Here is a 57318-nt window from a genome sequence, read left to right as displayed (position 1 = left end):
CCGCCGCCACCTCCGGCCGGCCCGCCCGCAGGGCGGTGTCGAGGGGGCCGCCCAGGCCGCCCGTGAGGGCGATCAGCCCGGGCCCGCAGGCGGCGAGCGCCTCGCACGAGACCCGGGGCGCCTCGCCGAGGGGGCCGTCGAAGTAGGCCCGGCTCGCGAGCCTCAGCAGGTTCCCGTAGCCGGTCTCGTCCTTGGCGAGCAGCACCACGCCCGGCGCGCCCGGCGCCTGCCGGGCGCCGGGCTCGGGCGGGTCGAACACGACCGAGAGCTGCATCCCGGCGATCGGCTGGAGGCCCAGCCCCGCCGCCTTCTCGGAGAATTCGAGCGCCCCGAACAGGTTGTTGGTGTCGGTGAGCGCCAGGGCGGGCTGCCGGTCGGCCGCCGCCGCCTTGGCGAGGTCGCCGATCTTCAAAGCCCCTTCGAGGAGCGAGTACGAGGAGTGGACGTGCAGGTGGACGTAGCCGACCGGCTTCAGGATCTGCAAGGGCGCTTCTCGCTCGACGCGGCGTTGAGCGGCGCAGGATCCCCGGCCGGGGTTGAGGAGTCACGACCCGGCCCGCGTCAGGAGCGGGAAAATTGTCGGGGATTCACCGCGAAATCGCTGGAACCCGCGGCGCGTTGCCGGTTCGCCACGGCGGGCGGCCGCCGTCAGTGCAGGGGCGAGAGCGCGACCGCCCAGAGGGCGACGGCGCCGGTGAGGAGCCCCATCGAGGCGACCTCCGTGACATTGAGCAGGATCTGGCGTACGTTCATGGTCTGTCCCCTTTGCCGACGGGGCATAATTGTTCCTGTTTTGTTCCATGTCAAAGGGGCGGGGCGGGATCCGGGCAACGCGGTAAACGTTCGGTTGCGGTGGGTGGCACGGCGCCTCTCGGTTGCGCCGGACCCGCGCTGGGGCCTGCATGGCGCGGTTGCGCGGGAGCCGCGTTGCGGGCCGGTCGCCCGCGACCTATTTAAGCGCGACCGTATCGGCGGACCGGCGCGCCCCTCCGCCGGGGTTTCCCCTAAGTCAAGACGAGGTAGCGCATGGCGCGCGACGTGTCCGACGCGACCCCGCTCACCGGGCGGGCCGAGCTGATCGAGTGGTTCGCGGCCGGCGAGAAGCCGCCGGAGGCCTTCGCCATCGGCACCGAGCACGAGAAGGTGCCGTTCTACCGCGCCGACCTGGCGCCGGTGCCCTACGAGGGCGAGGGCGGCATCCGGGCGCTCCTCGACCGCGTGCAGGCCGCCACCGGCTGGGAGACGATCGAGGATGCCGGCCGGGTGATCGGGCTCGCGGCCCGCGAGGGCGGCGGGGCGATCTCCCTCGAGCCCGGCGGCCAGTTCGAGCTCTCGGGAGCCCCGCTGCCCGACGTGCACGCGACCGCCCACGAGCTCAGCCTCCACCTCGACGCCGTGCGGACGGCGGCCGATCCCCTGGGCATCGGCTTCCTCACCCTCGGCATGAGCCCCAAATGGACCTGCGGGCAGACGCCCGTCATGCCCAAGAGCCGCTACCGCATCATGAAGGGCTACATGCCCAAGGTCGGCACCCTCGGCCTCGACATGATGCTGCGCACCGCCACCGTGCAGGTGAACCTCGACTTCTCCTCCGAGGCCGACATGGTGACGAAGCTGCGGGTCGGGCTGGCGCTCCAGCCCGTCGCGACCGCGCTCTTCGCCAACTCGCCCTTCACGGACGGCAGGCCCAACGGCTTCCTGTCCCGGCGCTCGGAGATCTGGCGCCACACCGACGCCGACCGCACCGGCATGCTGGCCTTCGCGTTCGAGCCGGGCTTCGGCTACGAGGCCTACGCCGACTGGCTCCTCGGCGTGCCGATGTACTTCGTGAAGCGGGGCGAGACCTACCACGACGTCAGCGGCGCCGCCTTCGGCGACCTGATGGCCGGGCGCCTCGCGGCCCTGCCGGGCGAGCGCGCCACCGTCTCGGACTGGGCCAACCACGCCTCCACGGCCTTCCCGGAGGTCCGCCTCAAGCGCTTCCTGGAGATGCGCGGCGCCGATGTCGGCGACGCCAACATGATCGCCGCCCAGGCCGCCTTCTGGGTCGGGCTGCTCTACGAGCCCGCCGCCCTGGCGGCCGCCTGGGAGCTCGTGCGGGGCTGGAGCGCCCCGGAGCGCGAGGCGATGCGGGCCGAGGCGCCGCGCCTCGGGCTCGCCGCGCCGGCCGCCGGCCGGCGCCTGCGGGAGGTCGCCCGCGACGCGCTCGCGATCGCCGAGGCCGGGCTCAAGGCCCGGGCGCGCCGCGACCCCCAGGGCCGCGACGAGACGCTCCACCTCGCGCCGCTCCAGGCCGTCGCGGCGGGCCGGACCCGGGCCGAGGACCTCCTGGCGCTCTACGAGGGGCCGTGGAACGGGTCCGTCGACCCGGTCTTCGCCGCCTGCACCTTCTGAAGGCCCGGGCGTCCGCGGGCCGCTCCGCCCTCGCCCCGTCCGCGCCGGCGGCGCGGTCCGCCGGGCCGGCGGCGTGCGCCACCGCACGGTGCGGCGGACCGCGCAAGCTTAGGCATCGTGCGGGCCGGCCGCAGCCGCGGGACGGCCGGGCGCGCATCCCTGACGGACGGGAAGGAGCGCGCCGAATCAGGGAACAGGGGCCGGCTCTTGGCCGTTCTCCTGACCAACGGGGCCTTTTCTTCACCTGGAGATTCCACGCATGTCGCGCTTCACCACCCTCACGCTCGCCGGTGCCGCCGCCGTCGCCCTGACCGCCGGCAGCCTCGGCGCCCAGGCCGCGCCGCTCCCGGCGGCGACGTCCGCCTCCGTCGCCGGCACCGCCGCGACCGTCGATCAGGTGCGCTGGCGCGGTGGCGGCTACTACGGCGGCTACCGCGGCGGCTACGGCTACCGCGGCTACGGCTACCGCCGCGGCATCGGCGCCGGCGGTGCCCTGGCGGCCGGCGCGGCCCTCGGCATCATCGGCGGCGCCATCGCGGCGAGCTCCGCGCCCGCCTACGGCTACGGCTACCCGGCCTACGGCTACGGCTATCCCGCCTACGGCTACGCGCCGGTCGGCGGCTACGGCTACGGCTACCCCGCCTACGGCTACTACGGCTACTGATCCGCAGCGCCCAAGGGCGTCGGCCCGGCGCGGTTGAGCCCGCGCCGGGCCTTTTTCGTGCGCGTCCCGTGTGCTCAACTCGGCGCCGCGCGGCAGCGGGGCCGGCACGGGGGATTCATGGCGGCACGCCGATCCGAGCTCGACCTGCGCGGGCTGAAATGCCCCCTGCCGGTGCTGCGCACCCGCAAGGCGCTCCGGGGCCTCGGCCCCGGCGAGGAGCTGTCGGTCCGCTGCACCGACCCCCTGGCCGCCATCGACATCCCGCACCTCCTGCGCGAGACCGGCGACCTCCTCGACGGCCTCGAGGAGCGGGACGGCGTCCTCACCTTCGAGATCCGCCGCGCCGACAAGCCCCGGCCCGACCGGGCCGCCGGGGGATCGACCGAGCCGCGAGGGGATCGATGACACGCTCACCGAAGGCAGGATCCCGGCGCCGCGGGCAGAGGGCCCGGCCGTGACCGGATCCGGCAGGCCGCTGATCCGCGGCACGCGCATCGTCCACGAGGGCTGGGCCCGCTTCCTCGTCGCCGAGATCCGCATGCCGGACGGGTCCGCCGCGACCCGCGAGATCGAGGATCACGGGCGCGCCGTCGCGGTGCTGCCCTACGATCCCGGCCGCCGCGTCGCCCTGCTGGTGCGTCAGTTCCGCGCCCCGGCCTGCTTTGCGGACGGCACGGAGGCGGTGCTGGAGGTTCCGGCGGGGCTCCTCGACGAGGACGACCCGGCGGTCTGCGCCCGCCGCGAGGCCTTCGAGGAAGTGGGACTCCGCCTCCCGGTCCTCGATCACGTCGGCCAGGCCTGGTCGATGCCCGGCCTCTCCACCGAGCGGATGGACCTCTACCTCGCCCCCTACGGCGCGGACGACCGCACCGCCGCGGGCGGCGGCCTGGCGGACGAGCACGAGCACCTGGAGGTCGTCGAACTGCCCCTCGCCGACCTCGCCGCCATGGCGGACCGGGGCGCGCTGCGGGACATGAAATCGCTCTGCCTCGTCCAGACCCTGCGCCTGCGCCGTCCGGAGCTGTTCGCCGCGGACGGCCCGGCAGGTGCGGATGCGGGCGCGCTGGGATAGCATCAACGCGCGGCAACGCGTCCGTGCACGAGGCCCCGCCTTCACGCTTTCGTGACCGGGGCTGGTGCGGCGTTCAGCATCTGTTAACTTTGGGCGGTTCCGATAGCCTCCGTCGCAGGGGCCTCGACAGGAGACGCCGATGTTCAGCATTGGACCCTTCCACCGCTCGGCCGGCCAGCCCGCCGGCATCTACGCGTCGCTCCTCCCCCTCGAGCCGGAGCCGCTCGACCTGAGGCCCGCGACCCCGCGCGGCTCCCAGCCCATCCCCGCGGCGCCCGGCCTGGGCCGCCACGCCGTCTCGATGGCCCTGCTCCTCGGCCTCACCCTGGCGGTGCAGTCGGCGGTCGGCTGGTGGACCCTGCCCGGCAAGGCGCCCGCCCTCGCGCCCTCCGCCCAGGGACCGGTCGAGCGCGCCCCGTCCTGAGCGCCGGCGCGACCCGCCGCAGGGGTGCGCGCGGGGACGCGGCGTCTCGCGCCGTAGACGCGGCGGCCGGCCCCGTTCGTAGCGGCCGCGTCGTCTGAGCGAACCCGGCGGCGGGCGCCGCGATGGCCCGGCCGCACCGGATCGTGTCGAGAAGCCGGCGACATCGCGGCAGGCCCCTTGCGGAACGGCCACGATTCGTTAACCTGTGGGTCAACACCAAACAATTCGACGTTGATTCGCGCAGGGAGCCCAGCGCATGTCCGATGCCATTCGGGTAAGGCCGACTCATGACGGCACCTACACGGTCTATCGCGGCACACGGGTGATCGTCAGCGGGCTCACCCGCGCCCAGGCCGAGACCGTCGAGGCCTCGATGATCGAGCGCGAACGCAAGGCCGCGCATCCCGTTCACTGAGCATCCGGCGCTCGCACGCGGAATCGCGGCGAAGCGAAGTCTTCAGGCGCCCGTGGGGCGCCTTTTTCCGGCGCCGGACCGTCCGTGACCTCGGTCGCGCCGGATCGCCGATTGGGGCGGCCCGGTCCCGCCGCCGGGATACGCCTGCCGTACCCGCCGGCTCGTCTCGCGGCCGGGTAGTTCAGGACTTGGCCGCACTGGGGGCGACGGGCTCGCGCCGGCCGCGTCGGAGCTGGGCCTCGCAACCCGCCTGCCTGAGCATCCGCGCGGAAGTCCGCGGGCGCATCGCCCCGGGCCCGGTCGGGGAATGGCCGCCGCGGCGCGTTCGAGGCGCCGACCCGGCGTCGCGTCCGCGAGCGTTCGGGCGCGCACGCCGTCACATGCTCTCCTCGATCGCCTGCCTGGCCGCCCGGATGCCCGGCTCGTCGCGTCGGTACATCGTCCACCCCTCGAGGCGCTTAGGCCGGACCGGGCCGGTCCCGGTCAGCACCAGCCCGTGCTCGCCCGGCGTCGGCGCGCCGACGCCGGGCGCCTCCGCGATGGGGGCGCCGCACACCCCGTCCTCGACGCGGTCGCCGTCCACCTGCTCGCGGCGATGCGCCCGGGTCGCTGAGCCGGTCCAGGATCGGGCGGCGCCGCTCGTCGCCGAGGGCGCACGGGAGGGCCGCGAGGGTCATTTTGCGGCTTTGCCGAACGGCTCACCCGTGTCAGCGCTCCCGCACCAGACGCGGGAGAGCACGCCCATGGACCAAGCCACCTCATCCGGCCCGGCGGGCGGGGCCGCGCCGATCACCCGCGAGCGGATCGCCGCGACCGAGCGGACGATCCGGCCCTACATCCGGCGCACGCCGGTGCTCGCGGCGGACGGCGGCGAGTTCGGCCTCGCGCCCGGCCCGCTGCTGTTCAAGCTCGAGCTTTTCCAGCATTCCGGCTCGTTCAAGGCCCGGGGCGCCTTCGCCAACCTGCTCCTGCGGGACGTGCCGGCCGCCGGGGTGGTCGCGGCCTCGGGCGGCAACCACGGCGCCGCCGTCGCGCTGGCGGCCCACCGGCTCGGCGTGCCGGCGACGATCTTCCTGCCGAGCATCACCTCGCCGGCCAAGGCCGACCGCATCCGGGAGTACGGCGCCACCCTGGTGGTCGGAGGCGAGCGCTACGCCGATGCCCTGGCGGCCAGCGAGGCGCACGTCGCCCGGACGGGCGCCGCGCCGGTCCACGCCTTCGACCAGCCCGAGACGCTCCTGGGCCAGGGGACCCTCGCCCGGGAGCTGGAGGCCGACGCCCCCGACATCGACACGCTCCTCGTCGCGGTCGGCGGCGGCGGGCTGATCGGCGGCGTCGCGGCGTGGTACGCCGGCGCGGTGCGGGTGGTCGCCGTCGAGCCGGAGGGGGCCCCGACCCTGCACGCCGCCCTCGCGGCCGGCCGGCCGGTGGACGCGCCCGCGGGCGGGCTCGCGGCGGACAGCCTGGCTCCGCGGCGGATCGGCGCGCTGGCCTTCCCGCTCGCCCGCGCCCACGTGGCGCCGGAGGTGGTGCTCGTGAGCGACGACGACATCCTGCGGGCGCAGGCCGCCCTGTGGTCGGTCCTGCGCGTCGTGGCGGAGCCCGGCGGGGCCGCGGCCTTCGCGGCGCTCCTGTCGGGCCGCTACCGGCCCGCGCCGGGCGAGCGCGTCGCCGTGCTGGTCTGCGGCGGCAACACCACGGCGGTCCGCTTCGGGCAGCAGCCGTGAGGGCGGACCGTCGCGCCCGGGGGCGGCCGCCCGCGGGCCGGGCCGCGGCCGGGCGCCGTCAGGGCCCGCCGCCGTCGAAGGCGAGGGCGGCCGCGAGGTCCAGCAGGATCTCGTCCCCGCCCGGCGCGGCCGCGAGGGAGAGGCCGAGCGGGCAGCCGTCGAGGGTCGCGGCCGGCAGGGAGACTTGCGGCAGGCCGGCATGGCCGGCGGGGCAGAGGATCTCGAGGGCCCGGGCCCGGAAGGCGTCGAGCTCCGCCTCGGGCGTCGCGAGGCGCGGCGCGATGCCGGGCGCCGTCGGCAGGACCAGGACCGCGTCCGCGACGAGGTCCCGCATCCGGGTGCGGATCGCGCCGCGCAGGCGCCGCGCCGCCTCGACCTCGGCGGGATCGAGCCGCGCGGCCGCCGCGAAGCGCTCGCGCACGCCCGGGCCGAAGGCGGGCCGCGCGGCCTCGACCCAGGGCCCGTGCGCCGCCCAGGCCTCCGCCGACTGGATCAGCCGGAAGGCGTTGCGCCACGCGGCCAGCGCCTCGCCGGCGACCTCGACCTCCTCCACGGCCGGGAACGCCGCCGCCACCCGGTCGAGGGCCGGGCGCAGGGCCGCGGCGACCTCCGGCCCCGCGCGGCCGAACAGGTCCCGGGCGACGAGGAGCCGTCCGGGCCGCGTCCCCGGCCGGCGGGCGGGCAGCAGGACCGCGCCGACCCGGGCGAAGAGCGCGGCGTCGCGGGTGAACCAGCCGAGGGTGTCGAAGCTCGGCGCCAGCGGCACGGCGCCCGCGAGGGGGATGCGGCCGTGGGTCGTGCGGATGCCGTGCAGGCCGCAATAGGAGGCGGGCAGGCGGACCGACCCGCCCGTGTCCGAGCCGATCGCGAAGTCGACGAGCCCCGCCGCGGTGGCGGCCGCCGAGCCCGAGGAGGAGCCGCCCGGGATGCGGCCCGGCGCCCGGACGTTGACGGGCGTCCCGTAGCGGGCGTTCTCGCCGTTGAGGCTCCAGGCGAGCTCGTCCGTGTGGGTCTTGCCGACGAGGCGCGCGCCGGCCGCGAACAGCGGCTCGATCGCCGGCGCGGTCCGGTCGGGGACCGGGTGCGTCGCGAGCCATTCGGGCGAGCCCGCGCCGGTCGGGACGCCGGCGAGGTCGAAGAAGTCCTTGAGCCCGAAGGTGAGCCCGGCGAGCGGCCCGTCGTCCCGGCCCCGCCGCTCGACGCGGCCGTGGGCCACGAAGGCCCCGATGTCGTCCGGGCGGCTCATCGGGGATCGTGCAGGCGGGGGGCGGGGCGGGTGAAGGTGCGGGTGCCGCCCTTGAGCCCGAAGAGCGGCTGGGCGAGCTCCGCGACCGCGTCGGCGGGGGTCTCGCAGTCGAGCACGACAACGTCGGCCGGGTTGCCCGGCACGATGCCGTAATCGTCGAGGTTGAGGAGCCGGGCCGAGCGCGTCGTCACCATGGCGAGGCAGTCGGTCATCCCGGCCGGCGTGCCGACCTGGGCGATGTTGGCGTAGAGGTTGGCCATCCGCACGAGCGAGCAGTCGCCGAAGGGCGTGAACGGGTTCAGCACGTTGTTCGTCGAGAGCGAGCAGTTGACGCCGAGGGCCAGGAAGCGGTGGGCCGGCGTCACGCCGCGGGGCACGTCCCGGTCGTGGTCGCGCCCGGTGAGGAAGAGGTCGGTGGCGGGCAGGACCGTGACGGCGACCCCGGAGGCGGCGAGCCGGCCCGCGATCTCGCCGAACCGCTCCGGGGACACCGAGGAGAACTTCGTGACGTGGCCGACCGCGACGCGGCCGCCCCAGCCGGTGGCGTCCGTCAGGCGGCAGACCTCCTCGACGTCGAGATGCGCGGGGTCGAGCCCGAAATCGAGGTGGAAGTCGATGTCGACGTCGTAGCGCTTCGCGAGCGCGAAGATGCGGGCGATCTGCCCGTGGGAATCCGCGTCCATGTAGGGAGCGCCCCCGACCACGTCGGCCCCGCCCTCGAGGGCCGCCACCAGGACGTCCTCGCAGCCGGGATCGTCGAGCAGGCCCTCCTGGGGGAAGACGCAGATCTCGATCCCGACCGCCCAGGCGTAATCCCGCTTGAGGCGCGTCAGGGCGCGCAGGCTCGTGAGGCCGATCCGCGGGTCGACCTCCACGTGGGTGCGCATCCGCATCGTGCCCTGCCCGATCGCCTTGCGCAGCGTGCGCTCGGCGCGCGCGTAGACGTCCTCCTCGGTGAAGCTGCGCTTGGCCTGCGCGACCGCCGCCACGGCCTCGTCGAGCGTGCCCTCGCGGCAGGTGCAGCGCCCGAGCAGGCAGGACTTGTCGAGATGGACGTGGGTCTCGACGAAGCCCGGGACGGCGAGGCGGCCGCCGAGGTCCTCGACGGGGCCGTCCGCCGGGAGGGCGGGCGCGACCGCGGCGATGCGGCCGTCCCGGATGCCGATGTCGGTCGGCTCCGGGCGCCCGTCGAGGCGCGCGTCACGCAGGATGAGGTCGAAGGACACGGGGCTCTGCCTCATGCGGCTGGAGGGGCGGGGAGGGGTGGCCGAGATAGGCCGCGACGAGGGCGCCGTCGCCGCGCAGGGCCTGCGCGTCGCCCGCGCGGACGACGCGACCGGTCTCGAGCAGGATGCCGCGGTCGGCGATGCCGAGCGCGAGGTCCGCCATCTGGTCGACGACGAGGATCGTGACGCCCTCGTCCCGCAGGTCGGCCAGGATCGCGAACAGCTCCGAGGCGGTGCCGGGCGCGAGGCCGAGCGAGGGCTCGTCGAGGAGCAGCACGCGCGGGTCGGCCATCAGCCCGCGGGCCAGCGCCATCATCTGCTGCTCGCCGCCCGACAGGAGGCCGGCGGGGCTGTCGAGGCGGCGCGCGAGGCGCGGGAAGCGGGCGACGGCCCGCGCGAGTTCGGCCTCGACGTCGACGCCGAGGCCGCGCCGCCGCCAGGCGCCGAGGCGGATGTTGTCCCGGGCCGTCAGCGCCGGGAAGACCTGGCGGCCCTCCGGCACGAGGGCGAGGCCGCGCGCCGCGACCCTGTGGGCCGGCTCGCGCGCGACGTCGGCGCCCGCCAGGAGGACGCGCCCGCCGATGGGGCGCAGGAGCCCCGACAGCGCCCGCATCAGGGTCGACTTGCCGGCGCCGTTCGCGCCGAGGAGCGCCACGCACTCGCCGGCCCCGACCGCGACGTCGACTCCCTCGAGCACCGGGGCGGCGCCGTAGCCCGCCGTGACGCCCTGCGCGGCGAGGACCGGGGCGGCGTCCGCGGGCCGCGCCGCCCGGGCCCGCCCCGCCCCGCCGTCGCCCGTCCCCAGGTAGGCCGCGACGACCCGGGGATCCCGGGCCACGGCCGCGGGCGCGCCCGCGGCGAGCACCTGCCCGGCATCGAGCACGACGACGTGGTCCGACACGCCCATGACGAGCGCCATGTCGTGCTCGACCAGCACCACGGCGATCCCGGCCGCGGCGATCGTCCGCACCACCTGCGCGAGCGCGTCCTTCTCGGCCCGCATCAGCCCGGCGGCCGGCTCGTCGAGGACGAGGACGTGCGGGCGCGTCGCGAGGGCCCGGGCGATCTCGACGAGCCGGCGGTCGACGTGCGGGAGGTCGGCCGCCGGCGCGTCGGGCCGGCCGGCGTAGCCCACGCCCGCGAGGAGCGCGTCCGCGACGCGGGCGGGCCCGGCCGTCCCGGGCGGCAGCGCGAGGCGGACGTTGTCCCGCGCGCTCATCGAGGCGAAGAGCTGCGTCGTCTGGTAGGTCCGGGCGATGCCGGCGCGGGCGACGGCCGCCGCCGGGCGGCCCGCGAGGTCGAGGGCGCCCAGCCTGACCCGCCCGCGATCCGGGCGGTAGAAGCCGCAGACGATGTTCAGGATTGTGGTCTTCCCGGCCCCGTTCGGCCCGATCAGGCTCGTGACCCGGCCCGGCGCGGCCGTGAAGCCGACGTCGCGGGCCGCCGTCACGCCGCCGAAGGCGATGCCGAGCCCCTCGACGGCGAGGGTTGGCCGGGCGCCCGTCCCGAGGAAGCCCGCGAGGTCGAGGGGGGCCGGGCGGAGCGCCGGCCCGGCGCGCCGCGGGCGCAGGGCCGCGACGGCGCCGACGAGGCCGTTCGGCGCGACCCGGAGCACGACGAGGAGGAGGCTGCCGAAGAACAGCAGCCGGTACTCGGCGAGGCCCGACAGGAGCTCCGGCAGGACGCCCACGAGGGCGGCCCCGAGGAGCGGCCCGAGGACGGTGCCGGCGCCCCCGACCACGACCGCGAGCAGGAACAGGATCGACTGCGAGAGCGGGAAGGTGCCCGGGCTCACGAACATCAGGAGCGGCGCGAACAGCGCGCCCGCGAGCCCCGCCGCGCCGGCCGAGAGCGCGAACGCCACGGCGCGGACCGGCACCACCCGGATGCCGATCGACTGCGCGGCGTCCTCGGCGTCCCGCAGCGCCACCATGGCGCGGCCGAGCCGCGCGTGCTTCAGGGCCGTGAAGCCGACGAGCGCGAGGGCCGCGAGGGCGGCCGAGAGCCAGGTCATCTCGCGCTCGGAGAGCGGGACGGCGCCGAGCGTCGGCGGCAGGATGCCCATCAGCCCGTTGGCGCCCCCGGTGAGCGCCTTCCACTCGACGAGCCCGTGCTCGACGATGAGCGCGAAGGCGATCGTGACCATCGCCAGGTACGGCCCCCGGGCGCGCAGGGCCGGGACCGCCAGCAGGATGCCGGCGCCGGCCGCCACGAGCCCGGCGAAGGGCCAGGCGAGCCAGAAGCTCCAGCCCGCGAGCACCGGGATCGCCGCCGCGTAGGCGCCGATCGCGTAGAACGCGACCTGGCCGAGGGAGACGAGGCCCGCCAGGCCGAGCAGCACGTTGAGGCCGTAGCCGACGACCGCCGTCAGGAGGACGATGGCGGCCACGAACAGCGTGTAGCCGTCGGCCGCGCAGGCGCCGGCCGTGGCGGCGGCGATCGCCGCGAGCCCGATTGCCGCCTGGGCGAGGTCGGAGCGCAGCGCCATGCCCTCAGACCTTGCGCGGGCCGGCCGCGCCGAAGAGCCCGTTCGGGCGCAGCGCGAGCGACCCGATCACGGCCGCGAAGACGACGATCTGGGTCCAGGACGAGCCGACGAGGGCCGTCGCCAGCGCCTCGACGACCCCGTAGGCGAGGCCCGCCGCGACGACGCCGGGCGCCGACCCGATCCCGCCCACGATCGCGACCGCGAAGGCCTTGATGCCGAACAGCGTCCCCATCTCGGCCGTGACGCTCGAGAGCGGCGCGATGAGCAGGCCCGCGATCCCGGCGAGCAGGGTCGAGCCCGCGTAGGAGAGCGCCACCGCCCGGCCGACGTCGATGCCCATCAGGCGGGCGGCGGTCGGGTTCTGCACGACCGCGAGGAGGGCCCGGCCGTGGGCGGTGCGCCGCGACAGGAGGTGGAGCGCGGCCGCGACGGCGATCCCGACGACCGGGATGACGAGCTGGAGCGGGTAGAGCCCGAGGCCCAGGATCTCGACCGGGCGCTCGGCGAGCCGCGAGGGCAGGGCGCGCGGCTCCTTGCCGAAGGCGAACATGGCGGCGTTGTCGAGGACGAGGCCGCCCGCCACCGTCGCCATCAGCCAGGCCTCGGAGCCCCGCCGCACGAACGGCCGCACGAGGACGCGCTCGACGAGGAGCCCGAAGGCGGCGCAGAGCGCGAGCGCGGCCGCGACCGCGAGGGGCATCGGCCAGCCCTCGCGCACCCCGAGCACGTAGCCGAGCACCGCGCCGAGCATCATCGCGCTGCCTTGCGCGAAGTTCACGGTCCGGGAGACCGCGAAGGTGACGTGGTAGCCGAGGGCCACGAGCCCGTACATCGCGCCTTGGGCGAGGCCCGAGACGAGCGCGGAGAGGACGAGCATCGCGGCTCATCCCTCAATCGGTCAGCGGCACGATCTCGGGACCCGAGAAGCGGGTGAAGATGTAGTCCTCCCGCGACAGGGCATCGTGGTTGCCCGGGGAGAACGGCCGGGCGTAGGTCTTGATGAGGCCCTGGTAGGGCCCGATCTCGTAGAAGGCCGCCCGCACGGCGGGCCCCTCGGTCGAGCCCGCCCGGGCGATGGCGAGGGCCGCGAGGTGCATGGCGTCGTAGGCGTTGGCGATGCCGACCGCCGGGGTCACGTCGGAGAGGGTCCTGATCTCCGGGTAGCGTGCCTTGAGGGCGGCGAGCACCGCCTCGCCCTTCGGCGAGAGCCGGCCCGAGAACGAGTAGGTCTGCACCATGTCGACCGTCTCGGCGCGGGGACCGCCGAGCTCGGTGAAGCGGCCGCCGGCCGGGCCCCAGTGCGACACGACCGGGACGGGCCAGCCCATCCGGTCGAGGGACCGCACCACCTGGGCGGCGGGCTGGACGTTGGCGACGAGGAACAGGGCGTCCGCGCCGCCCTCCCGCAGGCGCGCGAGCTGCGGCACCATGTCGATGTCGTCGTTGCCGAACTTCTCGATGCCGGCCGCCGGCAGGCCCGCCGCCGCGAGCGCCTTCTTCAGGCCGGCCTCGTTCGACTCGCCCCAGGGGTTGTTGATCAGCATCAGGCCGGGCTTGCGGGCGCCCTTGCGCGCCGCCTGCGCCACCAGGGCCTCGTCCACGAGCTCGTCCACCGCGGAGACGCGGAAGACGTAGTTCTCCGCCGCGCCGTTGCGGGTGATCGGGGTGCCGGCCGCCCACACGCCCATGAAGGGCGCCTTGGCGCCGTTGGCGAACGGCACGATCGCCATCGAGACCGGCGTGTCGATGCCCCCGAACACGACCGCCACCTTCTCGCGCTGCACGAGCTCGCGGGCGGCGACGAGGCCCTTGGCGGGGTTCGACTCGTCGTCGCGCCGCACGAGCTCGATCCTGCGGCCGAGCACGCCGCCGCCGGCGTTGATCTCGTCGATGGCGACCTGGAGCCCGCGGGTGATCGCCTCGCCGGACTTCGCGGATTGCCCGGAGAGCGCCGCCACGAGCCCGACCTTGACCGGGTCCTGCGCGGCGGCCGGCACCGCCGCGGCCCCGAGGGCGAGGGCGACGAGCAGGGCCCGGCGGTGAAGGACGGGGCGACGGTCCATGGGCGCTCTCCTGTGCGCCCCGACGCCGGCAAGCCGCGTGCCAGCCGCGGGCGCTCCGTCCGGCCGCCGGCGCGCCGGCCGGCGCTGCCTAAATCGAGTACATTTGCCTGGTGCAATTGTATCCAGTTTGGGCAGGTGATCAGGAATCCGCCCGGGCGTAGCGGCGCAGGATGTCCCCCGGCTCCTCGGCGCCGCCGGCCTTGCCGCCGTCGAGCCCGCGCAGGAGCACCGATTCGAGGTGGGTCGTCATCAGGGCCTCGGCGGCGGCCGCGTCGCTCGCCCGCAGGGCCTCTATCAGGTCGAGATGCTCTTGCAGGTTGCAGCTGTCCCAGCGCGGGCGGCCGTAGAGGCGCAGCACGAGGGCGCTGCGCCAGACGAGCTGCGCCAGGAGGCGCGACAGGACGAGGCTGCCGGTCATCTCGCCGAGGACGACGTGGAACTCGGCCGCGAGCCGGATGTACTCGGGGCGGCCGTGATGGTGGGCGTGGTGCTCGTGCTCGACCATGCGGGCGAGGGTGGCGAGCTGGTCCTCCTCCAGGCGCCCGGTCAGCCGGCGGACGACGACCCGCTCGAGGTCGATCCGGACCGCGAAGAGGTCCCGCCCCTCCGCCAGGGTCGGCCGGCTCACGGCGGCCCCCCGGCGGGGCCGGAACTCGACCAGCTCCTCGGCGGCGAGGAGTTCGAGCGCGCGCCGGGCGACCGTCCGGCTGACCCCGAACGTGTCGCCGACCACGTCCTCGGGGAGCTTCGCGCCGGGCTCCAGGGCCTGCTCGATGATGGCCTTCCTCAACGCCTGGGCGATCACCTCGGCGCGCGTTCGCTCTTCCATCTCGCGTCATCGTCTCCGCGGGCCGCCGCCGCCGAACCCCTCGGCCGCGGCCCCGCATCATCGGTCGGGACCGGCGCCAGGGGAAACGACGTTTTCTCCCGCGATCCGGCCACGTCCGGCCGAGCGTCGCCGGGCCCGTCGTCATCGTGGCCATCAGCCTCGCCCCCGCGATCCCGGCGGAGGCGGCCCCGTCGTTCCCCGGCGTCGGGGTGCCGCCGACCCGGCCCGCCCTCGGCTCCCCCGTGCGCGTCGGCGACGCCGTGCGCGTCGGCGACGCGTTCCTGTTCCCGGGCGGCGGGGTCAGGCCGGCCCGGCCGCCGTCGCGCCGGGCTGCGGGTCCGGCCGGCGCCGGGCCGCCCGCCGCTCCTCGAGCCGCTGCAGCACGACGTAGAACGAGGGCACGAACAGCACCGCGAGGCAGGTCGAGGCCAGCATCCCGCTGAACACCGCGATGCCGATCGACTTGCGGGCCGCGGCGCCGGCGCCGGAGGCGAGCACGAGCGGCAGCACGCCCAGGATGAAGGCGAACGACGTCATCAGGATCGGGCGGAACCGCAGCCGGGCCGCCTCGATCGCCGCCTCCGCGACCGGCATCCCGTCCGCCCGCTTCTCGCGCGCGTACTCCACGATCAGGATCGCGTTCTTGCTCGCGAGGGCGATCAGCAGGATGAGGCCGATCTGGGTGTAGAGGTTGTTCGCGACGCCGAGGCTGCTGAGCGCCGCCACCGTGCCGAGCAGCGCCAGGGGCACGCCGAGCAGCACCGAGACCGGCAGGATCCAGCTCTCGTACTGCCCGGCCAGCACGAGGTAGACGAGCACGATGGCGAGGCCGAACACCACGTAGATCTGGGACCCGACCGCCTTCTCCTGGTAGGACATCGCCGTCCAGTCGAAGCTGGTGCCGGGGGGCAGGACCTTCCGGGCGACCTGCTCCATCAGGTCGAGGGCCTCGCCCGAGCTGAACCCCGCGGCCGCCCCGCCCACGATGGTCGCCGTCGGGTAGAGGTTGTAGAGGCTGATCAGGGAGGGCCCCTGCACGGTGGCGACCTCCACGAGGGTGCCGAGCGGCACCATGGTGCCGTTGCCGGCCTTGACCTTCAGGTCCTGGATGTCCTGCGCGCTCACGCGGAAATCCGGCTCCGCCTGGACGTAGACCTGGAACGTGCGCCCGAACTTGTTGAACTGCGTCACGTAGGCCGAGCCGACGTAGCCCGACAGGGTCGAGAACACCTGGCCGACGGTCACGCCGAGCGCCTCCGCCTTCACCCGGTCGACCGTCACGGCGAGCTGGGGCACGCCCGCCCGGAACGAGGTGTTGAGCCTCTGCAGCGCCGATTGCGCGCCCCCGTTCGCCACCATCGTGCGCGCCAGGCTCTCGAGCAGCGGGTAGTCGAAGTTGCCGTTGCGCAACTCCACCTGCATGGTGAAGCCGCTCGCGTTGCCGATGCCCTGGATCGGGGGCGGCACCAGCACGAAGGTGACGGCCTCCTCGACCGCCGCGAGGCTGCGGTTCAGGCTCTCGTAGAGGCTGCGCAGGTCCTGGCCCTTCTCCTTGCCCCGGGCGTCCCAGTCCTTGAGGACCACGTAGGCGACACCGGCATTCGGCAGCGTCGCGTTGTTGTCGAGGGCCGAGATGCCGCTGATCGTCAGGACCTGGTCGACCCCGGGCGTGTCCTTGGCCAGCCGGCTGATCCGCTGCATGACCGCGTCGGTCCGCTGCGTGGAGGCCCCGTCCGGCAGCTGCGCGCCGATCAGGACGTAGCCCTGGTCCTCCGTCGGCAGGAAGGCGGTGGGCAGGCGCGCGAGGCCGTAGCCCGCGATGGCGATCAGCACCAGGGCCAGCGCCACCATGACGCCGCTGTGGCGCACCATGCGGGCGACGAGCCCGGCGTAGCGCCGCTCGGCGGCGTCGTAGAGCCGGTTGAAGCCGCGGTAGAAGGCGTTGCGCTTCTCCGGCGGCACCGGCCTGCGCAGCCAGAGGGCGCACTGCGTCGGCTTCAGCGTCGCCGCGTTGACGGCGCTGATCAGCGCGGTCGCGGCGATCACCAGGGCGAACTGCTTGTAGAGCTGGCCCGTGAGGCCCGGCAGGAAGGCCGCCGGGACGAACACCGACATCAGCACCAGGGTGATGCCGATGATCGGGCCGAACAGCTCGCCCATCGCCCTCTCGGCCGCCGCCCGGGGCGGCAGGCCCCGCTCGATGTGGTGGGCCACGCCCTCGACGATCACGATGGCGTCGTCCACCACGATGCCGATGGCCAGCACGATCGCGAACAGGGTCGAGAGGTTCACCGTGAAGCCGAGCGCCGCCATGGCGGCGAAGGCCCCGATGATCGTCACCGGCACGGTGGTGGCCGGGACCAGCATGGCGCGCCAGTCCTGGAGGAACACCAGGATCACGATCAGCACGAGGAGCGCGGCCTCTAACAGCGTGACGTAGACCTCGTGGATCGAGGCCTCGACGAACCCGGTCGTGTCGAACGGGATCGTGTAGACGAGCCCGGGCGGGAAGCTCCCGGCGAGCTCGGTCATCTTCGCCCGCACCTCGCCCGCCACCGTGATGGCGTTGGCCTCCGGGAGCTGGAAGATGCCGAGGCCCGCCGCCGGCTGGCCGTTCAGCGTGAAGGACTGGCTGTAGGTCTGGGCCCCGAGCTCGACCCGGCCGACGTCCCGCAGCCGGGTGATGCGGCCGCCGTCCTGGGCCTCGGCCTTGATGACGATGTTCTCGAAGTCGGGGGCGTCGTTGAGCCGCCCGTTGACGTTGAGCGTGTACTGGAAGTCCTGGCCCTTGGGCACCGGCGGCATGCCGACCGCGCCCGCCGTCACCTCCTGGCTCTGCTGCTGCACGATGCTGACGACGTTCTCCGGCGTGAGCCCCCGGGCCTGGAGCAGGTTGGGGTCGAGCCAGATCCGCATGGCGTACTGCCCGGCGCCGAACACGTTCACGTTGCCCACCCCGGGCAGCCGCGCCAGCTCGTTCTGGACGTTGATCACGCCGTAATTCGACAGGAACAGGCTGTCGTAGCGCCCGTCTGGCGACGACAGCGTCACGAATTGCAGGATCGCGGTCGACTTCTTCTGGGTGGTGACGCCCTGCACCTGCACCGCCTGGGGCAGCGACGACATGGCGCTGGCGACCCGGTTCTGCACCAGGACCTGCGCCTGGTCGCCGTCGGTGCCGATCGCGAAGGTGACGGTGAGCGTGTAGGTGCCGTCGCTGGCGCTCGTCGACTGCATGTAGAGCATCTTCTCGACGCCGTTGACCTGCTGCTCGATCGGCAGGGCCACGGTGTCGACCACGGTCCGGGCGCTGGCGCCGGGGTAGCGCGTGGTCACCTGCACGGTGGGCGGCACCACGTTCGGGTACTGGGCGACCGGCAGGCCGAGGAGGGCGACCGCCCCGATCAGCACCATGACGAGGGCCAGGACGTTGGCGAGCACCGGCCGCTCGATGAAGAAGCGCGAGATCATGGCGGGCCTGACGGTTCGGGATCCGGGCGGGGCTGCGCCGGTGCGTCCCGCCGCCCGGGCGGGAGCCGGCGGGGGGTTCAGCGCTGGAGGGGCGGCTCGGCGGGCGGGTCGGCCGCCGCGCTGGCCTCGGTCGTCACCCTCTGGGGCGCGACCTTCGCCCCCGGGATCGCCCGCTGGAGGCCGTCGGTGACCACCCAGTCGCCCGGATCGAGGCCCGCCTCGATCACGCGCAGGCGGCCCTCGCGCTGGCCGACCTTCACGACGCGCTGGGCCACCACGTCGTCCTGGCCCACGACCAGGACGTAGCTGCCCCGCTGGTCGGTGCCGATGGCGTCGTCGCGCACGAGGAGGCCCTTGTCCTGGCGCCCCACCGGGACGCGCACGCGCACGAACAATCCCGGCAGCAGCGCGTGATCGGCGTTGGCGAAGAGGCCGCGCACGAGCAGGGTCCCGGTCGAGGGATCGACCTGGGGCGCCACGTAGTCGAGCCGGCCCCGGTGCGGGTAGCCGGTCTCGGTCTGCACCCCGACCTCGACCGGGATGTCGGCGAGGTCGCCGAGCCCGCGCCTCTGCCGGGCCAGGCCCTGCTTGACCTGGAGCACCTGCTGCTCGCTGACGTTGAAGTAGACGTAGAGCGGATCGATGCGCACGATCTGGGCCAGCTTCGTCGGCCCGCCGACGCCCACGAGCGCCCCGACGTCGACGAGGTGGTTGGTCACCACCCCGTCGAAGGGGGCGGCGACCTGCGTGTAGCCGAGATTGATGGTGGCGAGGTCGAGGTTGGCCTTCGCCTCCATCACGGCGGCGCTCGCCTGGTCGAACCGGGTCTTGGCGTCCTCGACGTGGGCCTGCGAGGCGAATTCCTGCCGCCCGAGGGTCGCCTGGCGCTGGTACTCGGACTGCGCGTTGGCCTCGGCCGCCTGGTGGGAGGCGAGGTTGCCCTGCGCCTGCTTGAGCTGCGCCTCGTAGGTGTTGCGCTGGATCGAGAACAGCGGCGCGCCCGCCTTCACGACGGCGCCGTCCGCGTACGTGATGGCCTCGAGGAAGCCCTGCACCCGCGCCTCGAGATCGACGGCCGCGAAGGCCTGGGTGTTGCCGGTCAGCGCGAAGTAGTGCGTGACCGGCCGCTGGACCGGCTGGGTCACCTTCACGGCGGCGGGCGGGGGCGGCACGTACTGGTTGCGCTCGTTGCACCCTGCCACGAGGGCCAGGGCCAGCGTCCCGGCCAGCAGGGGCATCGGCCGTGAGGGGAACCGCGCGTCGGAATGCATGGCGGGGCCTGCCGGAAGCGAGTGGCCAACGAGGGAGTCGGGAGACCAGATCCGATCAGCTGCGACGGGACGACGTTATGGCAGAGTTAGAACCGATCCCTCTCGAAAGAACCGACAATTGGACGGGTCCGTCGTGCCGGTCGAGCCGGCGTCCCCGGCGCGGGGGCGTGGCAGCGGGATCCCGGCCGGTCCGTCCGCTATCCATGTGGCAGGGCCCGGGGCGGGCGGGTGACCGCTGCGCCGGACATCGCCATAGAGCAGCATCCGATCACGCGGCCATCGGCCGCTGCTCCAGGTCTTTGATTCTGCCGCATGTTCTGCGCCGAACCGGTGTCCACTTCGCCGGAAAATGCTCTAGTTCTCGTCCTTCGCCTCGCGGGCGAGGGTGAGGCACTCGAGGAGGTCGACGTAGCTCGGCGTCCCGTCGAGCTGCGCCTCCGCGGTGCAGCGCTGCCGGTCCCCCGCCGGAAACCGCGCCCACTGCTTGGCGACCTCGGCGCGCGCGCTCGCCTCGTCCTCGTAGCAGCGCTGCTCCCGGTCGGGCGCCAGGTCCATGAGCGTGCTCGCCGCGTGGCAGCCCGGCTTGATGTCGAACACCGGCACCCGATCCGCGGCCGTGATCCACAGCGCGGCGCCCACCAGGAGACCATGCACAGGCAGCATCCGACAGTCCTTTGCTCGAGAGTGATCACGCGTCTGCTGCGGTGTTCTGCACTAAGACCGAGCATCGGCCGGCCCGGACGATGAAGAGGCAGTCCGGCCGATGATGAAGCAATCACGTGCAGTAAGCAATAAGCTCAACCGTGACGTGAGCCGACGCGGGGCCGCCCTCCCGGCCTCATCTCGGCGCGGCGGGCGCGGCCCCCGGGGCCCGGCCGCCCGGCCGACGCGCCCGCGCGGGTCAGGCCCGGAGGCGCGCCTCCGGCGCGCGGGTGCCCGCGACGCAGGCTCGGCCCGGGGCCCCGCGTGAGGCCGGACGTCAGCACCTGCGCGCCGCGATAGACCGTGTCGGCGCCGTCCTGGGTCGGCTTCAGGCGGATCTGCGGCAAGGCCCGCTCCCACAAGGCTCGCTCCCACAAGGCGTGGCCACGGAGGCGGCACCTTAACGGGGGCTCAAACGCGGGCAAGGGCGGTTCCGGGACAAGGCGAGCGCTTCGTCGCCGCGGCCGCCGGCATTTGGCGCGAATCCGCCCGCACCCCGCCGTCCCGGTCCCGCCCGGCCGCGCGCCCGATCCCACCGCGTCGCCTCAAGACGAAACCGCGCCTCCGGCCGAAAAAATCCCCGCGACGGGGGTTGCGGGGTCTGCCTGCTCTTATACGGTTACGGTTAGTATTGGATGGTTGAAAGCTGAAAGGAATGGCTATCGGTGCTTCTGCGTTGCGGGCGCACCGGGCTGATCTTCAGCCTGCCTTCTTCGAAGACTGCGATTGTATCAGTTTTCTAATGATGCTTGCGACGTGGCCGCGTATTTTGTCGTTCTGCTCGGGATTGCTGTTGTTCACGCACTCAAACATCGATTTGAGCGAGGCGGGCATCTGACGTGTCCTTCAGGATGAGAGGCCTAACGTACGTGGTTTGCTGGCCGGCAATCGAGCTATTACGACTCGGCAGAGTTGGTCTGGCTTTCGACACAAGCTCATTCCGGGTGAACACCATACACACCATTACCTCATAAGCTGCAAATTAATTTAATGTTAGGATTGATGACACACCAGAGAGAAGGCTAAGAGTCCAATGCTTACTACGTAGGTAGTGTCGCGGCGGGCTCGACGGGGGGAAACCAGGAGGGCAGTGTGGCACAGCGCTTTCATTTCGATCTGATCAACGGGCACGACACCATCCGCGACACGGAAGGCGTGGAGGCCGACGATTTCGACGAAGCGCTGAGGCAGGCATGGACCGTCATCGAGGAGATGCGGGCCCAGGGCGAGCTGTCCGATCTTGCGGGGACTTGGCAGCTCATGGTCCGGAGCGCGGACGGCACGATCCTGGCGACCGTTCCCCTGATGTAGGGTGCCGGCCGCGGCCGGCGCCCTACACCTCGATCTCCGTGCCGATCTCCACGACCTGCTGGGCCGGCACGCAGAAGTAGCTCGCGGTCTCCTCGGCGTTGCGCTGCATCAGGGCGAAGATCTCCTCGCGCCAGGCCGGCATGCCGGGCTTGCGCGTCGAGGCCACCACGGTCTCGCGCCCGATGCAGTAGGTGAGGCGGTCGAGGTCGATGCCCGCGAGCCGTCCCTCCGCCACCGCCTCGGCCAGGGCGGCCGGGACGTGCGGGCTCTCCATGAACCCGAACCGCAGGATCACGCGATCCACGTTCTCGCAGACCGGGATCACCTGGATCCGCTCGTCGGGCGAGGCCTCGGGGATGTCCTTGGTCTTGACCGTCACGAGCAGCACCCGCTCCTGCAGCACCTGGACGTGGCGCACGAAGCTCATCATGGGGATCGGCACGCCCTCGTCGGCGTGCGACAGGAAGGCGGCCGACCCGGCGATGCGCGGCACGTGCCGCTCCTCGATCCGCTGCAGGAAGGCGTGCTCGGGCTCCCGGCGCTGGCTGCGGCCCGCCTCCACCAGCATCGCGCCGCGGCGCCAGGTGAACATCAGGAAGGCGACGCCGGCCGCGAGCACCAGCGGGAACCAGCCGCCCTCGAGGAACTTCGTGGAGTTGGCGCTGAAGAAGATCAGGTCGACGATCAGGAACGCGCCGTTGGCGGCGATCACCAGCACCGGGTTGAAGCCCCATTGCAGGGCGATCAGGGCCGCCAGCAGCGTGGTGATCACCATGAGCAGGGACACCGCGATGCCGTAGGCGCCCGCCAGCGCGTCGGAGGAGCCGAAGGCCAGGACCGCGCCGAGCGTCGCGATGGCGAGCAGCCAGTTCACGATCGGCACGTAGATCTGGCCGATCTCGTGGCTGGCCGTGTGGGTGATGCGCATGCGCGGGAAGAAGCCGAGCTGGATCGCCTGCTGGGTCAGCGAGAAGGCGCCCGAGATGATCGCCTGGGAGGCGATCACCGTGGCGAGGGTGGCGAAGGCCACCAGGGGGTAGTGGCTCCAGTCGGGCGCGAGCTGGAAGAACGGGTTCTCGGCGTCGCCCGGGCTCGCCAGGAGCAGGCCGCCCTGGCCGAGGTAGTTCAGGGCGAGCGCCGGCAGGACCACCGAGAACCACGCCGCCCGGATCGGGCCGCGGCCGAAATGGCCCATGTCGGCGTACATCGCCTCGCCCCCGGTCACCGCCAGGAAGGCCGCGCCGAGCATGCCGAAGCTCACGTGGGTGCCGGCGGACAGGAGGTGGTGCACCGCGTGCCAGGGGTTGAGCGCCGCCAGGATGCCGGGGTCGCGCAGGATGCCCGCGACGCCGAGCAGCGCGATGGCGGCGAACCACGCGAGCATGACCGGGCCGAAGATGCGCCCGATGAAGCCGGTGCCCCGGCGCTGGACCGAGAACAGGCCGATCAGGATCACGATCGTGATCGGCACCACGAAGGGCGCGAGGCCCGGCGCGTCGACCTTGAGGCCCTCGACGGCGCTGAGCACCGAGATCGCCGGCGTGATCGCGCCGTCGCCGTAGAGGAGCGCCGCCCCGACGAGGCCGACGACGAGCAGCAGCGCGCGCCAGGAGCGGGCCGGCGCGTGCCGGACGTGCAGGAGGGCCAGCATCGCCACGATGCCGCCCTCGCCGCGGTTGTCGGCCCGCAGGATCAGGGTCGCGTACTTGAGCGCCACGACGAGCACGAGGGACCACAGGATCAGCGACACCGAGCCGAGCACGGCCTCCCGGCCCGGCGCGTGCCCGCCGGAGGCGGCCTTGATGGTCTCCTTGAGGGCGTAGAGGGGGCTCGTGCCGATGTCGCCGTAGACGATGCCGAGGGCGCCGAGCGAGGCCGCGACGGAGACGGGCCTGGCGTGCGACGGCCGCTCCGCGGACTCGATTGCCCTCTCCACGCACCCCTCCCGGATCGCCTGCCCAGCCCGGCATAGATACGGGGAAAAACCGGTCTCAGCCAGAGATCCGGCGGGCCTTGCCCACCCGAAAACGTCCCGGGCGCGGGCGCGGCCGCAACGGGCTTGACAACGGCCCCACGAGCGACGAGCCTGTTTTTCAGGCGCGGGGCAAAGCTGCCCAGTTTCGCGTCAACCCGACGACATCCCACTTCGGCAATGCAGCCCGCAGCGCTCCGCGCTGGCGGGTTTCTTGCGTGATGGAGGACCATGGACCAGCGACGCCACCGCATCGGAATCCTGCTCTCCTCGACCGGGCCCTACGGCCTCGTCGCGCGCTCGATGCTGAACGGCGCCCTCCTGGCGGTGGAGGAGGTGAATGCGGGGCCGGGCGGCGTCGCGCTCGACGCGACGGTGGTCGACCCCGAGGGCGCGATCGCCGGCTACGTCGCGGGCGCGGAGGCGCTGCTCGGGAGCGGCATCCGCCACGTTGTGGGCTGCTACACGTCGTCGAGCCGCAAGGAGATCATCCCGATCTTCGAGAAGCGGGACGCCCTGCTGTGGTACCCCTCGCACTACGAGGGCTTCGAGACCTCCGCCAACGTCGTCTACACGGGCGCCTCGCCCAACCAGCACATCGTGCCGCTGGTGCAGCACCTGCTCGCCTGCCGGGGCACGACGGCGTACTGCGTCGGCGCCAACTACATCTGGGCCTGGGAGAACAACCGCATCCTGCGCGAGGCCCTCGCCCTCGCGGGCGGGCGCGTCGCCGCGGAGCGCTACTTCCCGGTCGGCGAGACCGAGTTCGACCAGGTGATCGCCGCGATCCTGGCGGCGCGCCCGGACTTCGTCTTCAGCACCCTCATCGGCGTCTCGGCCTACCAGTTCTTCCGCGACTTCCGGCGCGCCTGCCTGGCCCGCGGGATCGACCAGCCGGCGCGGATGCCGATCGCCAGCTGCAGCCTGTCCGAGCCCGAGCTCGAGGCCATCGGCCCCGACGCGGTCGACGGCCATCTCAGCTCCAGCGTCTACTTCTCGTCGCTGGCCGGCGCGCGCAACCGCGCCTTCACGGCGGCCTACGGGGCGCGCTTCCCCGCCGGGCCGACGCTGTCGGCGGACGCCGAGGCCTCCTACATCGCCGTCCACCTCCTGGCGGCCGCCCTGGCGAGGGCCGGGACGGAGGATGTCGGCGCGGTCCGCAGCAGCGCCTGCGCGGTGGCGTTCGACGCCCCCCAGGGGCCCGTGCGCCTCGACGAGGCGACGCTGCACGCCTGCCTGACCCCGCGCATCGGCGTCTCGACCCGCGCCGCGCGCTTCGACATCGTGGCGCAGGCGTCCGAGCCCGTCGCGCCCGACCCCTACCTCGTGCGCAGCGCGCCGCGGGTGGTCCCGGCGAGCCGGCGCACGGCCCTGCGGGTGGTGCCATGACCGGCCCCCGACTCGTCCAGAACTTCAGCGGCACGCAGGCGCTCCTCGTCGTCGCGCCCACGGCCGCCACCGACGTGCTCGCCGCGACGCTGATGAAGCTCGGCCTCACGGTCGCGACGGTGCTGCCGGCCGGGGAGCCGCCCTGGCTCGACCTCGCGATCCTCGAGCCCGAGCGCCACCTCGTGATCGTCGACGGCGACCTGCCGATGCCGGGCGTCGGCGCGAGCGCGGTCGGCGACCTGCCGCCGGTCCCGGTCCTCGGCCTCGTCGGCGTCGAGGCGCCGAGCCGCCTCAAGGGCCTGCTGCAGCTCGGCGCCACCGGGCTCCTGCGCAAGCCGATCCACGGCGCCTCGGTCTACGCCGCCCTGTTCCTCGCCGTGAACGAGCACAACCGGCGGCGCCTCCTCGAGGAGCGCCTCGCCCGCCACGAGGAGCGCCGCCGCGGCCGGCGCTTCGTCGTCAAGGCGATCCTGCGGGTGATGCACGAGCACGGGCTCGACGACGACGCCGCCTTCGAGCTGCTGCGCCGGGACAGCATGCGCGCCCGCCGTCCCCTCGAGGAGCATTGCGAGGCCCTGGTGCGGGCCCGCCCGGACCACCGCGCGGCCCCGGAGCGGCGCCGCGCCCAGACCTGAGCCCTGAACTCCACACCGACCGTGGCGACACGGTCAGCCGAGAGGACGCGAGATGCCGACACCGTTCCAGCATGGATCCCGCCTGGCCGCCCTCGCGGGTGCGCTGATCCTGGCGAGCCCCGCCGCCCGCGCGGCCGACCCGATCAAGCTCGGCGTCCTCGAGGACCAGTCGGGCGACTTCGCGGTCGCGACGATCGGCAAGGTGCACGGCATCCAGCTCGCCGCCGACGAGATCAACGCCGGCGGCGGCATCGCCGGGCGCAAGCTCGAGCTCGTGATCTACGACACGCAGTCCGACAACACCCGCTACCAGGAGTTCATGCGCCGGGTGCTCCAGCGCGACAAGGTCAACGTGGTGTTCGCGGGCTTCTCCAGCGCCTCGCGCGAGGCCTACCGGCCCATCGTCGACCAGCTCGACGGCTTCGCCTTCTACAACAACCAGTACGAGGGCGGCGTCTGCGACGGCCACATGGTGGTGACGGGCGCGGTGCCCGAGCAGCAATTCTCGACCCTGATCCCGTGGATGATGGAGAAGTTCGGCAAGAAGGTCTACACCATCGCGGCGGACTACAATTTCGGCCAGATCTCGGCCGAGTGGGTGCGCAACATCGTCAAGGAGAACGGCGGCGAGATGGTCGGGGAGGAGTTCATCCCCCTCGGCGTGTCGCAGTTCTCGCAGACGATCCAGAACATCCAGAAGGCCAAGCCCGACATCCTGATGACGCTGCTCGTCGGCACCGCCCAGGCCTCGTACTACGAGCAGGCGGCGGCCGCGAACCTCAAGATCCCGATGGGCTCGTCCGTCAACGTCGGCCAGGGCTACGAGCACAAGCGCTTCCAGCCCCCGAGCCTCGCCAACATGTACGTGACCACGAACTACATCGAGGAGGTCGACACCCCGTCGAGCAAGGCCTTCCTCGCCAAGTGGAAGGCCAAGTTCCCGAACGAGCCCTACGTCAACCAGGAGGCCGAGAATTCCTACCACGCCGTCTACCTCTACAAGCAGATGGTCGAGCGGGCGAGCGGCTCGACCAAGCGGGCCGACCTGCGCAAGGTCATCGCGGCCGGCGACGTCTGCGTCGACGCGCCCGAGGGCAAGGTCTGCATCGACCCGAAGAGCCAGCACGCCTCCCACACGATCTACCTCGCCAAGGTGGACGAGAAGCACGCGATCTCCTTCCCCAAGACCTGGGACGACATCAAGCCCTACTGGCTGGGCCAGGCCGGCTGCGACCTGACGAAGAAGGATCCGATGGCCCAGTACACGCCGAGCAACCCGCCGCCGAAGCCCTGACGGCCCGCGGCCGGCCGGGGCCACGACGCGCCCCGGCGACGGCGTCCCGGTCCCCGCCCACGAGACGGTCCCCCGCATGGCGTTCCTCAACCTGGCCTTCGCGTTCCTCTACCAGCTCGGGGACGCCTTCTCGTTCCTGGTGCTCGCCGCCTGCGGCCTCGCGGTGGTGTTCGGCATGATGGGCGTCATCAACCTCGCCCACGGCGAGCTCATCATGTGCGGGGCCTACGTCACCGTGGCGACGACCCGGGCCGGGCTGCCGCTGCCGCTCGGCATCCTGTCCGGCGCCCTCGTGGCCGGGGCGGTCGGGATGCTCCTCGAGCGGCTGGTGATCCGCCACCTCTACGGCCGGCCCCTCGACACCATCGTGGCGACCTGGGGCATCAGCCTCGTGGCGACGCAGGGCACGCTGATCCTGCTCGGCTCCAGCATGCCGGGCGTCGGCACGCCCCTCGGGAGTTTCGCGGTCGGCAGCTACTCCTACTCCGCCTACCGGGTCGTCCTGATGCTCGCCGCGATCCTGGTCCTCGTCGGGCTCTACGCCGTGTTCAACGCCACGCGCTTCGGCACGCTGGCGCGCGCCACCATCCAGGTGCCCCACATGGCCGAGGCCCTCGGGGTCGACACCCGGGCGATCTACGCCCTGACCTTCGGCATCGGGGCGGCGCTCGCGGGCCTCACGGGCGGCCTCTACGCGCCGACCATGACCATCGTGCCCACCATGGGGACGACCTTCATCATGGAGGCCTTCGTCACCGTGGTGGTGGGGGGCGCCGACATCTTCCTCGGCACGGCGCCGGCCGCCCTGGTGCTCGGCGCCGTGCGGGCGCTCCTGACCTCCTGGCAGGGCCAGCTCTTCGGGCAGATCGGGCTCCTCGTCACGGTGATCCTGGTGATCCGGGTCCTGCCGAGCGGGATCTCCGGCCTGATCCTGCGCGAGCGGGCCTGAGGGGGCGACGATGCTGCGCATCCTCCGGCGCCTCGAGGGCCCCCAGACGATCGGCCGCGGCCCGGCCTTCTGGGCCGCCTTCGGCCTCGTCCTGGCGGCGGCCGCCGCCTACCCGTGGCTCGTCGACGGCTACACCGTCGGCAACACCGCCTACTTCTTCTGCTGGGTGTTCATGGCACTCGGCCTCTGCCTGATCTGGGGCTACGGCGGCGCCCTCAGCTTCGGCCAGACCGCCTTCTTCGGCCTCTCGGGCTACGCCTACGGGGTGCTCACCCTCAACGTCGGGGCGGCCTACGGCTTCACCCTGGTGGCGGTCGCCCTGGCGGTGGCGCTCTCGGCCCTGATGGCGCTGCTGCTCGGCTACTTCCTGTTCTTCGGGCGCATCGGCGGCGTGTTCCTGGGCATCATCACCCTGTCGGTGACGCTGGTGATGGAGCGCTTCATGGCGCAGACCGCCGGGCCCGAGTGGCGCATCGGCGCGGCCCGCCTCAACGGCTACAACGGGATGAGCGGCATGCCGCCCCTGACGCTGCCCTGGCCCGGCGGCGACCTCGTGCTGTTTCCCGACGTCGCCCTCTACTACGCGCTCCTCGGGCTCCTGGCCGTCACCTACCTGGCCCTGCGCATCCTGGTGAACGCCCGCTTCGGCAACGTGCTGGTGGCGATCCGCGAGAACCCCGAGCGGGCCGAGATGCTGGGCTACGACGTGCGCCGCTACCAGCTCGGCGCCTTCGTGATCGGCAGCGCGCTCGCGGGGCTGAGCGGCACGCTCTACACCGCCTGGGGCCAGTACATCACGCCCTCCAGCATGGGGCTCACCGCCGCCGCCCTGCCGGTGATCTGGGTCGCGGTCGGGGGCCGCGGCGACCTCACGGCGACGCTCGTCGGCACCCTCGCGGTCCTGGGCGGCTTCCAGGCGCTCACGATCTACGGCAGCCAGTACGCGCTCGTGGTGATGGGCCTGCTCCTCGTCGTGGCCGTGCTGACGGCGCCCGAGGGCTTCGTGGTGGCCCTCCTGCGGGCCCTCGGCCGCGCCTGGCCGGGCCGCCGCCGGGGCGCGCCGGCCCCATGACCCCGCCGCTCCCCGACGCCGCGCCCGCCGCGGCCGCCCCCGCGCCCGCCGCGCTCCTGGAGACGAGGGCGCTCAACAAGCGCTTCGGCGGCCTGCACGTCACGAACGGCGTCGACTTCCGCCTGGAGGAGGGCGAGGTCCACTGCCTGATCGGGCCGAACGGCGCCGGCAAGAGCACCTTCTTCCGCCTGCTCCTCGGCGAGTACGCGCCGGAGAGCGGCCGCATCCTCTACCGGGGCGAGGACGTCACCGCCCTCAAGCCCTTCGAGCGGGTGCGGCGGGGCCTCAGCGTCAAGTTCCAGGTCCCGGGGATCTTCCCGGGCCTCAGCGTCGCCCACAACCTCGAGATCGCGCTCCAGCACCACCTCGAGGGCGCCTCGCTGACGGCGGAGATCCGGCGCCTCCTCGCCTTCCTCAACCTCTCGGACGCGGCGCCCGAGCGGGCCGGCGCCCTGAGCCACGGCCAGAAGCAGTGGCTCGAGATCGGCATGGCGATCAGCCTCAAGCCCCGCCTGCTGCTCCTCGACGAGCCGACCGCCGGGATGTCGCCCGACGAGACCCACGCGACCGGCGAGATGGTGCAGGCGCTCAACCGGGACGGCGTCGCCCTCCTGGCGATCGAGCACGACATGGCCTTCGTCCGCCAGATCGCGCAGCGGGTCACGGTGCTGCATGTCGGCCGCATCTTCGCGCAGGGGACCACGGACGAAATCGTCGCCGACGAGCGCGTCGCCGCGATCTACCTCGGCGAGGCCGAGACCGGGCCGGCCGACCGCGCCCGGCCCCGCGACGCGCCCGCCCGGAGCGCCGCCGATGCCTGAGATCCTGCTCGCGACCACCTCCCTGCGCGCCGGCTACGGCGGCAAGCCCGTGCTCCAGGGCGTCGACCTCGCGGTGAAGGCCGGCGAGATCGTCGCGGTGATCGGGCGCAACGGCGTCGGCAAGTCGACCCTGATGCGGACCCTGGTCGGCCTGCTGCCGGCGGCCGCGGGCGGGATCGCGTTCCGGGGCGAGGGGGTGGAGCGCCTCGCGGCGCACCGGCGCGCCCGGCTCGGCATGGGCTACGTGCCGCAGGGCCGCGACGTGTTCCCCCGCATGAGCGTCGCCGACAACCTCAAGGTCGGCGCCTCGCTCCTGCCCCGCGGCGCCAGGCCCGACTACGAGCGCGCCTTCGGGCCGTTCCCGATCCTGCGCGAGCGGCGGGGCCAGCGCGCCGGCACCCTGTCGGGCGGGCAGCAGCAGCAGCTCGCCATCGGCCGCGTCCTCGTCGGCGGCCCCGCCCTCGTCCTGCTCGACGAGCCCTCCGAGGGCATCCAGCCCTCCGTGGTGCAGGAGATCGGCCGCACGCTGGTCGAGCTCAACCGGCGCACCGGGGTCACGATCGTGTTCGTGGAGCAGAACCTCGACCTGATCCGGGCCATGGCCCAGCGCAGCTACGTCATGGACAAGGGCCGGATCGTCGCGGAGCTGTCGGCCGAGGCCCTCGGCGACCGCGACCTGGTGCGCCGCCACCTCGCCGTGTGAGCGCGAGACAAGGGAGGGAGACCCCAATGCACTGGCTCGATCAGTCCATCATGGCCCGCAAGGGCGTGGCCGGCGGCAGGCCGGGCGCCGAGCACACCATCACGGAGGCCGAGCAGGGCCGCTACCACTACGTCTACGGCCCCTTCGCCGAGCCCGTGCTCCGGGTCGATCCCGGCGCCGTCGTCACGGTGGAGACCCACGACGCCTTCGAGGGCAGGATCCGCCACGAGAGCGACAGCCCGACGAAGATCCTCAACTTCCCCTACCTGAACCCGCAGAACGGGCCGATCTACGTCAACGGGGCGGAGAAGGGCGACTGCCTGGCGGTCGCGATCCGGTCGATCCGCCCGCGCGGCCCCCAGCCCGTCGGCACGACCCTGATCATGCCGGATTTCGGCGGGCTCGTCGCCACGGGCGACACGGCGCTCCTCAACCCGGCCCTGCCCGAGCGGGTGCGCAAGCTCGAGGTCACGCCGGAGCACGGCGTGCGCTGGAGCGACCGGATCACGCTGCCCTACCAGCCCTTCATCGGCACCATCGGCACCTCCCCGGAGATCGAGGCGATCTCCGCGCTTCAGCCCGACTATTACGGCGGCAACATGGACCTGCCGGACGTGGGCGTCGGCGCGGTCGTCTACCTGCCGGTGAACATCGCGGGCGCGCTCCTCTACCTCGGCGATTGCCACGCCGCGCAAGGGGACGGCGAGCTGTGCGGCGTCGCGGTCGAGCATCCGACCCACACGACGGTGCAGATCGACCTCATCAAGGGCTGGACCATCCGCTGGCCGCGCCTCGAGACCGAGACCTTCTTCATGACCATCGGCTCCTCGCGGCCGATGGAGGACGCCGCCCGCATCGCCTACCGCGAGCTGGTGCGCTGGCTCGCGGCGGATTTCGGCTTCGAGGAGATCGACGCCTACATGCTCCTGACCCAGTGCGGGCGCGTGCGCCTCGGCAACATGGTCGATCCGAAATACACCCTCGGCGCGTCGATCGCGAAGTCGATCGCCCTCGCCTGAAGGCCCGGCCGTCCGGGCCGGCGTCGCCGCCGGCGCTGCGGCATCGCCCGACCCCCGCGCGCCCGGCCCCGGCCGGGGCGCGGGACACCCCCCAAGGAGGACAGCATGGATCTCGGCCTGAAGGGCTGCCGCGCCCTCGTGACCGGCGGCACCAAGGGGATCGGCGGCGCCATCGCCGACCTCCTGGCGGCGGAGGGCGCCGCGGTCGCGCTCTGCGCCCGCAACGCCGACGAGGTCGCCGCCAAGGTCGCGTCCCTGCGCGGCGCCGGCGTCCCGGCGACCGGGCGGGCGGTCGACGTCGCCGACACGCCGGCCCTGCGCGCCTGGATCGCGGCGGCGGCGGACGAGCTCGGCGGCCTCGACATCCTGGTGCCGAACGTGAGCGCCCTCGCGGTCGGCGCGGACGAGGCGGCCTGGCGCAGCGGCTTCTCGGTCGACATCATGGGCACGGTCGCGGCGGTGGACGCCGCGATGCCGTTCCTGGAGCGCTCCCGGGCCGGCGCGATCGTGATCATCGCCAGCGTGTCGGGGCGCGAGATCGACTTCGCGGCCGGCCCCTACGGCGCCTACAAGGCGGCGCTGATCCACTACGCCCAGGGCCTGGCCTACCGGCTCGCGGCCCGCGGCATCCGCGCCAACACCGTGTCGCCCGGCAACACCTACTTCAAGGACGGCGTCTGGCACCGGATCGAGGCGGGGGACCCGGCGCTGTTCGCCGAGGCCCTGCGCCTCAACCCGACCGGCCGCATGGGCCGCCCCGAGGAGATGGCCCGGGCCGCGGTCTTCCTGGCGAGCCCGGCCGCGAGCTTCATCACGGGCACGAACCTCGTGGTCGACGGCGCGCTCACCCGCGGGGTCCAGTTCTAGAGCCATTTCCGGCGAACGGGACACCGGTTCGCCGCAGACAATGCGGCAGAGTCAAAAACCTGGAGCAGCGGCCGATCGCAGCGTGATCGGATGCTGCTCTCGCGCGGATCCCGGCGGCGCGCAGACCGGGTCGACCCGCGCCGGCGCGCGCGCCCTCAGGCCAGGGGGCCCGGGAACGCCGCCTCGGCCTCCCGGCTCAGGCGGGCCTCGTGCCGGCGCACGAACAGCCACAGGGCGACGCCGCCGAACACCACCAGGGCCAGGAGGCCGATCCCGACCGGCCCGGCGACGTGCTCGATGGAGCGGCCGCACGAGTAGGCGCCGAAGCCCATCAGCGAGGCCCAGGCGATGCCGCCTGCGGCGTTGAACAGGAAGAAGCGGCGGGCGTCGAACTGGTTCACGCCGGCGAGCAGGGCCGCGTAGGCCCGCAGCATGGCGGTAAAGCGGCCGAAGAACACGATCTTGCCGCCGTGCTGGCGGAACAGGTACTGGCCGAGCTTCAGGCGGGCGTGGTCGAGGGCGACGGCGCGGCCGTAGCGGAGCAGCAGCGGCATGCCCCAGCGCCGGCCGACCCAGTAGCCCAGGTTGTCGCCGAGGATCGCCGCCGCGGCGGCGGCCGCGACCACGAGCCCGATGCGGATCTGTCCCGTCGAGCCCGCGTAGACGGCGGCCGAGATCAGCGCGGTCTCGCCCGGCAGCGGCACGCCCGCGCTCTCCAGGGTGATGACCAGGAAGATCGCCCAGTAGCCGTACTGGGTGATCAGGTCGGCGATCGGCAGGTCGTGCAGGAAGGACATCGGGCGCTCGTCGCGGGGATCGGGACGGCCGCGCGAGGTCGGGCGGGGCCGTCCCGGACGCGGCCCATACTGCCCCCGATCATGGCCCTTCCGGGGCGCGCACGCTCGGCTCGCGTTCAGCAATCATGAGGCAACATCGCGGTCGTACTCGCGACGCATTGGCGTGGCGAGTTGACGGGACGGCGCGCCGGCGGGACTCGGGGGGCGGTCGGCGGGGCGATCCGGCCGGGCGGTTCGGCGTGTCGCATGGGAACGTGCCGGGGCGGGCACGATATGGCGGGTGGACGGCGGGGGCGTGACCCGATCGGGTTTCAGGTAGCGCGATGAACGAATTGTCTCCCATCCGGACCGACGACGCCGTCGAGACGCCGCCGCGCCGCCGCCGCGGGCGCGCCTGGCTGTTCTGGCTGTTCGCGCTGCTGGTGGTCGGGGGGGCCGGCGCCTGGGCCTACCGCGGCAGCCTGCCGGACCTCGTCCGCCTCACCGCCAGGGAGGCGCCGAAGCCCGAGGCCGGGCGCCGCGGCTCCCGGCGCGGCGGCGGCGGGGGCGGGGAGGGGCCGCAGGCCGTCGGCGTCGCCACGGTCACCCGCGGGGACATGCCGGTCGTGCTCTCGGGCCTCGGCACCGTCACGCCCCTCGCCACCGTGACGGTGCGCTCGCAGGTCAGCGGCTACCTCACCCAGATCGGCTTTCGCGAGGGCCAGACCGTCCGCCAGGGCGACTTCCTGGCGCAGATCGACGTGCGCCCCTACGAGGCGCTGCTCGCCCAGTTCCAGGGCCAGCTCCTGCGCGACCAGGCGCTGCTGCAGAACGCCCGTCTCGATCTCGTGCGCTATCAGACCCTGAACCGGCAGGACTCGATCTCGAAGCAGAACGTCGACACCCAGGCCGCGACCGTGAAGCAGTACGAGGGCGTGGTCGCCTCCGACCAGGCCCAGATCGACCAGCAGAAGCTCAACATCCAGTACGGGCGCATCACCTCGCCGGTCGAGGGCCGGGTCGGCCTGCGCCAGATCGACCAGGGCAACTACGTCACGGCGGCCTCGACCAGCATCGTCGTGGTGACGCAGCTCCACCCCATCTCCGTGGTGTTCACCCTGCCCGAGGACGTGCTCGCCCGGGTGATGGACCGCCTGCGGGCCGGCGCCACCCTGCCGGTGCGGGTCTTCGACCGCAGCGACACCACCGAGATCGCCGGCGGCTCCCTCGACACGGTCGACAACCAGATCGACGTCACCACCGGCACCGTGAAGCTGAGGGCCCTGTTCCAGAACCAGGACGACAAGCTCTTCCCCAACCAGTTCGTCAACGCGCGCCTGGACGTCGACACCGTGCGCGGGGCCGCCATCGTCCCGGCGGCGGCGGTGCTGCGCGGCACGCCCGGCACCTACGTCTACCTGCTCTCCGAGGACGACAAGGTCACGGTGCGCCCGATCACGATCGGGGAGACCGACGGCACCCGCACCGTGGTGGCCAAGGGCCTCGCGGTCGGCGACCGGGTGGTGGTCGACGGCACCGACCGCCTGCGCGACGGCGCCCCGGTGCGGGTCACCGGCGGCCGGCCGGAGGCCAAGGCGGCGCCCGGCCAGGAAGTGGCGCCCGGCCAGGAGGCGGCGCCAGGTCAGCCAGCGGCGCCCGGCCGCGAGGCGGATGCGGGACCGGGCGAGGGGGCTCCCGCCGCCGGTCCGGCGCCGGCCGGGGCCGGACCCCGCCCGCGGCGCGACGGCGAGCGCCCGGGCCAGGACGGCGAGCGGCCCCACCGCCGCCGGCAGAACCAGAACCCGTGAGGCGCGCGATGCCGGACGCCGCCTCCCGGCTGGACGCCGCGTCCGTGCTGGACGCCGCGTCCGTGCGGGCCGCCCCCGGCCGGCGGGGGAGCGCCGGCCCATGAACCCCTCCCGCCTGTTCATCCTGCGGCCGGTCGCCACCACGCTCCTGATGCTGGCGATCCTGCTCACGGGCCTCCTGTCCTACTTCAACCTGCCCCTCTCGGCCCTGCCCTCCGTCGACTACCCGACGATCCAGGTGCAGACCTTCTACCCGGGGGCGAGCCCCGAGGTGATGACCTCGGCCGTGACCGCGCCCCTGGAGCGGCAGTTCGGGCAGCTCGCCAACCTCAACCAGATGTCGTCGCAGTCCTCGGCCGGGTCCTCCGTCATCACGCTGCAGTTCAACCTGGACCTCGGCATCGACATCGCCACCCAGGAGGTCCAGGCGGCCATCAACGCCGCCGGCAACCTCCTGCCGAGCGACCTGCCGGCGCCTCCGGTCTACGCCAAGGTCAACCCCGCCGACGCGCCGATCCTGACCCTCGCGCTCACCTCGCGGACCCTGGCCCTGACCCAGGTGCGCGACCTCGCCGAGACGCGGCTCGCCCAGAAGATCTCCCAGGTCTCCGGCGTCGGCCTCGTGTCGATGGCGGGCGGCCAGCGGCCGGCGGTGCGGGTGCGCTTCAACGCGACGGCGCTCGCCGCCTACGGCCTCAACATCGACGACCTGCGCACCACCATCAGCAACCTCAACGTCAACACCCCGAAGGGCACCATCGACGGGCCGACCCAGTCCTTCACCATCAACGCCAACGACCAGATCCGGGACCCCGCCGCCTACCGGGACGCCGTCGTGGCCTACCGCAACGGCGCGCCGGTGCGGCTCTCGGCGGTGGCCGAGGTGGTGGAGGGGGCCGAGAACACCAAGCTCGGCGCCTGGATGGACACCACGCCGGCGGTGATCATCAACATCCAGCGCCAGCCCGGCGCCAACGTCATCGCGGTCGTGGACCGCATCAAGGCGCTGCTGCCCCAGCTCCAGGCGACGCTGCCGGCGGCGATCCAGGTGACGCCGCTCACCGACCGCACGGTGACGATCCGCGCCTCGGTCCACGACGTCCAGGTCGAGCTGCTCCTCGCCATCGCCCTCGTGGTCCTGGTGATCTTCCTCTTCCTGCGCTCGCTGCCCGCGACCCTGATCCCGAGCCTGTCGGTGCCCCTCTCCCTCGTCGGCGCCCTCGCGGTGATGGACCTGTGGGGCTTCTCCCTCGACAATTTGTCCCTGATGGCGCTCACCATCGCGACCGGCTTCGTGGTCGACGACGCCATCGTGGTGATCGAGAACATCGCCCGCCACGTCGAGGCCGGCGACAGCCCCCTCGAGGCCGCCCTCAAGGGCTCCCGGGAGATCGGCTTCACCATCATCTCGCTCACGGTCTCGCTGCTCGCGGTGCTGATCCCGCTCCTGTTCATGGGCGAGGTGGTGGGGCGGCTGTTCCACGAATTCGCCATCACGCTCGCGGCCACCATCGTGATCTCCGGCATCGTCTCGCTGACGCTCGTGCCGATGCTCTGCGCCCGGCTCCTGCGCCACGAGCCGGCCCAGGCCCGGGCGGCGGGCCGCCTCGCCTCGGCCGGGCGCCGGACGATGGATGCCGGCATCGCGCTCTACGGCCGGACCCTGCGGGGCGTGCTCGCCCGCCAGGGCCTGACGCTCCTCGTGGCGGTGGGGACGCTCGGGCTCACGGTCTACCTCTACGTCGTGATCCCGAAGGGCTTCTTCCCGGTCCAGGATACCGGCCTGATCCAGGGCATCACCCAGGCGGACCAGACCGTGTCCTACGCGGCGATGGCCGAGCGCCAGCAGCGCCTCGCCGAGGAGATCCTGAAGGACCCCGACGTCGTCAGCCTGTCGTCGTTCATCGGCGTCGACGGCCAGAACGTCACGCTGAATTCCGGCCGCTTCCTCATCAACCTGCGCCCGCGCGAGGAGCGCCGCGAGGCCGCGGGCGCGATCATCCGGCGCATCGCCGCCCGGACCGCGGACCTGCCGGGCATCGTCCTCTACATGCAGCCGGTCCAGGACCTCAGCATCGACACCGCGGTGAGCGCCACCCAGTACCAGTTCGTGCTGGAGAACCCGGACCTCGCCGCCTTCGACGCCTGGGTGCCGCGCCTCGTCGACCGGCTGCGCCGGATCCCCGACCTCGCCGACGTGGCGAGCGACCGGCAGGCGAGCGGGCTCGCCGCCTACGTCACCATCGACCGGGCGACGGCGGGCCGCTACGGCATCACCCCGGCCTCGGTGGACAACGCGCTCTACGACGCCTTCGGCCAGCGCATCATCTCGACCATCTTCACGCAGTCGAACCAGTACCGGGTGATCCTGGAGGCCGACCCCGAGCTCCACCGCACCCTCGCGTCCCTCGCGCGCATCTACCTGCCGTCCTCCACGGCCCAGAACGGGCAGGTGCCGCTCTCGGCCATCGCCCAGGTGAGCGAGCGCCGCGCGCCCCTGCTCATCAGCCATCTCGGCCAGTTCCCGGCCACCACCGTGTCGTTCAACCTCGCGCCCGGGGCCTCCCTCGGGCCGGCCGTGGAGGCGATCAAGGCCGCGCAGGCCGAGATCGGCCTGCCGGACAGCTTCCAGCTCGTGTTCCAGGGCTCGGCGCTGGCCTTCCAGGCCTCCCTCGACAACACGCTGTTCCTGGTGCTCGCCGCCATCGTGACGGTCTACATCGTGCTCGGCGTGCTCTACGAGAGCTTCGTCCACCCGATCACCATCCTGTCGACCCTGCCCTCGGCCGGGATCGGGGCTCTGGCCGGGCTGATGCTGTTCGGGCACGACCTCGACATCATCGGCATCATCGGCATCGTGCTGCTGATCGGCATCGTGAAGAAGAACGCCATCATGATGATCGACTTCGCGCTCCAGGCCGAGCGCGAGGACGGCATGAGCCCCCGGGACGCGATCTACGAGGCCTGCATCCTGCGCTTCCGTCCGATCATGATGACGACCTTCGCGGCGTTGTTCGCGGCGGTGCCGCTGATCCTCGGCACCGGCACCGGCTCGGAGCTGCGCCAGCCGCTCGGCCTCTCCATCGCCGGCGGGCTGATCGTGAGCCAGATCCTCACCCTCTACACCACGCCGGTGATCTACCTCGCCTTCGACCGCCTCGGCCGGCGCCTCGGCGGGCGGCGGCGGTCCGGGCTCGCCCCCGGGGAGGCGGTGCCGTGAGGGCGTCTGGCCGCGCGCGGCCCGGCGGCGCGCGTCCTGGCGTCGCGAGACCCGGCGGCGCGGGGCCCGGCGGCCGGGAGCGCTCCCGGGCGCCCGGCAGCCCGGCGCGGGGCGGGGTCCGGTGAACCTCTCCGCCCCCTTCATCCTGCGCCCGGTCGCGACCACGCTCCTCACCCTGGGCGTGCTGCTCGCCGGCCTGTTCGCGTTCCTGAAGCTGCCGGTGGCGCCGCTGCCCCAGGTCGACTTCCCGACCATCCTGGTCCAGGCGCAGATGCCGGGCGCCAGCCCCGACACGATGGCCACCACGGTGGCGGCGCCCCTCGAGCGACGCCTCGGCCAGATCGCCGACGTCGACCAGATGACCTCGACGAGCTCGGTCGGACAGGTCCGGATCGTGCTGCAGTTCGGCCTCGACCGCGACATCAACGGGGCCGCCCGCGACGTCCAGGCGGCCATCAACGCCGCCCGGGCCGATCTGCCGGCGGCGCTGCGCCAGAACCCGACCTACCGCAAGTTCAACCCGGCCGACGCGCCGATCCTGATCCTCGGGCTCACCTCGGCGACCCTCAGCCCCGGCGCGCTCTACGATTCCGCCGCGACGGTGCTGGCCCAGAAGCTCTCGCAGCTCGAGGGCATCGGCAACGTCGAGATCGGCGGCTCGTCCCTGCCGGCGGTGCGGGTCGAGCTCGACCCCGGCGCCCTGTTCCACTACGGCATCGGCCTCGAGGGCATCCGGGCGGCCCTCGCCAGCGCCAACGCCAACTCGCCCAAGGGCGCCATCGAGGCCGGGGACCGGCGCTACCAGCTCTACGCCAACGACCAGGGCCGCGTGGCGGCCGATTACCGCGACATCGTGGTGGCCTACCGCAACGGCGCGGGCGTGCGCCTGCGCGACGTCGGCCGGGTGGTCGACGGGGTCGAGGACCGGCGCAACCTCGGCCTCGTCAACGGCCAGCGCGGGGTGCTGCTGATCGTCTACAAGCAGCCCGGCGGCAACGTCGTCGAGACCATCGACCGCCTCAAGGCCTCCCTGCCCCAGCTCAAGGCGGCGCTGCCGGGGGACGTCGACCTCGTGGTCACGGGCGACCGCTCGATCACCATCCGGGCCTCCCTCAAGGAGGCCGAGCGCACGCTGCTGATCTCGGTCGGCCTCGTGATCCTGGTGGTGTTCTGCTTCCTGCGCTCCGCCCGCGCCACCCTGATCCCGGCGGTGGCGGTGCCGATCTCCCTCGTCGGCACCTTCGCGGCGATGTACCTGTGCGACTACAGCCTCGACAACATCTCGCTGATGGCGCTGATCATCGCGGCGGGCTTCGTCGTCGACGACGCCATCGTGGTCCTGGAGAACATCCAGCGCTACATCGAGCAGGGCCGCTCGCGGGTCGAGGCGGCGCTGCTCGGCGCCCGCGAGGTCGGCTTCACGGTCCTGTCGATGAGCCTCTCGCTCATCGCGGTGTTCCTGCCGATCCTGCTGATGGGCGGCCTGATCGGGCGGTTCTTCCAGGAATTCGCCGTCGTGCTGTCCCTGGCGATCCTGATCTCCCTCGTCCTCTCCCTCACCACCACCCCGATGATGTGCGCGCGCCTGCTGCGGCCGGACCCGCACGGGCACCGGCCGGGCCCGCTGTCGCGGGGGCTCGAGGCGGCCTTCGAGGGCCTGCTCGCCGGCTACCGGCGCACCCTCGGCTGGGCCCTGCGGCACGGCCCCGTCGTGATGCTGGTGCTGCTCGGGGCGGTCGTCCTCAACGTCTACCTCTACGTGATCGTGCCGAAGGGGTTCTTTCCCCAGCAGGATACCGGCCAGATGATCGGCGGCATCCAGGCCGACCAGCGCATCTCGTTCCAGTCCATGAGCGCCAAGCTCCGGAGCGCGGCCGCGATCGTGCAGGCCGACCCGGCGGTCGAGAGCGTGGTCGGCTTCACGGGCGGGCGCGGCACCAACTCGGCCAACGTGTTCGTGGGCCTCAAGCCCCTCGGCACCCGCGAGCCCATCGGCGAGGTGATGGCGCGCCTGCGCCCCAAGCTCGCCGCCATCGCGGGCGCCCGGCTCTACCTGTTCCCGCGCCAGGACTTCGCCGTCGGCGGGCGCCAGAGCTTCTCCCAGTACCAGTACACGCTCCAGGGCGACACCAGCGACGACCTCTACGCCTGGGCCCCGAAGCTCCTCGAGGTGATGCAGAAGGACCCAACCTTCACCGACGTCACCTCCGACCAGCAGCAGGGCGGCCTGGAGAGCCGCCTGGTGATCGACCGCGCGACCGCCTTCCGGTACGGCCTGACGCCCGACCAGATCGACAACACCCTGTACGACGCGTTCGGGCAGCGCCAGGTCTCGACCATCTACAACCCGCTCAACCAGTACCACGTCGTGATGGAGATCGCCCCGCGCTACCTCGAGAACCCCGAGACCCTCAAGCTGATCTACGTCTCGACCTCCGGCGCCCGCGCCCGCGGCTCGGCCACCTCCAACGCCGTCGCCGGCACGGTGTCGGCCACCTCCAACGCCGCCGGCACTGTGTCGGGCGCCGCGGATGCCGGCACCGCGGCCGCCGCGGTCGCGGCCGATTCCGCCCGCAACGCCGCCACCAACGCCATCGCGGCGAGCGGGCGCTCGAGCGCCTCCTCGAGCGCCGCCGTCAGCAGCGCCAAGGAGACCATGGTGCCGCTCTCGGCCTTCGCCCGCTTCGAGACCGGCACGGCGCCCGTGCAGGTGAGCCACCAGGGCCTGTTCGTCGCCACCACGCTCTCGTTCAACCTGGCGCCCGGCCGCAGCCTGAGCGACGCCACCGCGGCGATCGAGGCGCACATGCGCGACCTGCGCATGCCGGCGACGATCCACGGCGAGTTCGCCGGCGCCGCCAAGTCCTTCCAGGCCTCGTCCTCGCGCCAGCCGCTCCTGATCCTGGCGGCGCTGCTCGCCGTCTACGGGGTGCTCGGCGTGCTCTACGAGAGCTACATCCACCCGATCACCATCCTGTCGACCCTGCCCTCGGCCGGGATCGGCGCGGTGCTCGGCCTCATGGTGGCGGGCGAGGAGTTCGGGGTCATCGCCCTCATCGCGGTCATCCTGCTGATCGGCATCGTCAAGAAGAACGCCATCATGATGATCGACTTCGCGCTCGACGCCGAGCGCACGCGGGCCCTGAGCCCGCGGGAGGCGATCCACGAGGCCTGCCTCTTGCGCTTCCGGCCGATCATGATGACAACGCTCGCGGCGCTGCTCGGGGCGCTGCCGCTGATTCTCGACGGCGGCGAGGGGTCCGAGCTGCGCCGTCCGCTCGGCATCGCCATCGTGGGCGGCCTCACCGTGAGCCAGGTCCTGACCCTCTACACGACCCCGGTCGTCTACCTCTACCTCGACCGCCTCCGGCTCTGGGTCGGCCGCCGCCGCCGGGGCCCCGCGCCGCGCCCGGTCCCGGCCGCCGAATGACGCCGCCCCTATGACGCCACGCCTGTCGCGCGCGCCCCGCGTCGGGGCGGGGGCCCTCCTGCCGATCCTGCTCGCCGGCTGCCTCGTCGGGCCGGACTACGCGCGCCCCTCCGTCGAGACGCCGCCCGCCTTCAAGGAGGGCGGGGCGCGGCCCGCCGGCATGCCGCCCCGCGCCTGGCGCCCGGCCCGGCCGCGGGACGAGGCGGACCGGGGCGACTGGTGGCGCGTGTTCCGCGATCCCGCCCTCGACCGCCTGATCCGCCTGATCGACGTCGACAACCAGAATCTCCGGGCCGCCGTCGCCGCCTACCGGCAGGCCCGGGCGCTCGTGCAGGAATCCCGCGCCCAGCTCTTCCCGACGGTGCTCGGCGCGCCCGGCATCAGCCGCTCGAGCACGGCCGGGATCGAGCGCACGACCCTGACGCTCCAGGGCTCGGCGAGCTGGGAGCTCGACCTGTTCGGCCGCATCCGGCGCCTGATCGAGAGCGACGTCGCGGCCGCCCAGGCCAGCGCCGCCGACCTCGCGGCGGTCCGCCTCGCCAACCAGGCCGAGCTCGCCTCCGCGTACTACCAGCTGCGCTACCAGGAGGCGCTGCAGCGGCTCCTCGACCAGACCGTGCAGGCCTACCAGCGCTCGCTGGCGATCACCCAGAACCAGTACGCCGCCGGGGTCGCGGCCCGCTCCGACGTGATCACGGCCCAGACCCAGCTCCAGTCCACCCAGGCCCAGGCCATCGCGGTGGGGTTGCAGCGGGCGAACCTCGAGCACGCCATCGCGACCCTGATCGGCCGGCCGCCCTCGGAGCTGACGCTCGCCCGCGGCACCCTGCCGGTGCGCCCGCCGGGCGTGCCGGTGAGCGTGCCCTCGGACCTCCTTGAGCGCCGCCCCGACATCGCCGAGGCCGAGCGCCGCGTGCAGTCGCAGAGCGAGCAGATCGGCGTCGCGGTGGCGGCCTTCTACCCGACCGTCACCCTGTCGGCGAACGGCGGCATCGCGGGCGATCCGGCCCGCGCCTTCTTCTCGGCCGCCAACACCTTCTGGTCGGTGGCGGCCAACGGCAGCCAGACCCTGTTCGACGGCGGCGCCCGCACCGCCGCCCTCCAGGCCGTGGAGGCCGCCTACGACGCGAGCGTCGCGACCTACCGCCAGACGGTGCTCACCGCCTTCCAGGAGGTCGAGAACGGGCTCGCCGGCCAGCGCATCCTGACCCGGCAGGCCGCCGCCCAGGACGTGGCGGTGCAATCCTCCCGCCGGGCGGTGGAGATCGCCCTCAACGAGTACCGGGCCGGCACCCAGAACTACACCACGGTGGTGACCGCCCAGGCGCTGGAGCTGAACAACGAGGTCACGGCGCTCCTGATCCGGCTCAACCGCTTCACCAACGCGGTCGCGCTGATCCGGGCCCTGGGCGGGGGCTGGGACACCCGCAGCCTGCCGGGCGGGGAGGAGCTGAAGCAGTTCCGGCCGCTGCCGATCGACGACGGGCAGGCGCCGCGGCCCGACGAGTAGCCGCGGCCCGGCGAGGTGCCGCGGCCCGGTCCCGGGCCGCCCTAACCGGCGCGGCGCGGCCGCAGCCCCTGCAACTCGTCATGGTGCAGCAGCAGCACGTCGGTCGCCCCGGCGAGCTTGCGGGCGGCCGGCGTGAAGCCGGCATTCGACACCACGGCGGCGCGGTCGGCGTTCCAGTAGCCGCGGGCCGCCACCACCTCCTGCACGGCGCCGTTGCCGACCGGCTTCGCGTAGCGCTTGCACTGCACCACCAGGCGCACGCCGTCGCGCTCGGCCACGATGTCGGCGCCCTGGTCGCCGGCGGCCCGGGTGGTGCGGGCGTTCCAGCCGGCGCGCTCCAGGAGGGCGGCGCAGAAGCGCTCGTAGGCGAGGCCGTCGTCGGGCAGGAGGGCGGTCTCGTCCGGGACCTCGGCCAGGGAGGCGGCCTCCACGATGCCCAGCACCTCCTCCCAGCGCGCCTCCACGAGGTCGCCGTAGCCCTCCGCCTCCAGGCGCGGCAGGATCGTGCGCTCGGCGAAGTAGGTGCGCTCGCGCAGCCAGCCGTCCAGGATCTCGTTGCCGTAGGCGTCGACGAAGGTCTCCTGGCGGCGGCGCAGGCTCAGGGTGCCGGCGTGGCGCCGCGCGAGGGCGCGCACCCGCCGCCGGAAGCGGCCGCCGCGCCCGAGGCGATGCAGCACGATCCCCAGCACCACCACGCCCGCGACGGCGAGCGCGGCCCGGCCGAACCACAGGCTCGCGACGCCGCCGGCCACGATCGGCCAGAACAGGCGGTCGGCGATGCTGCGCGGCGCGGCCATGGAATCCCCTCCTCGGTGCCGCACTGTCGCTCCCGGGCCGTTGCGCGGGCACTAAGGGCGCGCGGGCGCGATGGCCGATCCGGGCGGCATCCACAGGCGACTTGGTGGGCGCGGCGCGGCTCGCGGCGCGGCGCGACCGGCGGGCGATCCGGGCGGGCGGCCGCTCACGGGAGCGTGTCGACGCGTCGCCCTCCGGGTGCTTGCGCGGCGGGCCGTCCTCGTCCGATCCTTGCATCCTCCACCCTTCGCCGGCCGGCGCGCGGGAGACCCCGGATGAAATCATGCTTCGCCGCACTGCTCGCCTGCGTGCTGGTGGCCGGCTCCGCCCTCGCCGCCGAGCCGGCGACGGAGGTCGACGTCGCGCTGGTGCTGGCCGTGGACGTGTCGCTGTCGATGACGTCCGACGAGCAGGCGGTGCAGCGGGACGGCTACGTGGCGGCCTTCCGGTCGGCAGCCGTGCACCAGGCGATCCACCAGGGCCTCGTCGGCCGGATCGCCGTCACCTACGTCGAGTGGGCGGGGGTCGGCAACCAGCGGGTGGTGGTGCCCTGGACCGTCATCGCCGGGCCGGAGGATGCCGGCGGCTTCGCGGAGCGGCTGGAGCAGAGCCCGCCGCGGCGCTCGACCTGGACCTCGATCGCGAGCGCCATCGACTTCTCGGTCGGGCTCCTCGGCAGCACCGCCTTCGAGGCGGGCCGGCGGGTGATCGACGTCTCGGGCGACGGCCCCAACAACCAGGGCCGGTCGGTCACGAAGGCGCGGGACGACGCCGTGCGCCAGGGCATCGTGATCAACGGCCTGCCGCTGATGATCCGCGAGCCCAGCGGGCCGTGGGACATCAAGGACCTCGACCTCTACTACCGGGACTGCGTCATCGGCGGCAGCGGCAGCTTCATGGTGCCGGTGCGCGAGCGCGAGCAGTTCGCGGCGGCCATCCGCACCAAGATCATCCGCGAGGTCGCCGACCGCGACGCCGGACCCCTGGTGCGGCCCGCGCAGGGCGAGCCGCGCGCCAACTGCTTCATCGGCGAGCGGCCGAACCCCGACTGGGATTGAGGCGCGTCCCGCCGCGCCGGGTCCGCGCGCGGGCCCGGCGAGGGTCGCGCGGCGCTCAGGCCTCGGCCGCGCCGGCGCGACGGCGGCGCGGGGCGGCCGCCTCGTCCGAGGCGGCCGGGCGGCCCTGCGACTTGCGCCGCTGCTGGCCCAGTCCCATCGTCTTGGCGAGTTCCGAGCGGGCCGCCGCGTAGTTCGGCGCCACCATCGGGTAGTCGGGCGACAGGTTCCAGCGCGCCCTGTAATCCTCCGGCGAGAGCCCGTACCGGGTGCGCAGGTGGCGCTTCAGCGACTTGAACTTCTTGCCGTCCTCGAGGCAGACCAGGTAGTCCGGCATGATCGACTTCTTGACCGGAACGGCCGGGGTGAGCGGCTCGGCCTTGGCGGCGGCGGGCCCGGCTCCGAGCGCCCCGAGGGTGCTGTGGACCGATGCGATCAGGGCGGGCAGGTCCGTCACCTGAATCGAGTTGTTGCTCACGAAAGCCGACACAATGTCGGCGGCCAGTTCGATGTAATCCGTCGACGTCTCACTCTCACCCATCATGCGGACCCTCTGTGCGGGCTAGATGCCAAAACCGCTTAGACATTCCCGCCTCAGGATTCGCATGCCGCGGAGCCGGCCTGTCTTAGCTGCCCTCAGCAACTATTGCGTCGGCGCCGTCGTCGCAAGAGAAAAAAGGAAAGAGGCGAGCCTTGTCGTCAAGCTCCGGTTGAATTTCTTGTTGAAGCCCCGGGGCGTGGAGCCTGTGCTGGCGTGAGCGTTGCCGTGGGTGGGCTCGATCTGAGGTGCTGTGGGGAGGGACCAGCGTGCACCTTGGGTTATGCCGGGCCCGCAGCCTCCGGGCGGGCGACACAACGCGAGAAGATCTCGCTGGTTCCCGGGCTTCCCCGTGGTCGCCCTACGCAATAAGGTGAAGCTCCCGCGGCCGGGTCCCGCAATTCCCGCGCCGGCAGGGCCAGTTGTGCGGGCGCGCACGAGCCGGGCAATTCTATCGCGGCCCATGGGGTTGCGCGATTCCCGGGTCCCGAGGCCTTGGCGGGGGACGTCCGCGCGGGCCTCGGGCCCGCCCCGGCGCGCGATCAGACCCGCGCCCGCTGCCTGTCGCCGGCCGGGTTCGGGGGGGCGACCTCCCGCAGCCGGGCGCCCCGCTCGAGCGCGGTCACGGCCAGGCAGCGGTCGCGGCCCCGCACCGCGTGCTCGCCGAGGGACCTCGCCCGGATGCCCTCCGGCATGCGCGGCAGCTTCGCCAGGAGGTCCCCGGAGATCAGCACCGGGGCGTCGAGGGTCCGGCAGAGCGCCTCCAGCCGGGCGGTGACGTTCACGGCGTCGCCGAAATACGCGATCTTGTGCCGGTCGACCCCGACCTCCGCGGTGACGACGGGGCCGCCGTGCAGGGCGGCGCGGATCTCCGGCACGGTGCCGAAGCGCTCCTCCCAGGCCGCCGCCTCGCGGGCCAGGCCGTCGCGGATCGCGAACACGCAGGCGACGCAGCGGGCGTCCTGGAGCCCCCGCGCCATGGGCCAGGTGATCAGCGCCATGTCGCCGATGAAGTCGTCGGTCGAGCCCTGGCAGCGCCGCACCGGCTCGGCCAGGGCGGCGAAGACCGTGCTGAGGAACGCCTGCGCCTTGAGGGCGCCGTGGGTCTCCGCGTAGGCGGTGGAGCCGACCACGTCGACGAACAGGAAGATGCGCTCCTCCTCGACCGGCTTGTGGTAGCGCCCGACCAGCAGGTTGACGAAGATCTCGGCGCCGATCAGGTCGCGCATGCGCACGACGAAGACCAGCAGGGCCGAGACCGCGAGCGCGTAGACGAGGACCCGCAGCGAGGGGATCACCGCCTCGGCGAAGGGCTCCGGGCTCAGGCCGGTGCTCCACACCACCACGCCGCCGATGGCGTGGCCGAGCGTGATCATCCCCACGTAGGCGAGCTCGGCGATGGGCACGTACAGGAAGGTCGGCAGCCGGCGCAGGCGGGCCTGGAGCCCCGGCATCAGGGTGCCCCGCTCCAGCGTCAGGGCGCAGGCGCCGGTGCAGAAGCCGTAGATCGCGGCGACGAGCGGGATGCCGTTCTTGAAGATGGCGTCGTAGAGGAGCCCCGCCCCCGCGCTCAGGAGCAGGATGCCGATCCAGAACCAGACGTGCTGCGGGATCGGGACCGAGGTGGGCCGCGCCAGGGCGGCGAGGCGTGCGAGCGCGCCCCGGGGCGGTGGGGCCGAGTCCTCCGAGGGGGTGCGGTCGAAGGGATCGGCACGCGACACGGCGGGGGTCTCCTTCGGGGAACACCCCGCGAACCGGGCCCGGTTCTCCGCGCGGTGTCACGGGGCTCGCAGAAAAATCACCCAGGATCAAGGAGGAGCGGGCAGGATGGCGAGACCACACCGCGCCGTCCCGCCCGGCCGTTCCGGGCCGCCCGGCAGTTCAGCGGTGATTCGCGCCGTTTTCAGGGCGCCGGCGCGCGATCCGGGATCTTGCGGGATCCCGGCCGGCGCCCGGATCTGCTGTGGGCGCAACCTGAGCAGGCAACAAGGAACCCTTTTCTCCATGGTTGCGTTTGGAGGGCGACCTCGAGCCCAGCCGGGAGATCCCCATGCAGTACCGCCTCGTCACCCTCGCGACCCTCGCGGCCCTCGCCGCGGTTCCGGCCCTCGCCGAGGACGTCACGGTGATCCGCCGCGACTCCGCCCCCGTCGAGCGCGACACCGTGGTGGAGAAGCGCTCGGTCGAGTCGACCGGCTCCGTCGGCGGTTGCGACACCAAGACGGTGAGGAAGACCAACGAGTTCGGCGACACCAAGACCGTCCACAGCGAGCGCTGCGACTGATCCCCGGCAGGGGAGGGGGCGGCCCGGGCCGCCCCGCGACGCAGACCGCCGGCCGCCGCGGCCGGATGCCTGGCCCCGCCGCGGCGCTACTTCAGCAGGCGGGCGAGCGCACGGCCGGCCGGGGTCCTCAGCTCCTTGGCGTCGAGCGTGCCGTCGTTGTCGGGGTCGGCGGCCTTGAAGCGGGCTTCCACCAGGGTGAGGTACTCGTCCTTCGTCAGGGTGCCGTCGTTGTCGGGGTCGGCCTGCTTCAGGTCCTTGCGGCTGACCCGGCCCTGGAGCTCCTTGGTGTCGAGGGTGCTGTCGCGGTCCTTCTCCAGCTTGTCGAACAGCGCCCCGGCCGCCGCCTTCGCCTCGGCGAGGTCGATGGTGCCGTCCGAGTCGGTGTCGACGGCCGCGATGGTGCGGTCGGTCTTGGGCTTGGCCAGCGCCTGGGCCGAGAGGGCGAGCGGAGCCGCCGCCAGGAGGGCGGTCAGCAGGGCGGCCTTGCGGAACGATGCAGTCATGATGGCGTCAGTCTCCGTCGCGGTGTCGTCGGCCGATGGGGCCGCGTGCCCTCCAGGCGGGCGCAACGGCCGGCACGGCGATCTCCTACCTAATCATCCGGCCAAGCCCGGCCAAGCCCGGAGCCCCGCCGAGCCCGGAGCCCCGCCGAGCCCGACACGGCCAAGCCCGACGCGGCCCGGCCGTGCGGCGGGGACGGGTTCAGGCCTCGACGCGCTGGGCCAGCACCTTGTCGACCCGGCGGCTGTCCATGTCCACGACCTCGAAGCGCCAGCCGTTGCGCTCGAAGTTGTCGCCGGCGGTCGGGATGCGGCCGAGCTGGAAGATCACGAAGCCCGCGAAGGTGGAGAAGTCGTCGCTGTCGGGGCGCTCGGAGAAGCCCAGGCGCTCGAAGGCGTCGACGGCCGGCATCATGCCGTCGATGAGGAGCGAGCCGTCGGCCCGCTCGACCACGCTCGGCTCGTCGTCGTCGGTCTCCGGGATGTCGCCCGCGATGGCCTCCAGGAGGTCGGTCTGGGTGACGATGCCCTCCAGGCTGCCGTACTCGTCGACCACGATGGCCATCCGGACGGGCTTGGCCTTGAAGGTCTCCAGGACCCTGAGGATCGCCATGCCCTCGTGGACCACGATGGGCTCGCGGATGATGGCGTCGAGGTTGATCGGCGTGCCGTCGAGGAGCTGGTTGAGGATGTCCTGCTTGCGCAGCACGCCCACGATCTCGTGGATCTCGCCCCGGCTCGCCACCAGCTGCTCGTGACGGCAGGCCCGGATCGTCGCCAGCACCGCCTCGCGGGAATCCTCCACGTCGATCCAGTCGACCTCGTGGCGCGGGGTCATGATGTCGCGGATGCGGCGCACGCCGATGCCGAAGATGCGCGCCACCGCCTCCTGCTGGGCCTCCTGGATCAGGCCGGCCTCCTGGCTCGCCGCGACGAGGAGCGTCAGCTCGGCCGGGGAGTGCAGCGAGTCCTCGCCCGAGCCGGGCTGGAGCCCGCACAGGCGCAGGACGCCGTTGCCGAGCCCGTTCAGGAACAGGATGGCCGGCCGGAAGATCAGCAGGAACACCCGCAGGGGGCCGACGATCGCGAGGGCGGTCCGCTCGCTGCGCTGGAGCGCCAGGCTCTTGGGCGCGAGCTCCCCCAGCACGATGTGCAGCGCCGTGATGATCACGAAGGACACCGCCACCGCGACGGCGTGGGCGCCCACGATGCCGAGCAGGCCCGGCAGCCAGGACAGGAGCGGCTCGATCAGGTGGGCGAGCGCCGGCTCGCCGACCCAGCCGAGGGCGAGCGACGAGATGGTGATGCCGAGCTGCGTCGCCGCGAGGTGCGCGTCGAGGTGGTCGACGGCCCGTTGCAGCGCGCTCGCCTGGGCCCGCTTCTCGGCGACGAGCTCCTGAACCCGGCTGCGCCGCACCGCCACGAGGGCGAACTCGGCTGCGACGAAGAACCCGTTCGCGAAGACCAGGAACACGATGGCGAACAGGCCGAGGCCCGTTCCCCAAGGATTGTCGGAGAAAATCACCGCCTCCCGTGGCGCAGACGGCCGCGCACGGTCGGACCGCAGCCGCGCCCCTCATAGCAAGTCTTCCCCCCGGCCGGCTATCCGCCGGATGCCGGAGCGGGCCGTCCTCCACCGGTACGGCCCGCGCGCCTCAGAGCACGACGTGCTGGCTGAAGGTCTCGGGGCGGAAGGGCAGCTTGAACTGCACGCCGATGCCGCCCTCGAGGTGGCGCACCACCGTGGCGAAGCGCTTGCCGGCCGTCACCACGCTGCCGACCTCCGGCTGCGCCGCGAGGGCGATGGCGGCCCCGGTCATCGACAGGTCGAGGATGGTGCCGGCCACGCAGGTGCCGTCGGGCAGGCGGACCTCCACGGCGGTCGCCGCCGGCACGATGCGGGCGTGGCGGCGCTGGTCGACCCGCTCGCCGGCGTGGGCCGCCGCCCAGGCGAGCCGCGCCGCGAGCCGTGCGCGCCGCTCGGGCCCGACCTCGACCGCGACCCGGAAGCCGTCGGGCATCGTGCTGCGGATCGTCCCCGAGAGGGCCCCGACGTCGTCGAGGTAGATCGTCACCGGATCCCCCGCGAGGCCCGCGACCGGGGCGACGATCTCGGCCTCGTCCAGCGAGAGGCTGCGGGCGAGGCAGCAATGCTCCTCGCCGCTCGCCATCAGGCAGCGCCCGCTGACCCGGAAGGCCATGGGCGGGACCGCGGGCGCGTCCGGGGCGGCGGCCAGGGCCGGATGCCCCGGGATCCCGGCCGGACCCTGCGTACTGGAATTGAAGATCATGGATGATACAACCCACGCTTTAGGTCCGTACGCTAACGGGCAATGCCGGGCGCCGCCCTCCCCCGGACGGGGTGACTTGCCGGGATGGTTAACGGGGCGTGACGATCCGGCGCCCCTGACCCCGGGGGAGAGACCTCGGGGACGGGCCCCGGCGGCGTCCCCCGCCGAGGGCGGCGCCGGCTCTCCCCTGGATGGCGCGCGCGTCGGGCCGGCGCCCGGTTGCCGGATGTTGGTGCACGGCCACGCTTCCTGCTAGGAAATCGGGCGCGCCGGCTCCGGGCGGCGCGCGGGGGCCCCGGACGGGGCGGCGCGCGCCGGGGATCGGCGCGGAGGTCGCGGATGAAGCTCGACGCGCTGACGCTGATGGCCGTGACGGTCTTCGTGACCTTCATCGTCGGCGTGCTCTTCCTCGTCTCGTGGAACCAGGCCCGGCGCACGCGCGCCCTCGGCGTGCTCGGCCTCGCCCACCTCGTGGGCGCGCTCGCCTCCGCGCTCCTGTGCGTGCGCGGCCTCGTGCCGGACTGGCTCTCGATCGGGCTCGCCAACGCGCTGATGCTCGCCGCCTACGGGCTGATCTGGGGCGGCGCCCGCGCCTTCGAGGGCCGGCGACTGCCCGTCCGCGCGATCGCCGCGGGCCCGCTCGCCTGGGCGGCGGCCTGCGCGGTGCCGGCCTTCTACGCCGCGATCGAGGCCCGGATCGCCCTGGCCTCGGGCGTCGCCGGCCTCTACTGCCTGCTCGCCGCCGGGGAGATCTGGCGCGGCCGGGCCGAGCCCCTGGCCTCGCGCTACCCGACCGCGTTCCTGCTCGCCAGCGAGGCCGTGCTCTACTGGGTCCGCATCCCGGCGACCTTCGTGGCCCCGCCGCCGCCCACCGGCACCCCGCTCGCGTCGCCCTGGATCGCCATCCTGTGCTTCGGGGCCCTGCTCTACACGGTGGCGGTCGCCTTCCTGTTCATGGCGCTCGCCAAGGAGCGCCTCGAGCGCGAGCAGCGCCTGGTGGCCGAGACCGACCCGCTCACCGGCGTCGCCAACCGCCGCTCCCTCGCGGCCCACGCCGCCCGGCTGCTGGCGGCGCGGCCGGCGGTGCTGCTGCTCTTCGACCTCGACCACTTCAAGCGCATCAACGACACCTGGGGCCACGCCGCCGGCGACGCGGTGCTGGTCGGGTTCTGCGCGGCCGCCCAGGCGGTGCTGCCGCGGCAGGCGGTGTTCGGCCGCCTCGGCGGCGAGGAGTTCGCCTGCCTGCTCCCCGGGGCGACCCAGGCGGAGGCGGACGCGCTCGCCGAGACGATGCGCCGGGCCATCGCGGCCATGCGCCCGGACCTGCTGCCGGGCCTCGCCGTCACGGTGAGCGTCGGGCTCGCCGCGGGCGGGCGCGACTTCGAGGCCCTGCTGTCCCGGGCCGACCGGGCGCTCTACCGGGCGAAGGCGCTGGGGCGCAACCGGGTGGTGTGGGCGGGGGCCGCGCTGCGGGCGGCGGCGTGACGGGGCGGGCCCTCGCCCGCCCCCGCCTCAGGGCCCCGGCGGCCGCGCGGCGTCGAGGGCGTCCCGCACCGCATCCATCGTCGGCCGCGCCGAGACGTCGGGCTGCACGCAGGCCCGCTCCAGGCGGCGCAGGGCGTCCGCTGCCGCGGGCTCCGGCGCGCAGAGCGCGAGCAGCTCGCCGAGGAGCAGGCCCCAGGCCCGCACCTCGATCCGCCGCAAGGCGTCGCCCGCGCGGCCGGCCGGCAGCCCGGAGGCCGCGCCGAAGTCGCTCAGCCGCGCCTCGCCCGCCGCGCCGTCCCAGACCACGTTGTGACCGTAGAGGTCGCCGTGGCCGAGCCCGCGGGCGTGCAGGTGGCCCGCGGCCGCCGCGACCGCGGTCGCGATGCGCACCGCGCAGGCCGGCGCCAGCCGCAGCCCGGGATCGTAGACGTCGCGGCTGCAGCTCGACAGGCTCGGCGGGCCGGCGAGCGGGCGCCAGCCGTCCGGCAGGAGCGGCATGACGAGGCCCTGGGCCCCGTCCGGGTGGCCCGCCAGCCGGCCGAGGCCGCCCGTCAGGTTCGGGTGCTCCCCGGCGGCCAGGCAGGCGGCCATCTCCCGCTCGGGGAGGCCGTCGCTCGTCATCGCGCCCTTGAACAGCTTGAGCGCCACGGTGCGCCCGGGCCCCGGGCCCTGCCGCCAGCGGGCGCGGTGCACCTGCCCGGACGCGCCCTCGCCGAGGCGCGCGCCGAGCGCGAGCCGCGACCAGGGCACGAGGGGCACGTCGGGCGGGACCGCCCCTGGCTCGAGGGGGTTTCCGGCCCACGAGACCCAGGCGAGGCCCGGCAGCGCGAGCAGCCATTCCGGAAGGGCCTCCATGCGGTTGGCCGCGAGCCGCACCAGTTCGAGGCGGCGCGCGCCCGCGAGCGTGGCCGGCAGCGCCGTGAGGCGGTTGCCCGACAGCATGAGCTTCTGGAGCAGCGGGCGCTCCCCCAGGCGGTCCGGCAGCCGCTCGATCCGGTTGTCCGTGAGGGTGAGCCAGCGCAGGGCGGGCGGAAGCGCCTCGCCCGGGACCTCGCGCAGGCCCGTCCCGCGGAACCCGATCTGGCTCAGGGACCGGCACTCCCCGAGCACCGGCGGCAGCCGCGCGAAGCGGTTGCCGGAGCAGAACAGCACCCGGAGCTTGCGGAGCCGGCCGAGCTCGTCCGGCAGGTCGCTCAGGGTGCCGCCGCTCAGGTCCAGGAGCTCGAGCGTGTCGGCGAGGCCGAGGATCTCGCGGGGGAACTCGGCGAGGCCGCCCGTGAGGCGCAGCTCCCGCGCCCCGGCGAGGTCGCCCCGCCGGAGCGCGTGCAGCACGTCGGACATCGGGGCCTGGATCGTCATGCCGTCGACCTGCGGGGCGAAGATGAGCGAGCCCCCGCGCCGCCTGGCGCGCCGCGGGCTCCCCGACGATCCTGTACAAGGGGCGGGGCCGGCCCCGCAACGCCGGCGCGGTCCCGCCCGCCGTCCGGGCGGCCGCCGGCCGGACCGCCCGCCCGGAGACCTTTCAGGAGTGGTCATGGACCCGTGGCACTCGTCGTGGCGCGCCTGGGCGCTCCTCTCGGCCGTCTTCGCGGCGCTCACCGCCATCTTCGCCAAGGTCGGCGTCGAGAACGTCCCGTCGGACTTCGCCACCTTCGTCCGCACGGTCGTGATCCTGTGCGTGCTCGGCGCGATCCTGGCCGGGACCGGCCAGTGGCAGCCGCTCGGATCGGTCCCGGGACGCACCTACCTGTTCCTGGTGCTGTCCGGCCTGGCGACGGGCGCCTCGTGGATCTGCTACTTCCGGGCCCTGAAGCTCGGCGACGCCGCCCGGGTCGCGCCCATCGACAAGCTCAGCGTCGTCCTGGTCGCGCTGTTCGGGGTCGCGGTCCTGGGGGAGCGCCTGTCGGGCCCGAACTGGCTGGGGGTGGGTCTGATCGCGGCAGGGGCGGTCCTCGTCGCCCACAAAGGGTGACGGCCCTCGTCCCGGGCCCCCTTCTATCCCCGCCGCATCAGCTCCGCCACCGCCTCCTCCTCGGCCGCCGACAGGCCGGCGGGCGGGGACGGCCTGCGCCGCCGGGCGAGGCGCCACAGGGCGAGCCCGCCGATGCCGACGACCAGGGCCGGCGTCAGCCAGAGCAGGGCGGTGTGCCAGGCCAGCACCGGGCGCAGCAGCACGAACTCGCCGTAGCGGCGCACCACGTAGGCGACCACGGCGTCGTCGCCGTCGCCCTTGCCGAGGCGCTCGCGCACGATCAGGCGCAGGTCGCGGGCGAGCGGCGCGTCGGAATCGTCGATCGACTGGTTCTGGCACACGAGGCAGCGCAGGCCCGCCGAGATCGCCCGGGCCCGCGCCTCGAGCCCCGGGTCGCGCATCACCTCGTCGGGCTGGACCGCGGCGGCGGGCCCGGCGAGCCCCAGGGGCAGCGCCGGCAGGGCGGCGAGGAGGCCGGCGAGCACCGGCAGGGCGCGGCGGAGGGGGGCGCGCACCGGCCTACTCCGCCGGCACCGAGTGGGGCGCCACCCGCTCGGGTCGCCGCGCCGCCGCGCGCAGGGCCGGCGCCCCGACCCGGAAGCGGCGGTCGGTGAGGGAGAGCCCGCCGCCGAGCGCCATCACGACGGCGCCGAGCCAGATCAGCAGGACCAGCGGCTTGTAGTAGAGGCGCAGGCCCACGCTGCCGTCGGCCTGGGTCTCGCCGACGCTGGCGTAGACCTGGCTCGCCCCGAGGGTGAGGAGGCCGGCCTCGCTCACCGACATGTTGCGGGAGGCGTAGAAGCGCTTGCCGGGTTCCAGGGTGCCCACCGGGTCGCCGTCCCGGGCGCGGATCGTCAGGCGCGCCACCGTCTCGGTGTAGTTCGGGCCGGTGCGGGGCACGATGCCGTCGAGGGCCGCCGTGTACGGGCCCGCCCCGATCCGCCCGCCCCGCGGCACGGTGGCGAGGGCCTCGACGCTCCAGGCCTGGGCGGCGATGCCGATCACCGTGATGCCGACGCCCGCATGCGCCAGCGCGGTGCCCCAGGCCGAGCGCGGCAGGCCCGCGGCGCGGCGCAGCGACAGCCCGAGGGAGCGGGCGCGGGCGCGGGTGAGGATCTCCATCGCGGCGCCGAGGATCAGGTAGGCGCCGAGCCCGATGCCGAGCGGCGCCGCCACCGGCCCGCCCCAGGTCAGCGCCACGGCGCCGAGGCCGAGCACGAGCGCGAGGCCGAAGGCGGCGAGCAGGCGCTGGCTCGCGGCCGCGATGTCCCCCCGCTTCCAGGCCAGGGTCTGGCCGAAGGGCACGACGAGGAGCAGCGGCACCGCGAGCGGCAGGAAGGTCAGGTTGAAGAACGGGGCCCCGACGGAGATCTTCTCCCCCGTCAGCGACTCGAGGACGAGCGGGTAGAGCGTGCCGACGAGGACGGTGGCGCAGGCCGCCGACAGGAAGAGGTTGTTCATCACGAGCGCGCCCTCGCGGGAGATGGGCGCGAAGAGCCCGCCCTGGCGCAGGCCGGGGGCCCGCCAGGCGTAGAGCGCGAGCGAGCCGCCGATGAACAGCACCAGGATGCCGAGGATGAAGGTGCCGCGGCTCGGATCGGTCGCGAAGGTGTGGACCGAGGTGAGCACGCCGGAGCGCACCAGGAAGGTGCCGAGCAGCGAGAGCGAGAAGGTCAGGATGGCGAGCAGCACCGTCCAGACCTTCAGGGCGTCGCGCTTCTCCATCACCACCGTGGAGTGCACGAGCGCCGTGCCGGCGAGCCAGGGCATCAGCGAGGCGTTCTCGACCGGGTCCCAGAACCACCAGCCGCCCCAGCCGAGCTCGTAATAGGCCCAGTACGAGCCCATGGCGATGCCCACGGTGAGGAAGCACCAGGCGATCAGCGTCCAGGGCCGCACCGCCCGCGCCCAGACCGCGTCGATCCGCCCCTCGATCAGGGCCGCGATGGCGAACGCGAAGGTGATCGAGAAGCCGACGTAGCCGAGGTAGAGGAGCGGCGGGTGGATCGCGAGGCCCGGGTCCTGGAGCAGCGGGTTGAGGTCCCGGCCCTCGACGGGCGCCGGGTTGAGGCGCGCGAACGGGTTCGAGGTCGTGAGGATGAAGAGCAGGAACACCACGGTGATCGCGGCCTGCACGCCGAGCGTGTTGGCCCTCAGCACCGGCGGCACCGCGTCCCGCGCGAGCGCGACCACGGCCCCGAACAGGGCCAGGATCAGCACCCAGAGCATCATCGAGCCCTCGTGGTTCCCCCAGACGCCGGAGATCTTGTAGATCAGCGGCTTCATCGAGTGGGAGTTCTCGAAGACGTTCTGGACCGAGAAATCCGACGTCACGTGAGCATACGTCAAGGCGCCGAACGCGAAAGCGATGCACACGAAGGTGGCGAGGGCCGCCGGGACGGTCACGCCGCGCAGCACCGGGTCCCCAGTGCGGCTCGCCCAGACCGGCATCACCATCTGCGTCAGCGACAGGGCGAGCGCCAGGGCGAGGGCGTAGTGACCAACCTCGATCAGCAAGGGAGCGGCCTTTCGGTAGGGGCGGCACGGCGCCCGGAGGGCGCGGCGGTGAGGCGCCCCGGGGCGGGGCGGCATCCTAGTCCGCTTCCGGGCCCGCGCCGCGAAGACCTTCCGCCGCATGCGCGCTTGCCGCCGCATGCGCGCGTGACGCGCGGACTGCCCGCGGGGCGCCCGGCGCGGACCGCCGGCCGGCGCGGACGCCGGGCGGGCTACTTGACGGCGGTCTGCGAGACCGTGCCGGGCGCCGCGCCCTCCTTCCAGCGGCCCTGCGCCTTCAGGGCATCGGCGACCTCGCGCGGCATGTAGGTCTCGTCGTGCTTGGCCAGCACCGTGTCGGCCCGGAAGACGCCGCCGGGCTCGAGCACCCCTTCGGCCACCACGCCCTGGCCCTCGCGGAAGAGGTCGGGCAGGAGGCCGCGGTAGCGCACAGGCACGGTCGAGCCGGTGTCGGTGACGGCGAATTCCACGCTCTCGTCGGGCCCGCGCCGCAGCGAGCCGTCCTTCACAAGGCCGCCGAGGCGGAAGCGGGTGCCGGGCGCCACCCTGTCGCCCGCCACCTCGGTGGGGGAGCGGAAGAACACGATGCTGTCGCGCATGGCCGAGAGCACGAGGCCGAGGGCCACGGCCAGGACGGCGCCGCAGACGGCGATGAGGACGAAGCGGCGGCGCTTGCGCGTCACGGCCGCGTCCCGCGGGCGGGCGGGCGCGGGGCCGCGCGGGGGCGGGGGGGCAGCGGCGCGGGCATCCTGGGCGTCTCCCGGCTCGCCGTCCCGGCGGACGGCTCTGGCGTCGAGGGCCGATCTCTACGCAGGTCGGCGGGGCTTTTCCACTCCGCCCTGCGGTCATCCCCGGGATGCCGCATCCCCCCGGCGTCGCGGCGCTCCGCCGGCCGGGCAGGAGAGCGTCGGTCCGGGAAGCGTCGGGCCGGGGAGCCCCGGCCCCGCGGCGAGGGGCGCGGGCGGCTCACCGGGCGGGCGCCTTCGCGGCTGCGGGCGGGAGCCCGAGCTCGCGGGCGACCGCCTCGAGGGGCGCGAGCGTCGCGGCGTCGGGGCCGAGGGCGGTCCGGGCCTGCGCGAGCGCCGTCTCGGCCCGCGGCCGCTCGCCGAGGACGCC

General features: G+C 73.6%; 48 protein-coding genes (1 of these 48 only partly in view). 25 read left to right on the top strand and 23 right to left on the bottom strand.

From position 1 onward, the window contains the following. On the bottom strand, window positions 1-484 hold the 5' end (the start) of the coding sequence (gene dnaE, locus DT057_RS11955) for a DNA polymerase III subunit alpha (RefSeq protein WP_128562325.1). Its footprint begins 3056 nt before the window's first position; only the first 484 of its 3540 coding nucleotides appear in the window; the start codon lies at window positions 482-484; its stop codon lies beyond the left edge, outside the window. A 542-nt stretch (window positions 485-1026) separates the two neighbouring features. Here dnaE and DT057_RS11950 point away from each other — a divergent pair. The 6 genes from DT057_RS11950 (at window position 1027) to DT057_RS36120 (ending at window position 4969) form a co-directional block, all read left to right on the top strand. Further along, window positions 1027-2394 carry a glutamate--cysteine ligase gene (locus DT057_RS11950; RefSeq protein WP_128562324.1) on the top strand — a complete coding sequence of 456 codons (1368 nt, stop codon included), beginning with the start codon at window positions 1027-1029 and terminating at the stop codon, window positions 2392-2394. 259 nt (window positions 2395-2653) lie between these two features. Continuing rightward, on the top strand, window positions 2654-3058 hold the full coding sequence (locus DT057_RS11945) for a hypothetical protein (protein WP_128562323.1): 405 nt from the start codon (window positions 2654-2656) through the stop codon (window positions 3056-3058). A 117-nt stretch (window positions 3059-3175) separates the two neighbouring features. Further along, window positions 3176-3463, top strand: coding sequence for a sulfurtransferase TusA family protein (locus DT057_RS11940; protein ID WP_128562322.1), 288 nt, complete (start codon window positions 3176-3178; stop codon window positions 3461-3463). Between the two features lie 49 nt (window positions 3464-3512). Further along, window positions 3513-4130, top strand: a complete 618-nt coding sequence (locus tag DT057_RS11935; RefSeq protein WP_238313180.1) for an NUDIX domain-containing protein — start codon at window positions 3513-3515, stop codon at window positions 4128-4130. A 139-nt stretch (window positions 4131-4269) separates the two neighbouring features. Then, the gene (locus DT057_RS11930) at window positions 4270-4554 is read left to right on the top strand and encodes a hypothetical protein (protein WP_128562321.1); all 285 of its coding nucleotides are present in this window, start codon (window positions 4270-4272) and stop codon (window positions 4552-4554) included. A 256-nt stretch (window positions 4555-4810) separates the two neighbouring features. Further along, the gene (locus tag DT057_RS36120) at window positions 4811-4969 is read left to right on the top strand and encodes a hypothetical protein (RefSeq protein ID WP_203236251.1); all 159 of its coding nucleotides are present in this window, start codon (window positions 4811-4813) and stop codon (window positions 4967-4969) included. A 376-nt stretch (window positions 4970-5345) separates the two neighbouring features. On the opposite strand, the gene DT057_RS11925 is transcribed toward DT057_RS36120, so the two are convergent. After that, complete coding sequence (locus DT057_RS11925) at window positions 5346-5552, bottom strand: hypothetical protein (RefSeq protein WP_238313178.1); 207 nt, start codon at window positions 5550-5552, stop codon at window positions 5346-5348. Window positions 5553-5712: 160 nt separating this feature from the next. Here DT057_RS11925 and DT057_RS11920 point away from each other — a divergent pair, with 160 nt between their 5' ends. Next, complete coding sequence (locus DT057_RS11920) at window positions 5713-6696, top strand: threonine/serine dehydratase (protein WP_128562320.1); 984 nt, start codon at window positions 5713-5715, stop codon at window positions 6694-6696. A 58-nt stretch (window positions 6697-6754) separates the two neighbouring features. Here DT057_RS11920 and DT057_RS11915 read toward each other — a convergent pair whose 3' ends face one another. From DT057_RS11915 to DT057_RS11875, 9 genes are all read right to left on the bottom strand, one after another. Continuing rightward, window positions 6755-7942, bottom strand: a complete 1188-nt coding sequence (locus tag DT057_RS11915; protein WP_128562319.1) for an amidase — start codon at window positions 7940-7942, stop codon at window positions 6755-6757. Continuing rightward, on the bottom strand, window positions 7939-9168 hold the full coding sequence (locus DT057_RS11910) for an amidohydrolase family protein (RefSeq protein WP_203236250.1): 1230 nt from the start codon (window positions 9166-9168) through the stop codon (window positions 7939-7941). Before DT057_RS11910 ends, DT057_RS11915 begins: the two co-directional genes overlap by 4 nt. Continuing rightward, window positions 9143-11656, bottom strand: coding sequence for an ATP-binding cassette domain-containing protein (locus DT057_RS11905; RefSeq protein ID WP_238313175.1), 2514 nt, complete (start codon window positions 11654-11656; stop codon window positions 9143-9145). The genes DT057_RS11910 and DT057_RS11905 overlap by 26 nt, the downstream gene beginning before the upstream one ends. 4 nt (window positions 11657-11660) lie before the next feature. Further along, complete coding sequence (locus DT057_RS11900) at window positions 11661-12533, bottom strand: branched-chain amino acid ABC transporter permease (protein WP_128562317.1); 873 nt, start codon at window positions 12531-12533, stop codon at window positions 11661-11663. A gap of 13 nt (window positions 12534-12546) precedes the next feature. After that, window positions 12547-13719 carry an ABC transporter substrate-binding protein gene (locus tag DT057_RS11895; RefSeq protein WP_128562316.1) on the bottom strand — a complete coding sequence of 391 codons (1173 nt, stop codon included), beginning with the start codon at window positions 13717-13719 and terminating at the stop codon, window positions 12547-12549. Window positions 13720-13858: 139 nt separating this feature from the next. Then, a complete protein-coding gene (locus DT057_RS11890) occupies window positions 13859-14548 on the bottom strand; it encodes a GntR family transcriptional regulator (protein WP_128562315.1) in 690 nt (229 codons plus the stop codon). Between the two features lie 300 nt (window positions 14549-14848). Continuing rightward, window positions 14849-18019, bottom strand: a complete 3171-nt coding sequence (locus tag DT057_RS11885; protein WP_128562314.1) for an efflux RND transporter permease subunit — start codon at window positions 18017-18019, stop codon at window positions 14849-14851. Window positions 18020-18096: 77 nt separating this feature from the next. After that, window positions 18097-19290 carry an efflux RND transporter periplasmic adaptor subunit gene (locus DT057_RS11880; protein ID WP_407068081.1) on the bottom strand — a complete coding sequence of 398 codons (1194 nt, stop codon included), beginning with the start codon at window positions 19288-19290 and terminating at the stop codon, window positions 18097-18099. Between the two features lie 354 nt (window positions 19291-19644). Further along, window positions 19645-19953, bottom strand: a complete 309-nt coding sequence (locus tag DT057_RS11875) for a hypothetical protein (protein WP_128562313.1) — start codon at window positions 19951-19953, stop codon at window positions 19645-19647. 1131 nt (window positions 19954-21084) lie between these two features. Here DT057_RS11875 and DT057_RS11865 point away from each other — a divergent pair. Beyond that, window positions 21085-21303 (top strand): DUF6894 family protein, encoded by a 219-nt coding sequence (locus tag DT057_RS11865; RefSeq protein ID WP_128562311.1) that lies wholly within the window; start codon window positions 21085-21087, stop codon window positions 21301-21303. A gap of 22 nt (window positions 21304-21325) precedes the next feature. Here the strand turns inward: DT057_RS11865 and DT057_RS11860 are convergent, their stop codons facing one another. Further along, window positions 21326-23227 carry a potassium transporter Kup gene (locus DT057_RS11860; RefSeq protein WP_238313214.1) on the bottom strand — a complete coding sequence of 634 codons (1902 nt, stop codon included), beginning with the start codon at window positions 23225-23227 and terminating at the stop codon, window positions 21326-21328. A gap of 279 nt (window positions 23228-23506) precedes the next feature. Here DT057_RS11860 and DT057_RS11855 point away from each other — a divergent pair, with 279 nt between their 5' ends. The 9 genes from DT057_RS11855 (at window position 23507) to DT057_RS11815 (ending at window position 32024) form a co-directional block, all read left to right on the top strand. Further along, window positions 23507-24664, top strand: coding sequence for a transporter substrate-binding domain-containing protein (locus tag DT057_RS11855; RefSeq protein WP_128562309.1), 1158 nt, complete (start codon window positions 23507-23509; stop codon window positions 24662-24664). Next, complete coding sequence (locus DT057_RS11850; RefSeq protein ID WP_128562308.1) at window positions 24661-25299, top strand: ANTAR domain-containing response regulator; 639 nt, start codon at window positions 24661-24663, stop codon at window positions 25297-25299. Before DT057_RS11855 ends, DT057_RS11850 begins: the two co-directional genes overlap by 4 nt. Before the next feature lie 52 nt (window positions 25300-25351). After that, window positions 25352-26593, top strand: coding sequence for an urea ABC transporter substrate-binding protein (locus DT057_RS11845; protein ID WP_128562307.1), 1242 nt, complete (start codon window positions 25352-25354; stop codon window positions 26591-26593). A 76-nt stretch (window positions 26594-26669) separates the two neighbouring features. Beyond that, on the top strand, window positions 26670-27542 hold the full coding sequence (locus DT057_RS11840; RefSeq protein WP_128562306.1) for an ABC transporter permease subunit: 873 nt from the start codon (window positions 26670-26672) through the stop codon (window positions 27540-27542). 10 nt (window positions 27543-27552) lie between these two features. Then, on the top strand, window positions 27553-28614 hold the full coding sequence (locus tag DT057_RS11835; RefSeq protein ID WP_128562305.1) for a branched-chain amino acid ABC transporter permease: 1062 nt from the start codon (window positions 27553-27555) through the stop codon (window positions 28612-28614). After that, window positions 28611-29435, top strand: a complete 825-nt coding sequence (locus DT057_RS11830) for an ABC transporter ATP-binding protein (protein WP_128562304.1) — start codon at window positions 28611-28613, stop codon at window positions 29433-29435. Before DT057_RS11835 ends, DT057_RS11830 begins: the two co-directional genes overlap by 4 nt. Further along, window positions 29428-30138: an ABC transporter ATP-binding protein gene (locus DT057_RS11825; RefSeq protein ID WP_128562303.1), complete on the top strand. Its 711-nt coding sequence runs from the start codon at window positions 29428-29430 to the stop codon at window positions 30136-30138. The genes DT057_RS11830 and DT057_RS11825 overlap by 8 nt, the downstream gene beginning before the upstream one ends. A 26-nt stretch (window positions 30139-30164) precedes the next feature. Next, on the top strand, window positions 30165-31157 hold the full coding sequence (locus DT057_RS11820; protein ID WP_128562302.1) for an acetamidase/formamidase family protein: 993 nt from the start codon (window positions 30165-30167) through the stop codon (window positions 31155-31157). Between the two features lie 105 nt (window positions 31158-31262). Next, entirely contained in the window at window positions 31263-32024 is a 762-nt protein-coding gene (locus tag DT057_RS11815; RefSeq protein WP_128562301.1) for an SDR family NAD(P)-dependent oxidoreductase, read from the top strand. A gap of 155 nt (window positions 32025-32179) precedes the next feature. Here DT057_RS11815 and DT057_RS11810 read toward each other — a convergent pair whose 3' ends face one another. Continuing rightward, a complete protein-coding gene (locus tag DT057_RS11810; RefSeq protein ID WP_128562300.1) occupies window positions 32180-32821 on the bottom strand; it encodes a DedA family protein in 642 nt (213 codons plus the stop codon). Window positions 32822-33144: 323 nt separating this feature from the next. Between DT057_RS11810 and DT057_RS11805 the strand changes: the two genes are divergently transcribed. The 4 genes from DT057_RS11805 (at window position 33145) to DT057_RS11790 (ending at window position 42768) form a co-directional block, all read left to right on the top strand. Continuing rightward, the gene (locus tag DT057_RS11805; RefSeq protein WP_128562299.1) at window positions 33145-34608 is read left to right on the top strand and encodes an MdtA/MuxA family multidrug efflux RND transporter periplasmic adaptor subunit; all 1464 of its coding nucleotides are present in this window, start codon (window positions 33145-33147) and stop codon (window positions 34606-34608) included. A 100-nt stretch (window positions 34609-34708) separates the two neighbouring features. Continuing rightward, entirely contained in the window at window positions 34709-37828 is a 3120-nt protein-coding gene (locus tag DT057_RS11800) for an MdtB/MuxB family multidrug efflux RND transporter permease subunit (protein ID WP_128562298.1), read from the top strand. A 121-nt stretch (window positions 37829-37949) separates the two neighbouring features. Further along, on the top strand, window positions 37950-41258 hold the full coding sequence (locus DT057_RS11795; protein WP_128562297.1) for an efflux RND transporter permease subunit: 3309 nt from the start codon (window positions 37950-37952) through the stop codon (window positions 41256-41258). 10 nt (window positions 41259-41268) lie between these two features. Then, window positions 41269-42768, top strand: a complete 1500-nt coding sequence (locus DT057_RS11790) for an efflux transporter outer membrane subunit (protein ID WP_203236249.1) — start codon at window positions 41269-41271, stop codon at window positions 42766-42768. A gap of 41 nt (window positions 42769-42809) precedes the next feature. On the opposite strand, the gene DT057_RS11785 is transcribed toward DT057_RS11790, so the two are convergent. Further along, window positions 42810-43565 carry a restriction endonuclease gene (locus tag DT057_RS11785; protein WP_128562296.1) on the bottom strand — a complete coding sequence of 252 codons (756 nt, stop codon included), beginning with the start codon at window positions 43563-43565 and terminating at the stop codon, window positions 42810-42812. Between the two features lie 273 nt (window positions 43566-43838). On the opposite strand from DT057_RS11785, the gene DT057_RS11780 reads away from it, so the two are divergent. Further along, a complete protein-coding gene (locus tag DT057_RS11780; protein ID WP_128562295.1) occupies window positions 43839-44621 on the top strand; it encodes a DUF1194 domain-containing protein in 783 nt (260 codons plus the stop codon). Window positions 44622-44676: 55 nt separating this feature from the next. On the opposite strand, the gene DT057_RS11775 is transcribed toward DT057_RS11780, so the two are convergent. Both DT057_RS11775 and DT057_RS11770 read right to left on the bottom strand, forming a co-directional pair. After that, the gene (locus tag DT057_RS11775; protein ID WP_128562335.1) at window positions 44677-45159 is read right to left on the bottom strand and encodes a Ros/MucR family transcriptional regulator; all 483 of its coding nucleotides are present in this window, start codon (window positions 45157-45159) and stop codon (window positions 44677-44679) included. 539 nt (window positions 45160-45698) lie between these two features. Continuing rightward, the gene (locus DT057_RS11770; protein WP_407068084.1) at window positions 45699-46769 is read right to left on the bottom strand and encodes an adenylate/guanylate cyclase domain-containing protein; all 1071 of its coding nucleotides are present in this window, start codon (window positions 46767-46769) and stop codon (window positions 45699-45701) included. A gap of 437 nt (window positions 46770-47206) precedes the next feature. On the opposite strand from DT057_RS11770, the gene DT057_RS11765 reads away from it, so the two are divergent. After that, a complete protein-coding gene (locus tag DT057_RS11765; protein WP_128562294.1) occupies window positions 47207-47440 on the top strand; it encodes a hypothetical protein in 234 nt (77 codons plus the stop codon). Window positions 47441-47526: 86 nt separating this feature from the next. Here the strand turns inward: DT057_RS11765 and DT057_RS11760 are convergent, their stop codons facing one another. The 3 genes from DT057_RS11760 to DT057_RS11750 all read right to left on the bottom strand — a co-directional run bounded on the left by DT057_RS11760 (window position 47527) and on the right by DT057_RS11750 (window position 50231). Beyond that, the gene (locus DT057_RS11760) at window positions 47527-47943 is read right to left on the bottom strand and encodes an EF-hand domain-containing protein (RefSeq protein WP_128562293.1); all 417 of its coding nucleotides are present in this window, start codon (window positions 47941-47943) and stop codon (window positions 47527-47529) included. A gap of 199 nt (window positions 47944-48142) precedes the next feature. Further along, entirely contained in the window at window positions 48143-49465 is a 1323-nt protein-coding gene (locus tag DT057_RS11755) for a hemolysin family protein (protein ID WP_128562292.1), read from the bottom strand. Window positions 49466-49595: 130 nt separating this feature from the next. Then, window positions 49596-50231, bottom strand: coding sequence for a PilZ domain-containing protein (locus DT057_RS11750; protein ID WP_238313173.1), 636 nt, complete (start codon window positions 50229-50231; stop codon window positions 49596-49598). Between the two features lie 339 nt (window positions 50232-50570). On the opposite strand from DT057_RS11750, the gene DT057_RS11745 reads away from it, so the two are divergent. Beyond that, window positions 50571-51716: a GGDEF domain-containing protein gene (locus DT057_RS11745; RefSeq protein ID WP_128562291.1), complete on the top strand. Its 1146-nt coding sequence runs from the start codon at window positions 50571-50573 to the stop codon at window positions 51714-51716. Window positions 51717-51743: 27 nt separating this feature from the next. On the opposite strand, the gene DT057_RS11740 is transcribed toward DT057_RS11745, so the two are convergent. After that, window positions 51744-53075, bottom strand: coding sequence for a leucine-rich repeat-containing protein kinase family protein (locus DT057_RS11740; RefSeq protein WP_128562290.1), 1332 nt, complete (start codon window positions 53073-53075; stop codon window positions 51744-51746). A 175-nt stretch (window positions 53076-53250) separates the two neighbouring features. Between DT057_RS11740 and DT057_RS11735 the strand changes: the two genes are divergently transcribed. Next, complete coding sequence (locus tag DT057_RS11735; RefSeq protein WP_128562289.1) at window positions 53251-53688, top strand: EamA family transporter; 438 nt, start codon at window positions 53251-53253, stop codon at window positions 53686-53688. Window positions 53689-53711: 23 nt separating this feature from the next. On the opposite strand, the gene DT057_RS11730 is transcribed toward DT057_RS11735, so the two are convergent. The 3 genes from DT057_RS11730 to ccmE form a co-directional block, all read right to left on the bottom strand. Further along, window positions 53712-54173 (bottom strand): cytochrome c-type biogenesis protein, encoded by a 462-nt coding sequence (locus DT057_RS11730; RefSeq protein WP_407068083.1) that lies wholly within the window; start codon window positions 54171-54173, stop codon window positions 53712-53714. Window positions 54174-54207: 34 nt separating this feature from the next. Continuing rightward, the gene (locus tag DT057_RS11725) at window positions 54208-56205 is read right to left on the bottom strand and encodes a heme lyase CcmF/NrfE family subunit (protein ID WP_128562287.1); all 1998 of its coding nucleotides are present in this window, start codon (window positions 56203-56205) and stop codon (window positions 54208-54210) included. A gap of 209 nt (window positions 56206-56414) precedes the next feature. After that, window positions 56415-56885 (bottom strand): cytochrome c maturation protein CcmE, encoded by a 471-nt coding sequence (ccmE, locus tag DT057_RS11720; protein WP_128562286.1) that lies wholly within the window; start codon window positions 56883-56885, stop codon window positions 56415-56417. Between the last annotated feature and the right edge of the window lie 433 nt (window positions 56886-57318).

This window comes from Methylobacterium crusticola, from assembly GCF_003574465.1.
In the GTDB taxonomy this organism is placed as follows: domain Bacteria; phylum Pseudomonadota; class Alphaproteobacteria; order Rhizobiales; family Beijerinckiaceae; genus Methylobacterium; species Methylobacterium crusticola.
This window is presented reverse-complemented; position numbering and strand designations above follow the sequence as displayed.

Bases quoted from the DNA above. Each gene is read 5' to 3' on its own strand.
- DT057_RS11885 (WP_128562314.1), bottom strand. From the start codon at position 18,019: ATGATCTCGCGCTTCTTCATCGAGCGGCCGGTGCTCGCCAACGTCCTG.
- DT057_RS11950 (WP_128562324.1), top strand. From the start codon at position 1,027: ATGGCGCGCGACGTGTCCGACGCGACCCCGCTCACCGGGCGGGCCGAG.
- DT057_RS11830 (WP_128562304.1), top strand. From the start codon at position 28,611: ATGACCCCGCCGCTCCCCGACGCCGCGCCCGCCGCGGCCGCCCCCGCG.
- DT057_RS11775 (WP_128562335.1), bottom strand. From the start codon at position 45,159: ATGGGTGAGAGTGAGACGTCGACGGATTACATCGAACTGGCCGCCGAC.
- DT057_RS11790 (WP_203236249.1), top strand. From the start codon at position 41,269: ATGACGCCACGCCTGTCGCGCGCGCCCCGCGTCGGGGCGGGGGCCCTC.
- DT057_RS11780 (WP_128562295.1), top strand. From the start codon at position 43,839: ATGAAATCATGCTTCGCCGCACTGCTCGCCTGCGTGCTGGTGGCCGGC.
- DT057_RS11815 (WP_128562301.1), top strand. From the start codon at position 31,263: ATGGATCTCGGCCTGAAGGGCTGCCGCGCCCTCGTGACCGGCGGCACC.
- DT057_RS11850 (WP_128562308.1), top strand. From the start codon at position 24,661: ATGACCGGCCCCCGACTCGTCCAGAACTTCAGCGGCACGCAGGCGCTC.
- DT057_RS11895 (WP_128562316.1), bottom strand. From the start codon at position 13,719: ATGGACCGTCGCCCCGTCCTTCACCGCCGGGCCCTGCTCGTCGCCCTC.
- DT057_RS11915 (WP_128562319.1), bottom strand. From the start codon at position 7,942: ATGAGCCGCCCGGACGACATCGGGGCCTTCGTGGCCCACGGCCGCGTC.
- DT057_RS11825 (WP_128562303.1), top strand. From the start codon at position 29,428: ATGCCTGAGATCCTGCTCGCGACCACCTCCCTGCGCGCCGGCTACGGC.
- DT057_RS11930 (WP_128562321.1), top strand. From the start codon at position 4,270: ATGTTCAGCATTGGACCCTTCCACCGCTCGGCCGGCCAGCCCGCCGGC.
- DT057_RS11840 (WP_128562306.1), top strand. From the start codon at position 26,670: ATGGCGTTCCTCAACCTGGCCTTCGCGTTCCTCTACCAGCTCGGGGAC.
- DT057_RS11875 (WP_128562313.1), bottom strand. From the start codon at position 19,953: ATGCTGCCTGTGCATGGTCTCCTGGTGGGCGCCGCGCTGTGGATCACG.
- DT057_RS11750 (WP_238313173.1), bottom strand. From the start codon at position 50,231: ATGATCTTCAATTCCAGTACGCAGGGTCCGGCCGGGATCCCGGGGCAT.
- DT057_RS11800 (WP_128562298.1), top strand. From the start codon at position 34,709: ATGAACCCCTCCCGCCTGTTCATCCTGCGGCCGGTCGCCACCACGCTC.
- DT057_RS36120 (WP_203236251.1), top strand. From the start codon at position 4,811: ATGTCCGATGCCATTCGGGTAAGGCCGACTCATGACGGCACCTACACG.
- DT057_RS11820 (WP_128562302.1), top strand. From the start codon at position 30,165: ATGCACTGGCTCGATCAGTCCATCATGGCCCGCAAGGGCGTGGCCGGC.
- DT057_RS11855 (WP_128562309.1), top strand. From the start codon at position 23,507: ATGGACCAGCGACGCCACCGCATCGGAATCCTGCTCTCCTCGACCGGG.
- DT057_RS11890 (WP_128562315.1), bottom strand. From the start codon at position 14,548: ATGGAAGAGCGAACGCGCGCCGAGGTGATCGCCCAGGCGTTGAGGAAG.
- DT057_RS11900 (WP_128562317.1), bottom strand. From the start codon at position 12,533: ATGCTCGTCCTCTCCGCGCTCGTCTCGGGCCTCGCCCAAGGCGCGATG.
- DT057_RS11745 (WP_128562291.1), top strand. From the start codon at position 50,571: ATGAAGCTCGACGCGCTGACGCTGATGGCCGTGACGGTCTTCGTGACC.
- DT057_RS11835 (WP_128562305.1), top strand. From the start codon at position 27,553: ATGCTGCGCATCCTCCGGCGCCTCGAGGGCCCCCAGACGATCGGCCGC.
- DT057_RS11945 (WP_128562323.1), top strand. From the start codon at position 2,654: ATGTCGCGCTTCACCACCCTCACGCTCGCCGGTGCCGCCGCCGTCGCC.
- DT057_RS11905 (WP_238313175.1), bottom strand. From the start codon at position 11,656: ATGGCGCTGCGCTCCGACCTCGCCCAGGCGGCAATCGGGCTCGCGGCG.
- DT057_RS11785 (WP_128562296.1), bottom strand. From the start codon at position 43,565: ATGGCCGCGCCGCGCAGCATCGCCGACCGCCTGTTCTGGCCGATCGTG.
- DT057_RS11765 (WP_128562294.1), top strand. From the start codon at position 47,207: ATGCAGTACCGCCTCGTCACCCTCGCGACCCTCGCGGCCCTCGCCGCG.
- DT057_RS11940 (WP_128562322.1), top strand. From the start codon at position 3,176: ATGGCGGCACGCCGATCCGAGCTCGACCTGCGCGGGCTGAAATGCCCC.
- DT057_RS11880 (WP_407068081.1), bottom strand. From the start codon at position 19,290: ATGCATTCCGACGCGCGGTTCCCCTCACGGCCGATGCCCCTGCTGGCC.
- DT057_RS11735 (WP_128562289.1), top strand. From the start codon at position 53,251: ATGGACCCGTGGCACTCGTCGTGGCGCGCCTGGGCGCTCCTCTCGGCC.
- DT057_RS11810 (WP_128562300.1), bottom strand. From the start codon at position 32,821: ATGTCCTTCCTGCACGACCTGCCGATCGCCGACCTGATCACCCAGTAC.
- DT057_RS11760 (WP_128562293.1), bottom strand. From the start codon at position 47,943: ATGACTGCATCGTTCCGCAAGGCCGCCCTGCTGACCGCCCTCCTGGCG.
- DT057_RS11920 (WP_128562320.1), top strand. From the start codon at position 5,713: ATGGACCAAGCCACCTCATCCGGCCCGGCGGGCGGGGCCGCGCCGATC.
- DT057_RS11845 (WP_128562307.1), top strand. From the start codon at position 25,352: ATGCCGACACCGTTCCAGCATGGATCCCGCCTGGCCGCCCTCGCGGGT.
- DT057_RS11740 (WP_128562290.1), bottom strand. From the start codon at position 53,075: ATGACGATCCAGGCCCCGATGTCCGACGTGCTGCACGCGCTCCGGCGG.
- DT057_RS11805 (WP_128562299.1), top strand. From the start codon at position 33,145: ATGAACGAATTGTCTCCCATCCGGACCGACGACGCCGTCGAGACGCCG.